We start from the raw sequence: 56,388 nt of genomic DNA, 5'->3' as shown, positions 1-56,388 counted from the left end.
CGGTGATGGCGGCCGTCCTCGCCAAGGGCACCTCGCGACTGTTCAACTCGGCGCGCGAACCCGAAATCATCGACCTGTGCAACCTCCTCACCGCGATGGGCGCGGAGATCGAGGGCATTGGCACCTCGGACCTCGTGATCCACGGCGTCGACCGGCTCAACGGCGCGACCTACAAGGTGATGGCCGACCGGATCGAGGCGGGCTCTTACGCCTGCGCCGCGGCGATCACCGGTGGCGACGTCCGGCTGGAAGGCGCGAATGCCGAAGAAATGGCGGCAACGATCCACGCACTGCGCAATATCGGCGTCGAGGTGGAGGAAGACCGCAAGGGCATCCATGTCCGCGCCAATGGTCCGCTCAAGCCGACCAACCTGACTACCGCCCCTTATCCGGGGCTCGCCACTGACATGCAGGCGCAATTCATGGCGCTGTTGTGCAAGGCGCAGGGCACCAGCGTGCTCAAGGAAACGATTTTCGAAAATCGGTACATGCACGTGCCCGAGCTGAGCCGCATGGGTGCGGACATCGAAACCGAAGGCCGCACCGCGATCGTGAAGGGCGTCGACAAGCTGACCGGCGCGGAAGTGATGGCGACCGACCTGCGCGCTTCCATGTCGCTCGTCATCGCAGCGCTGGCTGCAGAGGGTGAGACCACGGTTCGCCGGATCTACCATCTCGACCGCGGTTACGAGCGGCTGGAGGAGAAGCTCCAGCTGGTCGGCGCAGATATCGAACGGGTCGGCGACGACTAGATCAAGCCACCGAAATTGCCGGACCTTTCTCTCCCCTCGACCGTTGGTGGGGTAAGAAAGGACGTGCACTATGCTTATCAAACTCGCAGCACTCGGCGCGCTCGGCTACGTCGGCTATCGCGCGTACGAAAAATCGAAGATCGACAAGAATGGCGTGGCTTTCGCCGATGGCGAACCGCGAGGCAGCTTCCGCAATGCGGGGGCCGAGTCCACCGGCACCAAGGGCGATGCCATGAGCAAGACGGACGAAGCGCTCGACGAAACCTATCCGGCGAGCGACGCGACCGCCAAGTACTAAACCCATTTCACCGACCCCCCGAAAGGGCGATCTCGTTACGCGGGGTCGCCCTTTTTCATGCGCGCTCTCATTCGTGCGACCAGCCAGATGCGGATGGCGCCGGCAAGCCCCGGCGGCGTCTCCGACTGGATGCGCTCCTCGTCGATCCGCGCCACGACCGCATTGACCGGCACGCCTTCTTCGGCCGCCGCATCGCGCAGCATGTCCCAGAACATCGGTTCGAGGCTGATCGAGGTCTTGTGCCCGGCGATCTCGACCGAGCGTTTGACCGGCGGGTGATAAGGCGGCGCATGCGTCACGCCGTGATCCTTAGGCTGGTCCTGGCAATCGCGAAAGCCCGGGGCCTGCCCAAGCCTATCAGTACATGTGCTGGCCGCCGTTGATCGACATGGTCGAGCCGGTCATGAAGCCGCCGTTCTCGCTGGTGAGGAAAGCCACGCCGCGCGCGATTTCCTCTGCCATGCCGAGCCTGCCGACCGGGATCTTCCCAACGATCTTCTCGAGCACCGGTTCGGGTACGGCGGCGACCATGTCGGTATCGATATAGCCGGGCGCGATCGCGTTGACGGTAACGCCGAACTTGGCGCCTTCCTGAGCCAGTGCCTTGGTGAAACCGTGGATGCCCGATTTCGCCGCGGCATAATTGACCTGGCCATACTGCCCGGCCTGCCCGTTGATCGAACCGATGTTGACGATGCGGCCCCAGCCGCGCTCGCGCATTCCGGGGAAGGTCGCCTTGGCCATGTTGAAGCAGCCGCCGAGGTTGACGCGTATCACGTCGTTCCAGTCGTCGAAGCTCATCCGGTGCAGAGTGGCGTCGCGGGTGATACCGGCGTTGTTGATGACGATGTCGATGGGGCCATGTTCCGCCTCGATCGCGGCGCATCCTTCGAGACAGGCCTCGTGATCGCCGACATCCCACTTGGCGACCGGAATGCCGGTTTCCTTCGAAAAGGCCTGCGCCGCTTCGTCATTGCCGCCGTAATTGGCGATAACCTTGTGTCCCTGCCGTTTCAAGCGGTCGGTGATGGCCTTGCCGATTCCCCGCGTTCCGCCGGTGACAACTGCTACGCGCGCCATTGTTCGATTCCCCTTTCTCGCGTCCTCTCGCCTTCAGCTTAACCGCGCCCCTTCATCTGGCAAAGAAAAACCCCGCCAAAGCGGGGTCTTGCATACGAATGATCGCGTTTCGCTGGCGAGTATCAGAAGCGGAACTGGGTTCCGACATAGACCGCCTGGCTGTCCTGCGCCGAGTCGGTAAGCGGATCGATGCGATCGCGCTCCTGCGAAATTCGCACACCCGCCGTGACGTCGAGATTGCGGGTCACACGATAGGCGCCGCCGACATCGACCGACTGGCGGCCCAGCCCTTCGAGCGTGCCACGGGTGCGTCCGGCGTTTTCCTTGTCCTCCAGCGCGATGCGCGGCTGGAACCGGCTCGGCTTGTCAGCTGCGGTCGGGCCGGCGGGCTCGAAGCTCGACAGATCGGGCATGTCGATCTTGCGAACGCTGTCGGGCAGCACGGTCGGGCGAGCGAAGCTCTGATACCCGCGCGCAATGCCGAGATCGTATTTGGTCGGGGCGATTGCCGTCGAAAGACTCTCGCGCGTACCGGGAACAGTATCGATGGCGTTGCGGATCGAGATCGCACGCGCCGTGTCGCCATCGACACGGACGGCGACGGTCACCGTGCGGTCGCGCTTGGTCGCGCTGCCTGCGGGAGTGAACCGAATGCCTTCGCTTATCGCCTGCTGCTGCACACGCAGCGCCAACTGCGGATCGACCGTGGCTGGCGTGAAAAATCCGTGACCTTCCGGGGCCTGAACACCCGGCGCATCGGAGAAGGCGACGACCGCGAGGCCGGCCGAGGGGACGCCGAAAGCCAGCCCGGCAGCAGCAAGCAGCAAGGGAAGCTTGCGCCCCATGCCTGCCTTTGGCGTTACCGCCTTTGCTACTTCAGCCTTGGCCATTGCCCCAGCTTCTCCCAGTCCGCGCCGCGGAGTTGCGGCACATATCCTATACATTAATCGCATTCTGGCTGAACCGTTCCTGACTTGGCAGGGCAATTCACGTGCGACTCGCATCGGATTTCAATAGACTAGGGGTGCTAATGCCTTGCGCGCAATCGGTTAGGTGCTTTTCACGAGGAATGCGCAAGATTCTGTTGCAATGAGTCAACAGACGGGCTGGCCAGCTTGTCTATTCATGCCCCGTAAAGCGCAAAAAGTCCCATGGTCGATTGCCGCTGCGGCGGTCGGTCTGTCCACGCTTGGCGTCAGCCAGCAGTGAATGGGCTTGCTTGATGCCTTGCCGGGTGCGAGGAGCAAGTTATAGAGCGCCTGAGAAACGAGCCCGCGAGACAGGCGCGCTCGCAAATGCCTTTGGAGGACTATCCGTGACAAGTTTTCGCCGCCCTGCCCGCAATTGGGCCCGTATCGCGCTCACCGGCGCGGCGCTGGCTACGCTGGCCGCCTGTGGCGGAAACGAGCGTCCCCAGGCCGATCTCGCTGCGGCGCAGGTCAACACGATCGGTGTGAACTCCTATCTCTGGCGTGCCGCGCTCGAGACGGTCAGCTTCGCACCGCTGCTGCAGGCTGACAGCGCCGGCGGCGTGATCGTGACCGACTGGTATGCGAATCCGCAGAATCCGGGCGAGCGCGTGAAGATGACCGTCACCATCCTCGACACCGATCTGCGCGCCGATGCGCTGCGGGTTGCGGCGAGCCGCCAGGTGGCCCAGGGCGGCAACTGGGTCGAGGCACCCGTGCAGGCTGCCACCGTGCAGAAGCTCGAAGACATTATCCTGACGAAAGCCCGCGAACTGCGCCGCAAGGCTGTGGCTTCCTGATTTCACCGATAGTCGGGCTGCAAATCCCCGCCCGGTGCGTTTCCGGTGCTCACGACCCGCAAGGTCGCTGCGCGCCGGTCATACCGGTTCGGAATTTTCGCCACGATCTCGGCAAAATCCGTTGAAGCCCCAGCAACGCGCTTCCATTCGCATGTGAAATCCCTAACAGGCATTGCATGACCGATACGCGTTTCGATCCGTCCCAGGCCGACGGCCGCTGGCAGCGCGCCTGGGAAGAGGCCGGTACTTTCGAGGCCGACAGCAATTCAGCGAAGCCCAAGAGCTACGTGCTCGAGATGTTCCCCTATCCTTCGGGGCGCATCCACATGGGCCACGTCCGCAATTACACCATGGGGGACGTGCTCGCGCGCTACAAGAAGATGCGCGGACACGAAGTTCTCCATCCGATGGGCTGGGACGCCTTCGGCATGCCGGCGGAAAACGCCGCGATGGAAAAGGGCGTGCATCCGGGCGGCTGGACCCGCGACAATATCGAAACGATGAAGGCGCAGCTGAAGCGCATCGGCTTCGCGCTCGACTGGAGCCGCGAAATCGCCACCTGCGATCCCGAATATTACGGGCACGAACAGGCGCTGTTCCTCGACATGTATGCTGCCGGTCTTGTTTACCGCAAGGAAAGCGAGGTCAACTGGGACCCGGTCGACATGACCGTGCTTGCCAACGAGCAGGTCATCGATGGCAAGGGCTGGCGTTCGGGGGCGGAGATCGAGAAGCGCAAGCTCAACCAGTGGTTCCTGAAGATCACGGATTTCGCCGAGGACTTGCTCGACGGCCTCGATACGCTCGAGGACTGGCCCGAGAAGGTCCGGCTGATGCAGGAGAACTGGATCGGCAAGTCGCAGGGCCTCGAGTTCAGCTTCGATCTGTCGAACGGCGACAAGCTGCCGGTCTATTCGACCCGGCCCGACACGATCTTCGGCGCGAGCTTCGTCGCGGTTGCCGCCGACCATCCCGTGGCGCAGACACTCGACAGCGACGCCGCGCGCGATTTCATCGAGCGGTGCAAGAAGGGCGGCACCACCGCCGCCGAACTCGAAACGGCCGAGAAGCTGGGCTTCGACACCGGCATCACCGCCCGCCATCCCTTCACCGGGGAGCCGCTGCCGGTCTTCATCGCGAACTTCGTGCTGATGGATTACGGCACCGGCGCGGTCATGGGTGTGCCGGGGCACGACCAGCGCGACTTCGAATTCGCGACCAAATACGAGCTGCCGATCACCCGCGTGGTCGCGTCTTCACCCGAAGATGCCGACAAGCCCTTCGCAGGCGAGGCAGAGGCCGGTGACGGCGTGATCGTCAATTCGGATTTCCTCAACGGCATGAGCGTCGAAGAGGCCAAGGCCGCCGTCAACGCGCGCGCCGAAGGCGAAGGCTGGGGCGAAGGCAAAACCGTCTGGCGCCTGCGCGACTGGGGCGTTTCGCGCCAGCGTTACTGGGGTACGCCGATCCCCTTCATCCATTGCGACACCTGTGGTGTGGTTCCGGTGCCGAAGGACCAGTTGCCGGTCACCCTGCCGGAAGATGTCGATTTCCAGACGCCGGGCAATCCGCTGCTGCGCCACCCGACATGGAAGCATGTCGAATGCCCCGGGTGCGGCGGCAAGGCCGAGCGCGAGACCGACACGCTCGACACCTTCACCAACTCTTCCTGGTACTTCCTGCGCTTCGCCAGCCAGCCCGCCGACAAGCCGTTCGACAAGGAAGAAGTCGCCAAGTGGCTGCCGGTCGAACAATATATCGGCGGGATCGAGCACGCGATCCTGCACCTGCTCTACGCCCGCTTCTGGACGCGCGCATTGAAGCACATGGGCCTCGTCGATTTCGCCGAGCCTTTCGCGAGCCTGTTCACGCAGGGCATGGTGACGCACGAGACCTATCAGCTGGGTGACGGCAGCTGGCTCTCGCCCGACGAAGTGCGCAAGGACGGGGCCGATTGGGTCACGATCGAGGATGGCGCGCCGGTTACTGCGGGCCGCGTCATCAAGATGTCCAAGTCTAAGAAGAACGTGGTCGATCCCGATGCGATCATCGCGCGCTTCGGCGCCGACGCGGTGCGTTGGTTCATGCTGTCCGACAGCCCGCCCGAACGCGATTTGCCGTGGTCCGAAGCCGGGATCGAAGGCTGCGGCCGCTTCGTCCAGCGGTTGTGGCGTCTGTTCGAAAGCGCCGACCCGAATGCGACGGGCGAGGACAAGGCGCTGGAGCGCAAGGCGCATCAGGCGATCGCGGCGGTTGCCGAAGATATCGAGGCGCTTTCCTTCAACAAGGCTGTTGCGCGGATTTACGAGCTAACGTCTGCGGCGGAAAAGGCGCAGCCCTCCGCTTCGCGCAATTTCGCGATCCGCACCGTGCTGATGCTCGTCAGCCCGATGATGCCGCACCTCGCGGAAGAAGCTTGGGCCAAAGCTGGCAATAGCGGACTCATCGCCGACGCCGCATGGCCCGAGGTCGATCCCGCCCTGCTGGTCGAGGACGAGGTGACCATCGCTGTCCAGCACATGGGCAAGCTGCGCGACACGCTGACCGCGCCCAAGGGCGCATCGAAAGAAGACCTCGAAGCGCTTGCGCTGGCGAGCGAGAAGGTCCAGCGTTCGATCGATGGAGCAGACATCCGCAAGGTGATCGTGGTGCCCGACAGGCTGGTAAATATCGTGACATGACGCGCTCTGCCGCCTTTCTGGCGCTGTCAGCGGCCTGTCTGTCGCTTTCGGCATGCGGGTTGCAGCCGATGTATGCCGGCGGTGCCAGCGCCCCGGTCGCACAGGGCCTCGCCGCAGTCGAAGTCCCTGCAATTCCGGGCCGGGCAGGCTGGCTGGTCCGCAATGCGCTGAACGACAAGCTCGGCGTCGCGGGCGAGGCCGCAGCGCGTTACCGGCTCGATGTCAGGCTCGACGATTCGCTCGAGGGGCTGGGCGTTCTCAACGACGACACGATCAGCCGGGAACGGCGCATTCTGCGCGCACGCTACCAGCTGATCGATATCACCAGCGATGAAATCCTGCTCGATGCGACCGCCGGATCGGATGCCGGCATCGATGTCGTCTCGAGCGAATATGCGACGATCGCGGCTGAACAGCGCGCGCTCGAAAACCTCGCGAAGGACATCGCCGACCGTATGGTCCGCCGCATCGCGCTGACGCTGCGGGAGCGCGAGGCTGGCGCTTCCCCGGAATGATGGGCCGGGAATGAAGGCGACCCAGCGCGATTTCCGCCAGACTGCCGAGCGGGCCGCTGCCCAATGCGCGATGTTCTTCTTCTGCGGTCCGGACGAAGCGGGCGCTTCGGCTGCCGCGGCGCAGATCACCGAGTTGCTTCCCGACGCAGGCGAGCGATTTGAAATTTCGGGCGCCGACCTGCGCAAGGACCCGGCCATGCTCGGTGACGAGGCGCGCTCGAACTCGCTCTTCGGCGAGAAGCGGCACATTTATGTCCGGGCCAATGGCGACGAGGCGCACGACGCATTGAAGACGCTCATCGAGACGCGCGACGCGGGCGCGGGCGACGCTGCCCCGGTGCTGGTGGTGGCGACGTCGGCAACAGACAAGTCGCGCACCGCGAAACTGCTCGAAAAGCGCAAGGATGCGCTGGTGGCGATGTTCTACCCGCCCGATCTTTCCACCGTCGCCATGTCGGTCCGGCAGATGGCCGATGCTGCGGGTCTGCGTCTTTCCGGCGATCTGGCCGAGCGGATCGCGCGGGCCTCCGGGCTTGACGTGCGGCTCGCCCAATCCGAAGTGACCAAGCTCGCTCTCTATTGCGATGCTTCCCCGCAAGCGCCCAAGCCGGTCGACCCGGACGATCTCGAAGCGATTGGCGCCGCGACCGAAGAGGATGGCTTCATGCCGCTCGTCAACGCGGTGCTGTCGGGCGAGACGGGCAAGCTCGACCGGGAGATTCGCCGAATGCGCGAGCACGGCATCAATCCGGTCGGGCTGCTTCTGGCGATCGAGCGCCGCGCATCGCAGCTGGCGCAGATTACCGCCAGGCTCGGGCCACGCGGGTCGTTCGATAATCTCGGCAAGGGCGAGAAGGCGCAGCTCGGCATATTCTGGCGCGAGGAACGCGAAATTCGCGGCCAGATGGCACGCTGGAATCGCCGCAAGCTCGAACGGCTCGGGCCGCGCCTGATGGCGCTCCACCGCGCACTGCTCGCCAACAGCCAGGCGGCAGAAACACTGCTGGCACAGGAGCTTGTGGAGATCGCGCGGTTCGCCTCTCGCAGATAGAGCCGGCTTTCCGGGTGGCGGATGCGCGACTGCGCAGAAAATCTAATGAACAGATTTTAACGGACCGTTGCTCCACATTACGTAGAATTAGCCATAGATTCCCGCGTCATGACGGGACCGCGGGCCTCATGAACAAACCGGCGCAGGATCTGGCCAAGGCGCAAGGCTTCGGCGTCCGGCTTGGCGGCGCCTCGGTGCCGCTTGAAAAGCGCCGCATCCGTGCGTTCATCGCGCTTCTGATCCTCGATCTTGCCGCCCTGCAAACCGGCTTCATCCTCGCGGGCTTGATTTATGAGGGCGTATGGATGGAGTGGCGCGCGCAAATGCAGGCGACCGCTCTCAGCGCTGTGTTCGTGACCATCGCCTTGCTCAGCCAGACCTATAGCGCGCAAGTGCTGGAGGATTGGCGGCACGCGATGCGCAAAGTTGGGGTCGCGCTCATCGGGTCTGCCGCGCTGCTCAACTTCATCGCCTTTTTTCTCAAGGCGAACGCGAACTTCTCGCGCGTCAGCTTCACCCTGGGGCTGGTGCTGACGCTGGCCCTGTTCGGCCTCTATCGCTGGATCGCCATCCGGCTGATCCGGAGGCGCTGGGGCGGGCGGGTGCGCAACCTGCTCGTGATCGAGGATGGCGGGCCTGCGTTCCGGCTGGACAAGGCGACCCACCTCGCCGCTTCCGAAGTCGGGCTGGTCCCGGTGAGCGACGATCCCTTCCTGCTCGACCGGCTTGGCAAGCTGACCCAGCATCAGGACCGGGTGATCGTGACCTGCCCGCCGGTGAGGCATGAACGCTGGGCAATGTTACTCAAGTCGTCAGGCGTGCGCGGCGAGATCGTCAGCAAGCCGCTCCATGCGCTGGGGGCGCTCGGCGTAAACCACTATCCGGCGCAGAGCAGCACGACCTTGATCGTCTCGACCGGTCCGCTCGGCATTCGGGCCCGCGCCGCCAAGCGGCTGTTCGATATCGCGTTGGCGTCGGCCGGTCTCGTCCTGCTCTCGCCGCTGCTCGCCTGGGCCGCGCTGCGCATCAAGTTTGAGGATGGCGGGCCGGTATTTTTTGTCCAGCGACGGCTCGGCCGGGGCAATTGCTTCTTCGACATGGTCAAACTGCGCACAATGCGGGCCGAGGCGCAGGACGCGGACGGACAGCAGTCGACTTGCCGCGAGGATGAGCGGGTGACGCGGATCGGGCGCTTTTTGCGCGCGACCAGTATCGACGAGTTGCCCCAGCTATGGAACGTGCTGCGCGGGGACATGTCGATCGTCGGACCGCGACCCCATGCGGTCGGGAGCCGGGCGAATGACAAGCTGTTCTGGGATATCGACGCACGTTACTGGCGGCGTCACTCGCTGCGTCCGGGGCTGACGGGACTCGCGCAGGTGCGCGGCTATCGCGGCAGCACCGAGCATGAGCGCGATCTGACCGATCGCCTTCAATCGGATCTAGAATATATCAGTGGCTGGTCACTGATGCGCGACGTCGCGATCGTTATTCGCACCTTGCGGGTGCTGCGGCACGAGCGCGCTTTCTAGGACGCCTCGCTGGCGCGGATAGCTACCGCGCTCGCAGCTCAATCCTGCGGAACGGTGAAGCTACCGGTCACGCGGCCGCCGCGTGTTTCGGTGGTTCCGGCAACTCCGGTCGAACCCGAAGCCTGGCCGTCGACGCTCGAAACGCCGCTGGCGAGGTCGATCACGAGCCGCCCGCCCGACAGCGTATCCCCGCCGCGCCGCAACCGTACATCGCCCGCCATAGTGATGATCCGCCGGCTGAAGTCATAGACCGCGACATTGCCCGAAGCCGCCTCGTTTCCGCGCGTCACGGTGACCCCGCCGGTCGCGGTGATGCGGTTGATGTCGACGCCCGAAGCATCGCTGTAGTTGACCAGCATGCGGTCCGATTTCACCGTGAGGCCAGCCTGCGTCACGGTCACGCTGCCCGACAGGACGACGCGGTTCTGGCGGTCCTGCAGCTCGATCCGCCCGGCGTCGAAATTGACAGGCGCGCGCGAATTGTGCCCCGCGATTGCCTGAGCGTGGAGATGCATCCCGCCTGCCGCGACGAGCGTGAGGGCAAAGGCCCCCAGGCCAGAACGAAGGGCGACGGTTCCAAGCTTGCGATGGGCAGTCTTCATCATGGCATCCTCAATTCGCCCGGGCGCATTCTAAGCTGGGCATTGCCGATAAGGGTCACGGTCCGCTCTGCCAAATCGGCCTCGATCCGGTCGGCGGAAAAGGTCCCTGCGGGCACTGCGCCTTCGACTCCGCCGGTTCCGGTCATCCGCTTGGTCTCCAGATTCACCGATACATCGTTTGCGACCATGCGATAGCCGTCCGCCGCGGTGAGGCGCAGCGGGCCGATCACCGACATCACTTCCTCGTCGATGTCATAGGCGCCGGCGTCTGCGGCAATGCGTGCGGGACCTTCGGGCAGGAGGATCCGCGCAATCAGCTCGTTCATCCGCACGATGCCTTCGCTGCTCGAACGCTGGACCGCTTCGCCCGCGGTAAGCGAAAAAGGCCGCCCCTGGTTGTCCTGGCCGCGATACATCGCGTTATCGACCGAGAGGCGCTCGTCGATCATCGCCACCTTGTTGCGGTCGAGCAGAAAGCTGATCTCGCCGCGTGGGCTTAGGGGTGTGATGATCATCAGCGCGGCAACCACCCCGACCGCCATCGGCAGGGCGCGCGCGAGAAAATGCACAAGCTTGTCATGGCTGCCGCCCGGCGCAGCGAAATGCTGCCGCTTGCCGCGCAGCTCCTTCGCTTCACTGGTTTCGATGCGGCGTTTGACGACCATGACAGCGGGTTAGCCCATGCTCCTTACGCGTGGCTGAAGATATCGTGTTCGGCCCAGCCGGCGATGTCGAGACGGGCGCGGGTCGGGAGAAAATCGAAACAGGCCTGCGCCATTTCCATACGCCCTTCGCGTTCGAGCCGCACCAGCAGTTCCTCGCGCATGCGGTGGAGGTAGCGCACATCGGAGGCGGCGTATTCGCGCTGCGCCTCGTTCAGGACGGGGCCGCCCCAGTCGCTCGACTGCTGGACCTTGGACATGCTTTCGCCGAGCAATTCGTCGACGAGGTTCTTCAGCCCGTGGCGGTCGGTGTAGGTGCGCACCAGCTTGCTCGCGATCTTGGTGCAGAAGACGGGCGCGGCCATCACGCCGAGGTAATATTCGATCGCGGCAAGGTCGAAGCGACCGAAGTGATAGAGCTTGAGCCGGTTGGGATCGCCCAGCAGCGCTTTCAGATTGGGCGCGTCATAGGTGCTTTCGGGCCCGAAACGAACGAGGTGTTCGTCCGGTCCGCCGTCGCTGATCTGGACGACACAAAGCCGGTCGCGGTGGGTGACGAGGCCCATGGTCTCGGTATCGACCGCGAGCGGTGCATCGCCGGTCAATACGCCTGCGGGAAGGTCTTCTTCGTGAAAATGAACAGCCATATGGCTCAGGGCTTTAGGCGCATTGGCCTGATAGGGAAAGGGGGGGAAAGAGGCGCGAGGGGTGGTGGTGAGCGTCGGAAAGCCGGCCTATCCTGCAGACGATGACCGAGGCTATTCCCCCCAGCTGGCAGGCGGCACTCGAGCCGGTGTTGCAAAGCGCGGAGTCGCGAAAGCTGGGCGGTTGGCTGCGCGCCGAGGAAGACGCGGGCAAGACGGTCTATCCCCCGCGCGGCCAACGCCTGAACGCACTCGCGCTGACTCCGCTCGATGAGGTGCGCGTCGTGATCCTGGGGCAAGACCCCTATCACGGACCGGGCCAGGCGCATGGCCTTGCTTTCTCGGTGCAGGACGGGGTCAAGGTGCCGCCCTCACTGGTCAATATCTACAAGGAGCTGGAGAGCGATCTCGGCATTCCGCGGCGCGACCACGGCAACCTCTCCGGCTGGGCGCGGCAGGGTGTGCTGCTGCTCAACAACACGCTGACGGTCGAGGCGGGACAGGCGGGCAGCCACGCTGGACGCGGGTGGGATGCGATCACCGATGCCGCCGTTGCAGCGGTGGTGGAGCGCGGCGATCCCGCGGTCTTCATCCTGTGGGGCAGCCATGCGAAGAAGAAAGCAGGGCGGGTGAAAGGCCTCGGCACTGCCGATCGTCACCTCGTCCTCACCAGCCCGCATCCCAGCCCCTTGTCTGCGCATTCGGGCTTCTTCGGGTCGAAACCGTTCAGCCAGGCCAACGCCTTTCTCGAACGTCATGGCATCGCGCCGATCGACTGGTCGCAATAGCGAGCGGATCCTCGCGCAACTCAGGCTTGGCCTCGCGACATCTTGGTGCCAGATTGCCCCTGACAACGGGGAGAACTTCATGAAACGCCTGATTGCATTCGCTGCCGCTTTGACAGCCACCACCGCGCTGACCGCCACTGCGCAAGGTGCCGGGTTCGACCATCACGCAGCTGCCGATTCCGAAACCGCTGCGAACGCCGACGACGGCAAGGCGAAGGAGGCGGCGGCGATGAGTGAAGCGCTGCGTCTCGCCGGTATCTGGCTGGAGACGGAGCGGGCTTACGAGAACATCCCGGCGATGTCGGTCGCGGTGGTCAAGGGCCAGGACACCGTCTGGGCCAGGGGGTTCGGCCATACCGATCGCGCGCGCAAGAAAGCGGCCACCGCCGATACGATCTATTCGATCTGCTCGATCTCGAAACTCTTCACTGCGGTTGCCTTCATGCAGGAGTGGGAGAAGGGCACGGTTCGCCTCGACGAGCCGGTCGCGACCTACCTTCCGTGGGCGACGCTCGCCCCCGATGATCGCGACAGCGTGCCGGTGACGATGCGCGGGCTGCTCACGCACTCTGCGGGTCTCCCGCGCGAAGCGGTCAATCCTTACTGGACGGGCCCCGATTTCCCCTTCCCGACGCAGGACGAGATTCGCGCAGGGATAGGGGCGCAGAATCCGCTCTATCCCGCCTCGCGCACTTTCCAGTATTCGAACCTCGGCCTGACGCTGGTTGGCGAGACGGTCGAGGCGGTGTCTGACACGCCCTACGGCGACTATGTCAGCGCAAATATCCTGACCCCGCTGGGCATGGAGGACACCAAGCCATTCATTCAGTCTGACGAGTACGGCAAGCAGATGGCGGTCGGCTGGGGCTCGCTCGAACCTGATGGCACGCGCCCTGCGGTAAAGCTGTTCGATGCGCGCGGTATCAATCCGGCGGCGGGCTTCAGCTCCTCGGTCAATGACCTCGCGAAGTTCGCCAAGTGGCAGTTCCGCCTCCTGAAGAGCGAGGAAGCCGAATTGCTGCGCGCTTCCACCCTGCGCGAAATGCACCGGGTGCATTACATCACGCCCGATCGCGAGACGAGTTGGGGCCTCGGCTTCGTCAATTACCCGATGGATGGGAGCGATATCGTCGGCCACGGCGGTTCGTGCCCGGGCTATCGCAGCACGCTGATGATCGATCCGAAGAACGAAACCGCCATCGCGCTCGCCATGAACACCATGGAAAACCCGGGGCGGATTGCGCAGCGGCTGGCTTCGCTGCTGGGCAAGCGGATGGATGCCAAGCCCTTCGAAGCGCCCGAAAGCGCCACGGTCAACCTGGAGGATTATGCCGGATACTACTCCGCCCAGCCATGGGCGCGCGATTTCGTGATCCTCCCCTGGGCCGGCGGCCTTGCCTCCGTGGACGTCGCCTATGGCGATCCGGCCGACAGCATCGGACGGCTGAAGCCGCTCGGCGATGATCGGTTCAAGGTCGTGACCGATAAGGGCGAGGAGCGGGAAACGATCACCTTCCACCGCAAGGCGGACGGCAGCATTTCGCATCTCGAACGGCACGGCAACCTCACCTATCGCATCCGTCCGCTCGATTGAGATGACCGACGAGGACGCTCGTTCGGCCCTCGAAGCGCGGCTGGCGGCGCTCGATCGCGAAGCGGGGGCCAATGCCGATTCGCGCGACACTGTCGAGCTGCAACAGGACAGCGTCGGACGGCTCTCGCGGATGGATGCGCTCCAGCGGCAGGCGATGGCGCAGGCGCAGGAGCGCCGCCGCGAGGGGGAGCGCAAGCGGATCCTTGCCGCGCTCGAGCGGATCGAGGAAGGCGAGTGGGGTTATTGCCTCGGCTGCGGTGAAGAGATTGCGGAACAACGTCTCGCACATGACCCCAGCGTCCCGCGCTGCGTCAAATGTGCGAGCGGAAAGAGTTAGGAGAGCCTGGATGAGTGACGAAACGGTACTGCTCGAAATTGACAATGGCGTGGCGCTGGTCACGCTCAACCGGCCGGAGGCGATGAACGCGTTGTCGAAGGCGCTGCGCGCGCGGCTCTACCGCGTGATGAAGCAGGTCGATGAAGATGACAGTGTGCGGGCCGTCATCCTGACAGGCGCGGGGGAGCGCGCCTTTACCGCCGGGCTCGACCTCAAGGAACTCGGCTCGGAAGAAGGCGCGCTCGGTGCCGCCAATGCCGAAGGCGCGGACGAGAATCCGGTCAAGGCGATCGAGGTTTGCCGCAAGCCGGTGATCGGCGCGATCAATGGCGTTGCCATCACCGGCGGCTTCGAAGTTGCGATTGCCTGTGACGTGCTGGTGGCGAGCAGCAATGCGCGCTTTGCCGATACCCATGCGCGGGTCGGGATCGTGCCGGGCTGGGGCCTGTCGCAGAAGCTTTCCCGCATGATCGGCATCTCGCGGGCCAAGGAACTGTCTTTCACCGGCAATTTCCTCGATGCGGAAACGGCGAAAGACTGGGGCCTCGTCAATCACGTGGTCGAGCCTGAGGAACTGCTGCCGCTCGCACGCAAACTGGCGGAGGACATGGCGACAATCGACCCGACCTTCCTCGCCAATTACAAGCGGCTGATCGATGACGGTTATGCCGCGACCTTCGGCGATGGGATGAAGCTTGAAGCGCAGCTTTCGTCCGAAGCCAATTCGCAGGTTACGCCCGAGGAAGTCGAAGCGCGCCGTGCAGGTGTGCAAGCGCGCGGACGCGGTCAGGGCTGAGGCCGGGCTTATTCGGGCGGTTTCATGCGGCGGTAGGTGTCGCCGCCCGATTCCTCGGTGAAGGTAAGGACATCGCCCTCGAGCCTCGCGGCCATGCCGGTGAAGTCCATCACGCCACAATCGCCTGGCTGAAACTCGAAGCGGATGGTCTTGCCGGGCTGCCAGCCATTCTCCGCCAGATCGAATACGGGCCAGTCGGCTTCGACCCCCGGGATCAGCACGCGTACGCTGACGGGGTCTGGACATTGTTCAGGGTTGGGCGAGCTCCCTTCCGGCCCGACCCGGCCGAGGAAGGTCTGCCCGTCGGCGCATTTTGTCAGGGTGGAGCTATGCTCGACCGGATCGCCGTTCTCGTGGAAGACCCGAAGCATCGGCCCGCCAGGATTGTCGTTCACGCCAATCAGCGCGATCGTCGTCGGAACAGGTACGGGGTCGGAGGCAAAGGTGACGGTGTCGCCTTCGGCCCGCCAATTGCCTTGCGCGGTCATGTCGAGCCCGCCCACGGTCAGTGCCCATTCGAACGTCCGGTCTTCGTTGAGCCGCAGGAACATGGCGGTCTCGAAACTGCTGCCATCCCAGCTTCCGACGAAGGGTGACGCGGCTTCCGCCTGCACAGCTTGCGCGGATTCGAGCGCGGTAGAAGAGGCAGCGCAGGCTGCGAGCATCAGAACCGGAGAAAGAATCGCCAATCGCATTCGAAAACTCAGAACTTCGCTGTCAGCCTCAATCCGGCAAGGACCCCAGCATCGCGGGCGGCAACTGCACTGTCAACGACCTGCACATTGGCGGTCACGCTGAACTGATCGGAGAGGCCGAGGGTGTAGAAATACTCGACACCTTCCTCGTCCTCGAGCGCGAGGCGGCCCGACAGAACGTCGACCAGCCGATCGGTCAGCGAATAGCGGAACCAGGCCGCGCCGAAGCGGTCCTGCGGGCGGCTGCGCGGGTTGCCTGAAAAGCCGATGAAGCCGCTCTTGTCGAGGAAGGTCGGGTCGCCGTTCGAGACATAGATCTGGCCGAAAATACCCCAACCCTTGCCGGGGGCTTCGGGATAAAGCTCGATGAACTGATATCCGGCGAGCACAGCGCTGAACTCGCCCTTGCGCCCGCCAAAGGCAGAGCCGGGGGCTGGCACCAGCGCGGGAGGAAGCGCCTCGGCAGCGATTTCGCTACGGGTCGATCCGGCCATTTTCAGCGCGTAATAGCCGGGCTTGCCGCCGATCTTGACCGGTAGCGTGACCGAGCCAAGGAAAGCGACGCCGCTTTCGAAACCGGTTTCGAAGCCGGTCCGCTCCGACTGCAGGTCGGGGTCGAACACCCAGAGGCGATAGAGCGCTTTCTTGGTCGGCACGTTGAGCAGCGCGCCAGTGATCGATCCAGGCACGATCGCGCTTGGCGGCAGTGCCATGGCGAGGTTCTGGAAGCCTTCGTGCCCGCCGCCGCCGACCACCGGAAGCTGCGCCGCGAGGTCGAGCACATTGACCTTGCCGACCGTCAGCGACGTGCCCGATTGCCAGCGCTTGGTGACGTTGACGTTGAGGTCGAATACCTCGCCTTCGCCGGGATAGAACATCTGCGTGTTGCTGGGCAGCAGGCCGATCTCACCATTGGCGCTTTCGCCATATTTGAACTCGGGATGGATATGCAGCGACCAGCTGTCGTCCACGCCCAGAGTGCTGCCGGCGACATCGAAATAGGCATCGATCTTGCCGCCATAGCGAAGCGTTTCCGCCGCATCGCCCGAAACCGGCATGTCGGCAAATTGCGAGAACAATACGCGCGTCTTGACCGCCGGTTTGTCCGGTTCTTCGGGAGGAGGCGGTACAGAGGCGGCGGGCGCAGAAAGAAGCAGGCTGGCAGCGTCACCCGATTCGGATGCAAGGTCCGAGCCGCCATCTTGCGTCTGCGCGCTGAGCGGCGTTGCGGCCAACGGAGTGCAGAGCGCACAAATCCCTGCGGCAAGCGCTGTGCGCTTCGACCCTCCTTGCATTACGACCCCTCCAGCTCTTGACGGCGTTTGAAACGTCTTATGAATCAAGAGCGTGAGGGCGCATTGGATGAAAACGACAAGATCGTTTTCAAGCGCAAACTATTGTCAGCGTGGCAATTCGCTCACACCCATCAGCGCTTCGTCGACCGCCCGTGCACACTGGCGCCCTTCGCGGATTGCCCAGACGACGAGGCTCTGGCCGCGCCGCATATCGCCGCAGGCCCAGACCTTGTCGACGCTGGTCTTGTAGTCGTCCGTATTGGCCGCGACATTGCCGCGTTCGCTCAGCTCGACGCCCGCCTGCTCGAGCAGACCGGCCTTCTTCGGTCCGACAAAGCCCATGGCGAGCAGGATCAGATCGGCGGGCAGTGTGAATTCGCTGCCTTCGATTTCCTGCATCTGGCCGTCCTTCCACTCGACGCGGACGCATTCGAGCCCGGTCACCGTCTCGCCATCGCCGACGACCCGCTTGGTCAGAACCGCCCAGTCACGCTCCACACCTTCCTCATGGCTCGAGGACGTGCGCAGCTTGAGCGGCCAGTCGGGCCAGGTCAGCGCCTTGTCTTCCTTCTCAGGAGGTTTGGGCATGATCTCGAGCTGCACGACGCTTTCCGCGCCCTGGCGGTTCGACGTGCCGACGCAGTCGCTGCCGGTGTCGCCGCCGCCGATCACGACGACCTTCTTGCCGGTCGCCGTCAGCGTGCCGCGCGGTGCCGCGCGCTGTTCGTCATCGCCTGCATTGCGCTTGTTCTGCTGGGTAAGGAATTCCATCGCCAGCCGCACGCCGTTCTTCTCGGCGCCGGGGATCGCGAGCGCGCGCGCATCTTCCGCACCGCCCGACAGGACGATTGCATCGTAATTCTCGTCGAGCGATTTGAACGAGACGTCGACACCGATTTCCTTCGACGTTCTGAACTCGACTCCCTCGGCCTCCATCTGCACGCAGCGGCGATTGATGAGGTGCTTTTCCATCTTGAAGTCGGGAATGCCATAGCGAAGCAAGCCCCCGATCCGGTCGTTCTTCTCGAAAAGGGTCACCGAATGTCCGGCGCGCGCCAATTGCTGGGCACATGCCATGCCGGCCGGACCCGAACCCACGACTGCGACCGATTTGCCGGTCTTCTTTTCGGGAATCTGCGGGGTAATCCAGCCTTCTTCCCAACCACGGTCGACGATCGCGCATTCGATCGACTTGATCGTCACGGGCTGGTCGATGATGTTGAGCGTGCAGCTTGCCTCGCACGGTGCCGGGCAGATGCGACCGGTGAACTCCGGGAAATTATTGGTCGAATGGAGCACGTCGAGCGCGTTCTTCCAGTCGCCTTCATAGACGAGGTGGTTCCAGTCCGGGATGATGTTGTTCACCGGACAGCCGTTGTGACAATAGGGAATGCCGCAATTCATGCAGCGCGCAGCCTGGCCCTTCAGCGTCTCCTCATCCGGCTGGACGACAAACTCGCGATAGTTGCCGAGCCGCTCCTTGGGATCGAGATAGTCACGTTCCCTGCGGTCGAGCTCTAGAAAACCCGTTTCTTTACCCATTGTGCTGACCCTTATTCCGCTGCGACCGTTTCGGCTTCGAGCCGCTCTGCCTCGAGCGCTTCGAGCGCACGCTTGTAATCGCGCGGCATCACTTTCACGAACTTCTTCACGCTGGCGTCCCAATCATCGAGCAGGGCCGCCGCCTTCGCGCTACCTGTGTGGAGCTTGTGCCGTTCGACGAGGATCCTGAGGCGTTCCGCGTCATGGCGCAGCATATCGCCCATGCCGAAATCATGCACCGAGCTGTGCCGCTGCGACGGACGGCCCGTTCCCTCCTCGTCATCGCGCTCGCCGGTCATCGGGACGAGATCGACCTGCGCCATGTTGACGAGCGGCGCAAACTTGCCCTCGGGATCGTAGACGTAAGCGATCCCGCCGCTCATGCCGGCTGCAAAGTTGCGCCCTGTATCACCGAGCACCACGACGACACCGCCGGTCATGTACTCGCAGCAGTGATCGCCCGAACCTTCGACCACGGCGATGGCGCCCGAATTGCGAACGGCGAAACGCTCGCCCGCCACGCCGTTGAAGAAGGCTTCGCCCGCAATCGCGCCGTAAAGTACGGTGTTGCCGACGATGATGTTCTCGCCCGGTTCGCGGTCGACGCCATCGGGCTGGCGCACGATGATCCGGCCGCCCGACATGCCCTTGCCGACATAGTCATTGGCATCGCCGGTAAGGTCGAGCGTTACGCCGTGGGCGAGCCAAGCGCCGAAGCTCTGCCCGGCGACCCCAGTAAAGTTGATGCGGATGGTGTCGGGCGCGAGGCCTTCATGGCCGTAAGCCTTGGCGATTTCGCCTGACAGCATCGTGCCGACCGTGCGGTTGACGTTGCGGATGGTGCGTTCGAGCTGCACCGGCTCGCCCGATTTGATCGCGGGCTCGCACGCCTTGATCAGTTCGTTATCGAGCGCGCCGCTGAGCCCATGGTCCTGGTTCATCGTATGATGAAGCGGCTGACCTTCTTCGAGCGTAACCGTGTGGAGCAGGCGCGAAAGATCGACCCCGTCCGCCTTCCAGTGGCGGTGGACGCGGCTCATGTCGAGCCGGTCGACCCGGCCGACCATTTCCTCGACCGTGCGGAAGCCCATCTCCGCCATGATCTGGCGCAGTTCTTCGGCGACGAAGAAGAAGTAGTTGATCACATGTTCCGGCGTGCCGGTGAAACGCTTGCGCAGAACCGGGTCCTGCGTCGCGACGCCGACCGGGCAGGTGTTGAGATGGCACTTGCGCATCATGATGCAGCCTGCCGCAATCAGCGGTGCGGTTGCGAAGCCGAACTCGTCCGCGCCGAGCAACGCGCCGATGGCGACATCGCGCCCCGTGCGCAGGCCGCCATCGACTTGCACAGCGATACGGCTGCGCAGATCGTTCAGCAGCAGCGTCTGCTGGGTTTCGGCGAGGCCGATTTCCCACGGTGATCCCGCGTGGGTGAGGCTGGTCAGCGGCGAAGCGCCCGTCCCGCCTTCATAGCCGGAAATCGTGACATGGTCGGCGCGCGCCTTGGAGACGCCCGCAGCAACCGTGCCAACGCCGACTTCCGAGACGAGCTTGACCGAAATGCGCGCCGTCGGCTGCACATTCTTGAGGTCGTGGATCAGCTGGGCGAGATCTTCGATCGAATAGATGTCGTGGTGCGGCGGCGGCGAGATGAGGCCCACGCCCGGGGTCGAATGACGGACCGCGCCGATGCGCTTGTCGACCTTGTGGCCGGGCAGCTGTCCGCCTTCGCCGGGCTTTGCGCCCTGCGCCATCTTGATCTGGATATCGTCCGAATTGGCGAGATATTCGGTGGTGACGCCAAAGCGCCCCGAGGCCACCTGCTTGATCCGGCTGCGCATCGAATCGCCATTGTCGAGCGGCTTGAAGCGCTCGGGCTCCTCGCCGCCTTCGCCGGTGTTCGAACGACCGCCGATGCGGTTCATCGCGATGGCGAGTGTCGAGTGCGCTTCGTGGCTGATCGAGCCGAAGCTCATCGCGCCGGTCGAAAAGCGCTTCACGATCTCGGCCGCGGGCTCAACCTCATCGAGCGGAACCGGCTCTTCGCCGAGCTTGAACTCCATCAGCCCGCGGATCGTCAGCAGGCGTTCGGACTGCTCGTTGATCGACTTCGCGAACTCTTCGTAGTTCTTGTGGTCGTTGCCGCGCACCGCGTGCTGGAGATGCGCGACATTGGCTGGCGTCCACGCGTGTTCCTCGCCGCGCAGGCGGTACTGATAGATACCGCCGACATCGAGCATCGACTTGTAGATCGGGTTGTCGCCATAAGCCTGTGCGTGGCGCCGCACCGCCTCTTCGGCGACTTCCTTCAGGCCGACGCCCTCGATCGTCGTCGCGGTGCCGGTGAAGTAGTTCTCGATGAACTCGGAGGAGAGGCCGACCGCATCGAAAATCTGCGCGCCGCAATAGGACTGGTAGGTGGAAATGCCCATCTTGGACATCACCTTGCGGATGCCCTTGCCGACGGCCTTGATGTAATTCTGCTCGACCGCCTGCGTGTCCAACTCGGGGTGCTTGTGGGCGCGAAGGTCTTCGAGCGTTTCGAAGGCGACGTAGGGATTGATCGCTTCTGCGCCATATCCCGCCAGCACGCAGAAGTGATGCACTTCGCGCGCTTCGCCGGTTTCGATGACGAGCCCGGTCTGCATCCGCAGGCCCTGACGTACGAGGTGATGATGCACCGCTGCGGTTGCGAGCAGGGCGGGCATGGGAATGCGGTCCGGCCCCTGCGCGCGATCGGACAGGATCAGGATGTTGTGGTCCTGCAGCACCGCTTCGGTCGCGGCCCAGCACATTTCCTTCAAGGCCATCTTCAGACCTTTGGCGCCCTTCTTGGCGTTCCAGGTGATGTCGATGGTTTCGGTGCGGAAGGCGCCGTCGAGTGCAGCCTCAACCGAGCGGATCTTGGCGAGATCCTCGTTGGTGAGGATCGGCTGCATGACTTCGAGCCGCTTGTGCGTGCCGCCGTCAGCGCCGAGAAGATTGGGGCGCGGACCGACCATCGAGAGCAGGCTCATCACCAGCTCTTCGCGGATCGGATCGATCGGCGGGTTGGTAACCTGCGCGAAGTTCTGCTTGAAATAATCGTAGAGCAGGCGCGAGCGGGCCGAGAGCACGGCGAGCGGCGTGTCGGTACCCATCGAACCAATCGGGTCGTCGGCATTGACCATCATCGGTTCGAGGAAGCGCATGACGTCTTCCTGCGTGTAACCGAAGGCCTGCTGGCGCTGCAGCAAGGTGGTCTCGTGGCTCGGCACCTCGGAGAGCTCGGGCTCGATATGGTCGAGATCGTCGAGCTTGTACTGTGCCTGCTCGAGCCACTTTTCGTAAGGCTGGGCGGAGGCGAGATCGGCCTTGAGTTCGCTATCCTCGATAATGCGGCCCTGCTCGAAATCGATCAGCAGCATCTTGCCCGGCTGGAGACGCCACTTGCGCGTGATGTCCTCTTCGGCGAACGGCAGCACGCCACTTTCCGAAGCGAGGCAGACGATGTCGTCCTTGGTCACGCAGAAGCGTGCCGGGCGCAGGCCGTTGCGGTCGAGTGTCGCGCCGATCTGGCGGCCATCGGTGAAGGCGACGGCGGCAGGGCCGTCCCAGGGTTCCATCAGCGCAGCGTGATATTCGTAGAATGCGCGGCGCGCCGGATCCATCAGCTCGTTCTTCGCCCAGGCCTCCGGGATCAGCATCATCATCGCATGGGCGAGGCTGTATCCGCCCGCGAGCAACAGTTCGAGCGCGTTATCGAGGCAGGCGGTGTCCGACTGGCCGTGCGGGATCAACGGCCACATCTTGTCGAGGTCGGCACCCAGCAGCGCCGATTCCATCGTGCGGCGGCGCGCGTTCATCCAGTTCACATTGCCGCGCACCGTGTTGATCTCGCCATTGTGCGCGATCAGGCGATAGGGGTGGGCGAGCCGCCAGCTGGGGAAAGTATTGGTCGAAAAGCGCTGGTGGACGAGGCCGAGCGCGGACTTGCAGTCCTCGTCACGCAAGTCGTCGTAAAAGCTGCCGACCTGGTTGGCGAGCAGCAGGCCCTTGTAGACGATCGTCCGGCTCGAGAAGCTCGGGATGTAGGATTGGGTGAGGCCCGGCAGATCATGCTTTTCGGCCAGCTTAGCGAGCGGGTTCAGGGTCTGCTTGCGGATCACGATCAGCTTGCGCTCGAACGCATCCTGATCGGCGCAATTCTCGCCGCGCGCGATGATCGCCTGCTGCATGACCGGCATCGAATCGACTACCGCCTTGCCGAGGCCGTCGAGAGTTGTCGGCACTTCGCGCCAGCCGATCAGCCGCTGGCCTTCCTTGGCAACGAATTTTTCGAACTGCTCGGTGACGAAATGCCGCGCCGCATCGTCCTGCGGCATGAAGCACATCGCCACGGCATAGTCGCCGGGCCGGGGCAGCTCCTTGCCTTCGCTTTCGGCCCATTTGCGGAATAGGGGATCGGGAATCTGCAGCAGGATTCCTGCGCCATCGCCCAGCAGCGGGTCGGCGCCGACCGCGCCGCGATGGTCGATATTCTCGAGAATCTGGAGCGCCTGGGTAACGATGGCATGCGATTTCTCGCCCTTGATATGGGCGACGAAACCCACACCACAGGCATCATGTTCATTGCGAGGATCGTAAAGGCCCTGCCCATCGGGAAGGCCGTGCACCTGGTAACCCATTCAAACTCCGTCTCGTCATCGCCGCGCATCGTACCGGACACCCAGAGGGAGCGCACCGGCAATGAAGCGCGATTCGCCCTGCCGCGCAGGGATACGAAAATGTCGCGAGGTTTCCCTTTGGCGAAACGAACGTGTTTTTGCAACTGCGAAGGCGCGTGCATTCGTTTGCTGCGGGCAAAGCGCAGCTATCGGCAAAGGGCAAGACGAAGGGTCGGTTGCAGCTGCCGAAACGGCAAGTGCGGATAATGCATCAACCGCCGCTGAGCTTCTGGAGTTTCTCCAGCGCGTCGCGCAGGGCATCTTCGGTCGCTTCGGCCTCTTCGCGGGTCGACAGGTCAAGCGCGGCATTGCCATCGGTGGCGTAGACACCGCCAGCGACACCGGCATTGCGGTTCAGCGCCGGAAGCGCACGAAGCGTCTCGGCCATCTGCTCTGCCTGCTGGTTGGCCTGCGCGGCGGTCGAAGCCGGTTTGCGATTCTGGATTTCACGGTAATCGTCCATTGCGAAAGCGAGCCGCTCGATCATCTGGACGAGGCTCATCTGCGACAGGTCCTGAGCGCGCAGCTTGGCCGCGGCGTGTTCACCCGGCTCGGCCACGATGTCAGGTTGCGGCTCGGGCTCGGGCTGGCTCGCGGTTTGCGGCACGGATTCGTCGACCGGCTCCGGCGAGGCACCATGGGCCACGGCGAGCGCTGCGCCCGGATTCGTCCATTCGGGCGTTCCGGCGGGCCAGGCATCGTCCGAGCCGTCATCCTCGCCATCATCTTCGACGTCGTCGAAGTCTGCGTCCGGGCTGGCGTTCGCGTCGAAACCGCCTTGGTCGCCATCGAGCTGCAATTCCTCGATCGAGAGATATTGCGGCTCGGCATCCTGCGCGACTTCCGGTTCGCTCTCGATTGCCTCGGCACCTTCGGCTTCGGCAGCCTCGTTATCGATGGCTTCGACCGGCGCAACCTCCTCGACGGGGTTGGGGCGGCAGGACCGCGAGGCGAGAATATGTTCGAGGTCGGCGTCCGGGTTTTCATCGAACGTAGCCTCGAGGTCGTGATCTGCCTCGGCGGCGCTCTCTTCGCCTTCATCGGGCCCGAGCACTCGGCGCAGGCGCTTGTCGCGTTCGGTTTCGGGCACTTCTTCGTCGGCGCTTTCCGCACTGCCGCCCATCCTTGTCACAAGGTAGCGGCCGAGCAGACCGCCAGCGATCGCACCGAGCGCGGCATGGAGCGCGCTCCCCTGCACGATGTAGGCGCCGGCACCCAGCACCAGCACCAGCCAGCCAGTCACGATTAGCGGAAATGCCCGGTTCGCGCGCAATGCGGTGATGTCGATCTTCTTGACCCTTGCAATGAAGGTCATGCCCCGTTCCTCAGCTTCAGGCCGCGCGATTTGCGCGGTTGTTCACCGTGCGGGCTATCAGATCGTGGTAAACAAGCTGATAACGCTGCATATTCGCCGCCCAGTCGTGCTGCTCACGGACATGGGCGCTGGCGCGGGCCTTCATCGCGTCCCACTCTCCGCGATTGTCCAAGAGGTCGGCCAGAGCGTCGGCGCAGGCTGCCGGATCGTCAGCCGGGAACAGTACGCCTTGTTCCCCATCGCGCATCAATTCGCGGTGTCCGCCGACGTTGGATGCGGCGACAAGACGCTGCTGGGCCATCGCCTCCAGCGGCTTCAATGGCGTGACCAGATCGGTGAGGCGCGAACGCTTGCGCGGATAGGCGAGCACGTCGACGAGCGAGTAGTAGCGCTCGACTTCCTGATGCGGCACGCGGCCGGTGAAAATCACGCAGGATGGGTCAGGTAGTGTGGCGGCCTGCGCGCGCAGCGCCTCCTCCATCGGTCCGCCGCCGGTAAGAAGCAGGCACGCACGCGGGTGGCGCTCCTTCAACATGGGCATGGCCGCGATGAGATCGTCCAGACCTTCGTAATCGTAGAAGCTGCCGATGAAGCCGATCAGCGGTTCGCCCGCTGCGATACCGAGATCGGAGGCGAGCGCCTCGTCGCGTGCGATTGGCTCGCCGAACAGCGAGAGGTCGACGCCATTGGGCGATATGCCGATCTTCCCCGGGGCAACGCCGCGCGCGATGAGATCGTCGCGCAATCCGTGGCAGATCGTGAAGACCGCATCGGCGCTCGCGACCACGCGGTTTTCGAGCGCGCGCGTCAGCCGGTATTTGACCGAGCCTTCGCTCCCTGTGCCGTTGCCGACCGCGGCATCCTCCCAGAAGGCGCGGATTTCATAGACCAGCGGAATGCCGTGACGCCGCGCGACTTTCGCTGCCGCCGCGCCGCAGATGGCGGGCGAATGCGCGTGGAGCACATCGGGCCGCCAGTCGCGCACGACTTTCTCGATGCCATCTGCGAAGCGCGCGATCTCGCGCCATTCGCGCAGGCCTGTCGGTCCCTCGGCACTGCCCGCAGTGCGGTGAAACAGCAGGCCGTCCACCTGCTCGACCGAAGGGCCCTCGGCTTCATGGCGCAGTCCGGTCACGCCGCGCACATCCATTCCTGCAGCCTGCTGGGCCTTGAGGATCGCCCGCGTGCGGAAGGTGTAGCCGCTGTGGAGCGGCAGCGAATGGTCGAGGACATGGAGGACGCGTGTCATGCGAAGTTCTTTGCCAGAATGTGCTTAACGGGCCGTCAACTGCATCCTGCTAACCGGCAGAAAGAATGGGCGCGCTGTGCGCCCGCAGCAGGATTTACCCGCGCGTGATCGACTACTTCGCCCTTGCCCTTGCCCATGCGCTGCTGGCGATCGCCGTTCTTCGGCTGGCCGGCAACGATCGGCTCGACCGTGAGGAGGATGATACGCCGGAGGCAGAGCCGATCCGTAAGCGCAGGGGGCGACGCGCGTGATCGATCTCGTCTTCCTCGCCTTTATCGGCTTCATCCTGGTGCTGGGCCTGCGCCGCCCGTTCCTGTGGGTGCTGGCCTATGCCTATATCGACATCCTTGCCCCGCAGAAGATCGGCTACGGGATGATCCAGTCGATCCCGGTTTCGCTGATCGCCTTTCTTGCGGCGTTCGGCGGCTGGCTGCTGATGGATTACAAGAAGGGTGCGCGTTTCACCTTCCGGCAGGGGCTGATTCTCGCGCTGCTCGTCTATTGCGCCTGGACCACCGGGCATGCCGACTTCCCCGAACCTGCCTCGACCAAGTGGGACTGGGTGTGGAAGGCGATGGTTTTCGCGATCTTCCTGCCGCTGACGCTGACCACGCGGCTGCGGCTCGAGGCGCTGGGCCTCGTGCTCGTGCTGTCGGTCGGGGCGATCGTCATCAGCGCGGGGATGAAGACCGCGCTCGGTGGGGGCGGCTATGAAAGCCTCTACTTCTTCGTCAACGACAACAGCGGCCTTTACGAAAGCTCGACGCTTTCGACGGTCGCGATTGCCATCATCCCGTTGATCGCATGGTTCATGCGCCATGGCACCGTCTTCACGCCCGACTGGCGAGTAAAGGCATTCGGCGCGGCGCTGATTTTCGCCTGCCTGCTGATCCCGGTCGGGACGGAGGCGCGCACGGGCTTGCTCTGCATCGCGGTTCTCGGCGTGCTACTGCTGCGCGACGTCAAGCGGCGGCTGACCTTCATTGCTGCGGGCGCCGCGCTCGGCCTCGTCGCGCTGCCGTTCCTGCCGCAGAGCTATTACGAACGTATGGCGACGATCGGCTCGCCCTCGGGCGACGAGAGCGCTTCGACCCGCGTCGCGGTGTGGAAGTGGACGCTCGACTATGTCGCCGCCAATCCATTGGGCGGCGGGTTCGACGCCTATCGCGGCAACAAGTTCACTTACGACATGGCTGTGAAGGAAGTTTCGGGCAACACCACCAGCGTCGAGTTCAAGGAAGTGACCGACGAGGCGCGCGCCTATCATTCTTCCTTCTTCGAAGTGCTGGGCGAGCAGGGCTGGCCGGGCTTCATCATCTGGATCTGGCTGCAACTGCTCGGCATCTGGCACATGGAAAAACTGCGCCGCCGCTGGAAGGGGCGTGATGGGGCCGATCAGCAGTGGCAGGCGCCGCTCGCCATCGCATTGCAGATCGCCAGCATTATCTATCTGGTCGGTGCGACATTCCAGGGCATTGCCTATCAGCCGGTCATGTTCATGATCATCGGACTGCAGATTGGCTTCCATTCCTATTGTCGACGGATTGATTCGCAGGTCGATGCGGATGCGTCGTTTCCGGTTCGCCCAAACCGCAGCCGCGGTGCCACCGATGCCGTAGCGGCAGGTTGACGTTTACGGAAACCACGTTGCGCTAAGCCGCTCCATGCGCCATGAGTCCCGCCAACCCGGCGAGACTCGCCGCGCAATCGAGAGGAGACGCGCATGACCCCGCAAGAATTGGCCGCAAAGACCGGCGAAAACATCGGAACCAGCGAATGGGTGGAGATGAGCCAGGAGCGCATCAACCAGTTCGCCGACGCGACCGGTGACCATCAGTTCATCCATATCGACGAGGAAAAGGCCAAGATGACGCCGTTCGGCGGCACCATCGCGCATGGCTTCCTGACGCTTTCGATGATCCCCTATCTTTCCGCCAAGAGCGACATGCCGAAGATCGACGGCGTGAAGATGGGCGTGAACTACGGCGGCAACAAAACGCGTTTCATCAGCCCCGTTCGCGCGGGCAAGCGCATCCGCGGCCACTGGAAGCTTGTCGAAATGATCGAGAAGCGGCCCGGCCAGTGGCAGCAGACGTCCGAGATCACGATGGAAATCGAAGGCGAGGACAAGCCTGCCCTCATTTGCGAGTGGATCACGCAGCTCTTCGTCTGAGCCACTGATCTGCCCTCGGCACCTCCTCCCCGGGGCCGAACGAACAATTTAGACCAATAGAAGGAGCTCGCCATGCGCGACGCAGTCATCGTTTCCACCGCCCGTACCCCCATCGGCCGCGCCTACAAGGGCGGCTTCAACGTCACACCGGGCGCAACGCTCGGCTCCTACTCGCTTGCTCCGGCCGTTGAACGCGCTGGCATCGAGGGCGGTGAGATCGACGATGTCGTGTGGGGCTGCGTCCTCACCCAGGGCACCCAGTCGGGCAACATCGGTCGCCAGGTTGCCCTGCGCGCCGGCCTGCCGGTATCGGTCGCGGCACAGACGATCGACCGCCAGTGCTCTTCGGGCCTGATGGCTATCTCGACCGCGGCCAAGCAGATCATCGTCGACAACATGGATATCGTCGTCGGCGGCGGACAGGATTCGATCTCGATGGTGCAGACGCCGGAAATGCGCGTCGCGCCGGACAAGTCGCTGATCGCGATGCACAAGGACGTCTACATGCCGATGCTGCAGACTGCCGAAACGGTCGCAGAGCGCTATGGCATCAGCCGCGAGGCGCAGGACGAATACGCCCTTCAGAGCCAGATGCGCACCGCAGCCGGCCAGGAAGCGGGCAAGTTCGACGACGAGATCGTTCCCGTGACCGCCACCATGGCCGTGAAGGACAAGGAAACCGGCGAGGTTTCCATGCAGGAAGTCACCATCACCAAGGACGAGGGCAACCGCCCCTCGACCACGCTTGAAGGCCTTCAGGCGCTCCAGCCGGTCATGGGTCCGGGCAAGGTCATTACCGCGGGTAACGCCTCGCAGCTGTCGGACGGCTCTTCTGCCTCGATCCTGATGGAAGCCAAGGTTGCCGAGAAGAAGGGCCTGCAGCCGCTCGGCCGCTATGTCGGCATGGCGGTTGCCGGTACCGAGCCCGACGAAATGGGCATCGGCCCCGTCTTCGCCATCCCCAAGCTGCTCGAACAGACCGGCGTGAAGATGGATGAGGTCGGCCTGTGGGAATTGAACGAGGCATTCGCCGTTCAGGTCCTCTATTGCCGCGACAAGCTCGGCATCGATAACGACATCCTCAACGTCAACGGCGGCTCGATCTCGATCGGCCACCCCTATGGCATGACCGGTGCACGCTGCGTCGGCCACGCTCTGATCGAAGGCAAGCGCCGCGGCGCGAAATATGTCGTCGTGACCATGTGCGTCGGTGGCGGCATGGGCGCAGCCGGCATGTTCGAGGTGTTCTGATGCGCCTACCGCTCCGTTACTTGAGGCGCGTAGTCTGATGCGCCTCAAGGCACCTCGTATCGAGCCGGTCGACATGGACCGGCTCGACGAGGAGCAGAAGGCCGCGATCGAGCGGTTTCTCAACGTCCCGGATGACAAGGTCGGCGGCGGCAAGGTGCTCAACATCTTCCGCACCTTGCTGCACGCGCCAAAGGCGCTCGCCGGCTTCCTCGCCTGGGGAAATTATGTCCTCTCGCGCCGCAATGCGCTGCCCCCGCGCGAGCGCGAAATGGTCATCCTTCGCACCGGCTGGCTGTGCAGGTCGGGCTACGAGTTTGCCCAGCACACCCGCATAGGAAAGAACTGCGGGCTGACCGACGAGGAAATCGCGCGGATCAAGGCAGGTCCCGATGCAGAGGGCTGGACCCCGCTTGAAAGCGCAATGCTGCGGTCGGCGGACGAGCTGGTGGCAAACCACCATGTTTCCGACGCCACCTGGTCCGCTCTCGCCGAACTGGGGGACAAAGGCCGGATGGACCTCGTTTTCACGGTCGGCCAGTACACCCAGGTCTCGATGATCCTCAACAGCTTCGGCGTTCAGGTCGAAGAGGGCGAGAACCTCGATCCCGACCTCGACTTGCGCTGAGGCGCGAGCAGGCGCATTCTTCCCTCTGGTTTAGGGGAGCGCGCTCATGGGCATCATGGAAATCATCGGGATAGCTGGCAGCGTCAGCCTGCTCTCCGGGTGGCGGCTGTATCTGTGCATTTTCGCCACGGGCCTCGCCATGCGGTTCGACGCGATTCCGATACCCGAACATCTTGCTGCGCTGGGTGTGCTGGCGAATCCATGGGTGATGGGGATCGCTGCGGTGGGCGCGCTGGCGGAGTTTTTCGTCGACAAGGTCATGTGGCTCGATAGCATCTGGGACACAGTCCATACGCTGGTCCGCCCGGTCGGCGGCGCGCTTCTCGCACTGGCGATCGTCGATCCGTCCGACCCGGCGATGCAGGTGATCGCCTTCCTGCTTGGCGGAGGAGCGAGTTTCCTCGCGCATGGCGGCAAGGCCTCGGCGCGCGCCGTGGTCAACACTTCGCCCGAGCCGGTGAGCAACGTGGCCGCCTCCAGCGTCGAGGACGTCGCGACCGTCGGACTGCTCTGGCTCGCTTACGAATATCCGGTTGCGGCGGGCGTGGTAGCCTTCGCTTTGCTGGTGCTGGTCGTGATGCTGCTGCTGTGGGCGCGCCGCGTGATCAAGCGGATCTTCGTCCGTATGCCCAGGGTGAAGCGCGGCGAGGAACTGCCGCCGCTCGGCTAGAACCGGCCCTGCTTTTGCTGCTTGCCGAAAATCAGGAATGCTTGGCGATGAACTTCTCGACTTCGGGAGCAACCTTGTCGCGCCATTTGCTACCGTTGAAGATGCCGTAATGCCCGGCGCCTTCGGCCATGTAATAGCGCTTCTTGCTCTCCGCGAGGCCCTTGGCGAGCTTGAGCGCGGCCTTGGTCTGGCCGAGGCCCGAGATGTCGTCGCGTTCGCCTTCGATCGCGAGCAGCGCGGTCTTGTCGATCTTGCCGAGATCGACGATCTCGCCCTTGTGGCGGAACTCGCCATTGGGGATCGAATGCTTCTGGAACACTTCCTCGACCGTCTGGAGGTAGAACTCGGCGGTCATGTCGCACACGGCGCGATACTCGTCGTAGAAATCCTTGGTCGCCTGTGCGCTGTCATCATCGCCCACGGTAAGATGTTTGAACATCTCCCAGTGGCTCATCATGTGATTGCCGAGGTTCATGCTCATGAACGCGGATAACTGCATGAAGCCGGGATAGACCCGTCGGCCGGCACCGCGATATTGGGATGGCACGGTGGCGATCACGCTCTGGCGAAACCATTCGATCGGGCGGTTCATCGCATGGTCGTTGACCGAGGTCGGGCTTTCGCGCGTGTCGATCGGTCCGCCCATCATGGTCAGCGTCTTGGGCGTCGCGGGCGAATCATGCTGGTTGAGCAGCGCGGTGGCGGCAAAGGCCGGGACGGAGGGCTGACACACCGCCATCATGTGCGGCCGCTCTCCGTCGCCTTCGACGCGGACCTGCTCGAGAAAATCCATCAGATAGTCGATGTAGTCGTCGAGGTCGAAATGCCCCTCGTGCATCGGCACCAGCTTCGCATCCGCCCAGTCGGTGATGTAGACGATGCAGCTTTGCAGCATGCGTTCGACCGTGCCGCGCAACAGGGTGGCGTAGTGCCCGCTCATCGGGGCGACAATCAGGATGCGCGGAGAGCTTTCCGGCAGGCCGGTGTGGCGGAAACGCTTGAGATCGCCGAACGGGCGATTGACCACGGTCGCTTCTTCGACGGGGTGCGCTTCTCCATTCACCTCGATCTCGGTGATGTTGAATGCGGGCTTGCCATAGCTGGCGGTCGCGTGGGCAAATACCTCGAGCGCGTTTGCGGTCATCGGACCGACGGCCGTATGGCTCCAGGGATTGGCCGGGTTAGACATCATTTCCGATGCGATCGAGGCCCAGGCGCTGGCGCCGTTCAGCAAAGAGCGCTGGATTTCGTAAGCGTGGTAGAGCAAGTTATTCCCCTGTTGCGACCGATATATACGGCGCCTCTTCGCGGGCGATTGAACCCACAACATGGGCCTCAGGGCGCAATTGTGCAATGCACAAAAAGATAATCGGCTCCCGATCGCACGCCCTTGTGTGGATTTTGCACGTGAAATTTCTGCATCCTGTGCCTACTTGTCCCGGCAATGGACGGGAATGTCGAAACACAGGATACCACCGGGGCACCTCGCCGCGGATTGATCGGCCGTCTGCGGCGGCGGAGCGAAGCTGAGGACGGAGCCGAAACGGACGCCCAAGAGCCGAAGAAGGCCAAGTCGCTCGGCCCGCTCAAGATGGTCTATGCCGCGGCTGCGAAGTATCCTACGCAGATCGCGCTTGCCTTCGTGGCGCTGCTGATCACGGCAGGTGCCACCCTGGCAATTCCAGCCGGTTTCAAGATGGTGATCGACCGTGGTTTTGCCGAAGGCGGCGATCCCGCCGATATCGCTCGCTGGTTTCGCTATCTCCTGATGATTGTCGGCGTACTCGCAATCGGCACTGCGCTGCGGTTCTATTTCGTCAGCTGGATCGGCGAGCGCGTGGTCGCCGATATCCGGCTGAAGGTGCAGCAGAACCTGCTACGGCTTGCGCCCGGCTTCTACGAAGAGAATTCGCCCAAGGAAATCTCCAGCCGGATGACGAGCGATACCGCGATCATCGAGCAAGTCGTCGGCACCACCGTTTCCGTCGCCCTCCGCAACACGCTGATGGCGATCGGCGGTACGATCTACCTATTCTACCTTGCGCCGCAGATGACATTGGGCCTCGCGCTCGTCATTCCCGCCATCGTGATCCCGATCACCGTCTTCGGACGGCGGCTGCGCACCGTCTCGCGCACCAGCCAGGACCGCGTCGCAGACGTCGGCGCGATGGTGACCGAAGTGCTTTCGGGCATGAAGATCGTCCAGGCCTTCAACCAGGAAAGCCGAGAGCACGCCCGGTTCGGCGCGGCGGTGGAGCGGACCTTCACCATCGCCAAGCGGCGCATCCTGATCCGTGCGGTGATGACCTCCGTCATCATCCTGATGATCTTCGGTTCGATCACGCTGCTGATGTGGCGCGGCGCGGTAGGCGTGGCCGAAGGCGCGATTTCCGGCGGCACCATCGCCGCTTTCGTCATCACCGGCGGGCTTGTGGCGGGCGCATTCGGTTCCTTGACCGAGGTTTACGGCGATCTGTTGCGCGGCGCAGGCGCGGCGAGCCGCCTCAACGAATTGCTCAACACGCAGGCGGTGATCGCGCCTCCTGCGCGGCCCGAGAAACTGCCCGAGCCGCCGCGCGGCGCGCTATCCTTCCGCAATGTCACCTTCCGTTATCCGACCCGGCCCGAAACCGCCGCATTGAAGGATTTCACGCTCGAGGTCGAACCGGGAGAAACCGTCGCCATCGTCGGCCCGTCGGGCGCGGGCAAGTCGACCATCTTCCAGCTGGTCGAGCGGTTCTATGATCCGCAGGCGGGCACGGTCCGCCTCGACGGGGTGCCGTTGACCAAGGCCGACCCGGCCGACATTCGCGAGCGCATCGCCTTCGTCCCGCAGGACGGCGTGCTCTTCAGCGCCGATGCGCGCGACAATTTGCGCTACGGCAACTGGCAGGCCGATGACGAGGCGATCTGGGAAGCGGCGCGCGCCGCCAATGCCGAACGCTTCATCAAGGAGTTGCCGGACGGCCTCGACACCTATCTTGGCGAAAGCGGCACGCGGCTATCGGGCGGGCAGCAGCAACGCATTGCCATCGCTCGCGCGCTGCTGCGCGATGCGCCGATCCTGCTGCTCGACGAGGCGACCAGCGCGCTCGATGCCGAGAGCGAACAGCTCGTTCAGCAGGCGTTAGACCGGCTTATGGCAGACCGCACGACATTGGTGATCGCCCACCGGCTCGCCACTGTACGCAAGGCTGATCGCATCGTCGTACTGGACGAAGGGCGTATCGTCGAACAGGGCACCCACACCCAGCTCGCGAAGGCCGGAGGTCTCTACGCGCGGCTCGCCTCGCTGCAATTCGCCGCGACAGAGGCTGCCTGACTGCGATTGTCCGCCGAGCAATCGACAAAGTTGCTACCGAAACCGACCAGCGACAACGCGCAGGGGCCTGCAGCATCTAAGAGTGTCGGCAGAACATCGAATTAAAGAACATCAAAAGGGGACGCATTTTCATGATCCGCGATACTATCAAGCTGGGTGCCAGTGCGCTCGCGCTCGCGCTCGCCATGCCGGCGCTCGCCGACAATCACGAGGCCGATGCGAAGACAGAGGCTACCACGACCACGCCGACAATGGATTTCGGAAGCTGGGGTGTCGGGCTCGACCTGATCGACCAGGAGGTCAAGCCGGGCGACGACTTCAACGCCTATGTCAACGGCAAGTGGATCGCGAGCAACGAGATCCCGGCGGACCGCCAGCGCTTCGGCGCTTTCGACATGCTGCGCGAAGGGGCGATTTTCGACGTTCGGGCGCTGGTCAACGATCTGGTGGCGTCCAATCCCGAGCCGGGTACTTCGGCCCGTCGGATCGTCGATGCCTACAACGCCTACATGGATGTAGAGGCGATCGAGGCTAGCGGGCTCGCGCCGGCGCAGCCTTACCTCGACACGATATTCGCAGCCGAGGATCTCGACGCTCTGGTTTCGCTGTTCGGAAAGCCGGGCTATCCTTCGCTGGTCGCGGCGGGAGTGGGGATCGATGCCCGCAACCCGACCCAATATGCGGTGAGCATCGGCTTCGACGGGATGGGCCTGCCCGACCGTGACTATTATCTGGTCGATTCGGAGAGCAATCTGAAGATACGCGCGGCCTATAAGGATTACCTGGCGAAGATGCTTGGTGCGGCCGGCTATGCCGACGCCGATGCCGCTGCCGAGGCGGTCTATGCATTCGAGCGCAAGGTGGCCGAGCTTGAGTGGGCCCGTCAGGTTCTGCGCATGCCGCAGCTCACCTATAACGAGCTCTCGCCTGCCGATCTCTCGGAAATGGCCGGCGACTTCCCGATCGAAACGCTCCTCACATCTGCCGAACTGGCCGGCCAGGAACGTTTCCTCGCAAGCCAGCTGCCCCCGACTGCCGAAGAAATCGAGAGCCTGGATCTCACCGAGGAGCAGCTCGGGATGATTGGCGGCGGCCTGCCGGCCATGATGGAGCTTCTGACCGAGACCCCGCTCGCGACGCTCAAGGCGTTCATGGCCAAGAGCTTCCTGCAGGACAACGCAGCGGTTCTTTCGGCCGACCTCGACCGGGCGAATTTCGATTTCTACGGCCGCACCATCAACGGTCAGGAAGAACAGCAGGAGCGCTGGAAGCGCGCCATCAGTTCGGTCGAAGGTGCGCTCGGTGAACAGCTCGGTGCGCTTTATGTCGAGCGCTACTTTCCGCCCGAAAGCAAGGAGCGCATGGACGCGCTGGTCGCGAACCTCTCGCGCGCAATGAGCCTCGCGCTCGACGAGAACGAATGGATGACGCCTGCAACCATTGAGGAGGCGCGTGCCAAGCTCAACGGGTTCGTTCCGATGATCGGCTATCCCGACGAGTTCGAAGCCTACGACGGCCTCGAGATTGCCGCGGACGACCCGCTCGGCAATCGCCTCAATGCGGTGCGCTGGAACGTCGAGGACAATCGCTCGCGTCTCGGCACCGAGGTCGACCCGACCGAATGGGGCATGTTCCCTCAGACGGTGAACGCCTATTATTCGCCGCTCACCAACCGGATCGTATTCCCCGCAGCGATCTTGCAGCCTCCCTTCTTCAACGCAGAAGCGGACGAGGCCGTCAATTACGGCGGGATCGGTGCGGTTATCGGCCACGAGATCGGCCATGGCTATGACGACCAGGGCTCGCAGTTCGATGCGACGGGAACCCTGCGCAACTGGTGGCAGGACACGGACCGGCAGGGGTTTGAGGAATACACCGAACGCATGGCCGAGTTCATCGAGGCCTTCTGCCCAGTCGATAGCCCGGAAGGGCCGGTCTGCCTGCGCGGCCGCCAGTCGATGGGCGAGACGCTGGGCGACGTGGTTGGCCTGCAGATGGCTTACCGCGCCTATCGCCTGTCGCTCGACGGCAAGGAACCGCCGGTGATCGACGGATTGACCGGTGACCAGCGCTTCTTCCTCGGTTTCGCCCAGATCTGGCGCGGGATGGAACGCGAGGAGAGCCTGCGCAATCGCGTGATGACGGCGAACCACCCGCCGGGCGAATTCCGCCTCAACAATGCGGTGCGTCACCTGGATGCCTGGTACGATGCATTCAACGTTCAGCCGGGCGACGATCTTTACCTGCCGCCCGAAGAACGCATCCGCATCTGGTGATACCGGCTTTCGCATTCCTATATACGGGGGCGATTTCCTCTCTCACACCACCCGAAAATGCGGTTGGACTCTCGTTAATCAATTGACTTGGCCCGCGCTTCCGACAAGAGGCGCGGGCCATGACTTTTTTCCAGCTCCTGCTGATTGCGGTGGTCCAGGGGATCACCGAATTTCTCCCGATTTCATCATCGGGGCACCTCATACTCATCCCCTATCTGACAGACTTCCCCGATCAGGGGCCAATGATCGACGTTGCGGTCCATGTCGGCTCGCTGCTCGCGATCATCGTCTATTTTTTCAAGGACGTGGTCGTGCTGGCGCGCGGGGGTTTCGCCAGCGTCGGCATAGGTGATGCACCGGCTGAACGGCGACTGTTCTGGTGGATCGTGCTGGGCACCCTGCCTGCGGTCGCCTTCGGCCTCGCGATCAAGCTGGGCGTGTTCAATTCATTCGTTGAGACGATGTTCGGCATTACCGTCGTCCATGACGATCTCATGGGGTCGATCCGTTTCACCGAACTGATTGCCTTCAACCTGATATTCTATGGCATCCTGCTGGGCCTTGCCGACTGGATCGGCAAGGACGTCAAATCCTTCGAGGACATGAGCTGGCGTGACGGGCTGATCGTGGGCCTGGCGCAGGCGCTGGCTATCATTCCGGGCACCAGCCGCTCGGGCGTCACGATGACGGCGGCCCGCGTTCTTGGCTACAAGCGGGTCGAGGCCGCGCGCTTTTCCTTCCTCCTGTCGATCCCGGCTGTGGCGGGCGCGGGAGTGCTTATCGTGCCAGAGATTATCGAAGCGGGCGCGACCCTGGCGCTCGACGCGCTGATTGCCGGTTTCCTCACCTTCCTGTCCGCCTTTGCGACGATGGCTTTCCTGATGAATTTCCTCAAGAAAGCCTCGATGATGGTCTTCGTGATCTATCGTATCGCGATGGGCGTTGCGCTGCTTGTTTTCTTCTAAAACAAGTCTGTTTGCATTGCCGCTGGAACCAATTTGCCGATTTGCTTGTTATTATCCCGGGACCAAGTGGGAAATTAGCAAATGGCCTTGATTTTGTTGATCGTTATTGGCGCTCTCATAGGGTGGCTTGCATCGATCATCGCGCGTTGCGAGGATTCTCGCGGCGTTCTCGTCCAGATCGGACTGGGAACTGCCGTTGCGGTCGTCGCAGGTTTGCTGATCAACAACGGTGCCATTCTCGGCGGCTTGAGCGCAACCGCTCTGTTGCTGGCCGTCGCCATCACGTCAATCGCGATGGCGGTCTACAATCTTACCGTCAGATCGAATGCCAACGCCTGACTTAAACCTCACACAAATTTTGACGGAAGACTTCAACCCTGCCGAGATTCGGCAAATTTCCAATTAGGGGAAACAGAATGAAGATTACCAAGAAAAGCGCTGCATTTGCATCGATCGCCGCACTTGGCCTGAGCCTCGCAGCTTGCGACAGCCCTGCTGAGAACGAAGCGGAAGAGAACATCGAGGAGATGGAAGACGCGCGTGATGCGCAGGTCAACGAGATGGAAGCCGAAGGTATGATTACCGACGAGCAAGCCGATGCGATGGACGATCAGACCGACGCCATGGAAGAGTCCATGGAAGAGCAGGCTGACGAAATCGACGAGATGTAATCTCGCGCTTAACAGCGAAAACGCAAAAGCGGCCTCGGAGCGATCCGGGGCCGTTTTTGTATGCGCTGATGACAAAAGATGATCGGACCAGAGGTCCGCCGGCGCTTGAGGTCTACACCGGCTTCGCGCCGCTACCGCGCCCGCCGCGCAGCAGATACTCCTGCGTGCCGCGATTGAGCACGTAGTCGACGTCTATCACCGCCGAATTGGCATAAGTGAAGGCCGGCGCGAGGTTGCTGTAGAGCCGATCGAAATCGCGCTCCACCGTTTGACGGTATAGATCCTCGAAGCTCTCGATCACGAAATAGGTGGGTTGGAGATCGCTGATGACGTAATCGGTGCGCATCACCCTATCGACATTGAGCATGATGCGATTGGGGCTCTGTGCCTCGGTCGCGAAGACAACCTCCGTAGGGCCGGACAGAATGCCTGCGCCATAGGCGCGAATGTCATCCGGCGCTTCCTCGATCAGGCCGAACTCGACCGTGTACCAGTAGAGCGCGCCCAGCGCCTTGAGCCGGTTGTAGCGCATCGCCTTCCACCCGGCGCGGCCATATTCCTGCATGTAATCGGCGAAGACCGGATCGGTCAGCATCGGCACATGGCCGAAGACATCGTGGAAGACGTCAGGCTCCTGGATATAGTCGAAGGTCTCGCGCGTGCGGATGAAATTGCCCGCCGGGAAGCGGCGGTTGGCGAGGTGCCAGAAGAATACGTGGTCGGGGATCAGCATGGGTACGGGCACCACGCTCCATCCGGTCAGCGCGTCCAGCTCTTCCGACATCTTGCCGAACTCCGGCACGCCGCCACGGCCAAGGTCGAGCTTCTCCAGCCCTTCCATGAAGGCGGTCGCTGCGCGGCCCGGCAAAACGCCCATCTGGCGTTCGAACAGATCGTCCCAGATCGCGTCTTCCTCGCTCGAATATCGCGTCTGGGCAGGTTCGAGCCAGTCGTCGCCCACATGCTCCGGCTTTTTGAGCGGAGCGGTGAAGACATCCTCCGGTAAATCGGGCAGGATCGTGTAGTCCTGATCGTCTGTGATTGCAGTCGCCATAGTTTCAATTGATACCATTATTGCGCCGCGTGCGCAAACAGGAGGTGGGCTTGGGCAAGAGCGAAGACAAGCTGAAAGGCAAGGAATACCGCGCATTGCTCGAACCGCTCGAGCTCGAACTGGTGGGCATGGCGCGCTGGGCCAAGGCCACCGGCGCGCGCATCGTCGTGCTGTTCGAGGGGCGCGATACGGCGGGCAAGGGCGGTGCGATCCGCGCCGTGAGCGAGCGGCTCAACCCGCGCCAGTGCAGGATCGTGGCGCTGTCGAAGCCGAGCGAGGACGAGAGCACGCAGTGGTATTTCCAGCGCTATGCCGCGCACTTGCCGAGTGCAGGTGAAATCGTGCTCTACGATCGCAGCTGGTATAACCGCGCCGGGGTCGAGAAGGTCATGGGCTTTGCCGATGAGGCGCAGGTCGACGCGTTTCTCAAACAGGCGCCGGTGTTCGAAAAGCAGCTCGTCGATGACGGAATCCTGCTGTTCAAGTACTGGCTGACGACCGATCAGGACAATCAGGAAGAGCGCTTGCGCGAGCGGCTCGAAGATCCGCTCAAGCGCTGGAAGCTCTCGCCGATCGACCTAGCCGCGCGTGAGCAATACGAAGCCTATACCGAGGCGCGCGAGGCGATGCTGGCGGCGACGCATACCGAATGGGCACCGTGGACGCTGGTCGATTTCAACGATCAGAAACGCGGGCGGCTGACACTCGTCCGGGATTTGCTCGACCGGCTACCCGACATGCATATCGACCCGCCGGGGCTCGAGTTTCCCGAGCTTGGCCATGAGCCATTTGACGAGAGCTACGGAGTGCTCAGGCCCATCGCGGATTACAAGATTTCGGATTAGGCTGGCTATGGCGCTCTAGATGCCAGCGCTCGCCTTCACGCACTGCCGGCCGTCGCTGGCGAAGGCGCCGAGTTCGAGGCCATCATCGCTCTTGCGCAAGGCAAGGTGCAGCACCTCGTCGGCAATGGCAGGGCTGACCGCGCGGAAGGCAAAGCTCTTGAGGGCGTTCCCGCCAAGCTGTTTCGCTGCCATTTGCAGCAGCATGCTTGCCATCAGCGGGCCGTGGACCACCAGGCCGCGATAACGCTCGACATCGCGCGCATAAGGCGCGTCGTAATGGATGCGGTGGGTGTTGAAGGTGAGCGCGGAAAAGCGGAACAGCAGCCGCGGATCGGGCGTCACCATGCGATGCGCGTCCCATTCCGATATCGCAAATTGCCCGTCACCCGGTTCGGGTGGAGACAGCGGCGCATCATGCGGCGCGGCATCGCGGTAGACGAGCGTCTGCGTCTCGCGCACGGCCTCCTCGCCATCGGCTCGGGTGACATGCTCGACCTCGACGAAGCCCAGCTTGCCGGTCTTGCCTTCTTTCTCTGCGATGGAGGCAATGCGGCTTGTGCGTTCGATCACCGCGCCGATCCTGAGCGGGGCGACAAAACTGATGTCGCTCGCCGCCCACATCCGGCGCGGCAGCGGGATCGGCGGGAAGAAACTGTTCTCGCTCTCGTCGCGCTGCGGATGGCCGTCCTCACCCAATTGCTCGGTGCGCGCTTCGGGCGTGCAGAGACACAGGTGGATGCCCTGCGGCATGACGCCATCATCGGGGACGGGCAGGTCGAATGTCGCGCACCAGCGCCGCGCAAGCGCCGAATCGAGCGTGTCGCCCTGGACCTGCTCGCGCCCGATCCAGCTGTCCCACTCGCTCATGGTCAGGCCGCCCGTTCGAAGATCGCGGCGATGCCCTGTCCCCCGCCGATGCACATGGTTTCGAGCCCGTAGCGCACATCGCGGCGATGCATTTCGGCAGCCATGTCGGCGAGGATACGTCCGCCGGTCGCGCCAATCGGATGGCCCAGCGAAATGCCCGAACCATTGACGTTGAGCATGTCCATGCGGCTGTCATCCTTCGACCAGCCCCACCCCTTGAGCACGGCGAGAACCTGCGGCGCGAAGGCTTCATTGAGTTCGACGAGGCCGATGTCGTCCCAGCCCATGCCAGTGCGGGCGAACAGTCGCTCGACCGCCGGGACCGGACCGATGCCCATCCGGCTCGGGTCGCAGCCCGCCGCCGCCCAGCCGTTGAACCAGAGCGAGGGGGTGAGGCCCATTTCCTCAAGCTTGTCCTCCGCCACGACGAGGCAGGCCGCTGCCGCATCGTTCTGCTGGCTGGCATTGCCTGCCGTTACGATCGCGTCGGGGTCGCGTTTGAGGTCGATGGCGCGCAATCCGCCGAGCGATTCCACGGTGGCGTCGGCGCGGTAGCCTTCGTCATGATCGAACACGAGTGCGTCACCGCGACGCTGCGGTACTTCGACAGGAACGAGGTGATCGGCGAACTTGCCTTCCTCCCACGCCCTGGCCGCGTTCTGGTGGCTGCGCACCGCATAGGCGTCCGCCTCTTCGCGGCTGATGTCGTAATCCTTGGCGAGGTTTTCGGCCGTCTCGATCATGCCGGTGATCACGCCGAAGCGCTCTATCGGCTGGCTCATCAAGCGCCCGCGCGTCAGACGGTCGTGCAGTTTCATGTCGCCCATGCGCACGCCGTTCCTGAGGTCGGTGGTGTAGTGCTCGACGTTCGACATGCTCTCGCAGCCGCCCGCCACCACGACATCGGCCATGCCGGTTTCGACCATCATGGCAGCGGTCGCGACCGCCTGAACGCCCGAGCCGCAACGCCGGTCGAGCTGGAAGCCGGGAACTTCCATCGGGAGGTCTGCAGCAAGCCAGCTCCAGTGGCCGATCGCAGGGGCTTCGCCATTGCCATAGCCCTGGCTGAAGACGACATCGTCGACGCGCGCCGGGTCGATCCCGGTGCGCTCCATCAGGGCCTTGAGGATGACCGCGCCCAGCTTGCCCGCATCGAGCGGCGCGAGCGTGCCGAGGAATTTGCCCACGGGCGTGCGGAGGGGCGAAACGATGGCTGCGCGTCTGGTCATTGATCTGTCCTTAGAAACGGTTGGCGTCACTGGTGGCGACGGTTCCGGCGTCGATCATCGTGCCGATCTGGCCCGATGACAGCCCGAGCCGTTCCGCCAGCACTTCTTCGCTGTGCTGGCCGAGATAGGGTGCGGGGGCAGGATCGCCGGCCTGCTGGTCCGGGATATTGGCGAAGCTGCGGGTGGCGGGATATTCGAAACCCGAGGGATTGGCGGGCGAAGGGCCGAACAGCGGGTTCTCGTCGACAAGAACCGGGTCGTTCGCGGCTTCGTGCATGGTGCGGTAGCGTTCGAAGGTGCAGCCGTGTTCGGCCATCTTCGCCGCGAGCGTTTCATAGTCCATCGCGCCGGCTCTCGCCTGGAACAGGTCGAACAACCGGTGGCGATGTTCGAACCGCGGGCGGTCGCCATCGGCAAACCGCACGCCGACCGTCTCTTCGAGCGAAGCGATCTCTTCGGCGATGTCGAAGGCCGCGATCAGCCCGTCCCATTGCTTGGCGGTGAGGGCTGCAACCATGAAGCGCTTGCCGTCTTTCGAACGGAAGTCGCGCCCGAAAGCGCCCCAGATCGCATTGCCGAGCCGCTCGCGGTCAGCCCCGCGGTAAAGCATCTCCGCCATTGCGCCGGAATTGGCCATGGTGCCGATGGCAACGTCGCCCAGCGGAATGCGGACTTCGCTTCCCTTACCGGTCGCGTCGCGGTGACGCAGCGCGGCGAGCAGCGCAAAGGCACCATAGGCACCGGTGATGAAATCCCATGCGGGCAGGACCTGATTGACCGGCGGCGCAGTGGCCATGTCCCAGTCCTCGGGACCGCACATCAGCGGGTACCCGCTGGCTGCATTGACGGTGAAGTCCATCGCCTGGCGCCCGTCGTGCCAGCCCATGATGCGCAAGCTCACCATGTCGTCGCGCCCCTTGGCCATCGCCTCGTGGCTGAGGAAGCTCTTTTCCGGGAGATTTGTGACGCACTGCCCTGTCGTACGTGCCAGTTCGACGCACAGCTCGCGTCCCTCGGGTGAGCGCAAATCCAGCGCGACCGATTTCTTAGCTCGGTTGAGGTTTTCCCAGCTGAGCGAGCGGCCTTCCTTCGTCAGCATGTAGCGGTCGTAATCGAGCCCGCCCGCCTTGTGGTCGACGCGGATCACCTCGGCCCCCATCTGCGCGCAATAGAGCCCGATGGTGGGGGAGGCGACGAAGCTGGAGACCTCGATGACGCTGAGGTCGGTCAGGAGATTGTACACGCGTTTCCTCTCTTTCGTGCCGGGGCCACCTGCGCCCTCCGCCCTTCCACCCGGAGCCTGCCGGGATACAATCCGGATGGAAGGGTGGAGGGCGCAGGTGGTTCGGCTAAAGGATCGGGCGGATGCCCGATCCTCCCAAAATTCCTACCTCCTTACCCGTTTTCCGCAGCCCATTCGCGCAGCATGTGCTTGGCGATCTGGAGATAGAGGATCTGGGTCGTGCCTTCGTAGATGCGGTAGATGCGCGCATCCCGGAAGAAGCGTTCGGCATCATATTCGGCGAGATAGCCCGCGCCGCCATAGACCTGCACCACGCGGTCGACCACGCGCCCGCACATTTCCGATGCGAAGACCTTGAAGGCGGCGGCCTTGCGGATCACGTTCTCGCCGCGATCGGCGCGTTCGGTCACATCGCGCATCATCGCTTCGGCGGCGTAAATCTCCATGTCGCTCTCGGCGAGCATCTGCTGGATCAGCTGGAAATTGGCGATCGGTTCGCCGAACGCCTTGCGCTCGTTGGCATAACGCACCGCGCTGTCGAGCGCACGGCGGGCATAGCCGGTTGCCGCCGCGCCCACCGAGATGCGGCCATTGTCGAGGCTCATCATGGCAAAGCGGAAGCCCTGGCCCGTTTCCCCGCCGAGCAGCGCGTCACCGGGCACATGGACATCGTCGAGCATGATGTCGGAGATGTGGCTGCCTTCCTGGCCCATTTTCTTGTCCGGGCTGCCGGTCGACATGCCGGGCGTATCCATTGGCACGATGAAGGCGCTGACATGCGCATTCTTGGGCAGCGCGTCCTTTTCGGTGCGGGCCATGATCAGCGCGACGTCGGCATGCGGCGCATTGGTGATGTAGCGCTTGGTCCCGTTGAGGATCCAGCCATTGCCGTCAGGGTCCGGCTTGGCCGTGGTCTGCATCGCGGCACTGTCGCTGCCCGAACCCGGCTCGGTCAGGCCGAAGCAGGCGATCGCGCCTTCGGCGATCCTGGGCCACCACTCGGCCTTCTGCGCGTCGGTCGCGCCGTTCTTGATCGCCGAATTGAACATCCCGACGTTGATCGAGAAGATCGAGCGATATGCCGGCGCGGCATAGGCCATGGTGTTCACGACCTTCGCATATTGCGAGGTGTTGAGACCGGCACCGCCATATTCTTCCGGGACGGTAAGGCCGAACAGCCCCATTTCCTTCATCTCCTCGACGATATCGTCGGGGATCTTGTCATTGGCGATGACGTCTTTTTCCGCCGGGATCAGCCGTTCGCGCACATAGCGTTCGAGTTGATCGATGAACTGGTCGAAGATGTCGGGATCCATGCCGGTCTGGCTCATTTTTAAGGTCGGTCCTTCTGGTGAATTGTCGTCAAACGACGGTGCTATTCTACCGGCTGTTCAGCCGCATCCTGGGGAGGGAGCGGAATGTCGCTGTCGTCTGTCTCGGGCAGGGCATCTTCGGGCAATCGGCGAGCTTCGATCATCTCGGCCGCTTCGTCCAGCGCCTTGGCCTCGCCAATGCTGACGCCGCCCGGACCGCTGTCATTATCGTTCGGCCCACAAGCGGCAAGCGCTGCTAGGCCTATCGACAGGGTAACAAGGCGGCGGCGAATCTGCATCGCGGGGACCATAGCGAACCTGCCGCAAAGCAAAAGCCGGAAGGTCCCGCTCCAGGCTACGATTTTCGCGAGCCCGATGCCGAACGATCCGGCCATTCCTCGCGAGGAGCCAGCGCGTTGCCAGCTCCCCGTCGATATCTTATTCGGACATTTCTTCGGCAGCGGCCGCAGCATCTCCGGCAGCATCGGCTGCCTCGGCAGCGGCGGCGGCTTCGGCAGCGACCTCGGCGGCGGCTTCGCCGGCAGCTTCGGCAGCGGCGGTTTCGCTCTCGCCGGCAGCTTCGCCTGCTTCCACAGCGTTGGCGTCCGCATCTTCCACCGCGTCCTCGGTGACATCCTCGAGCGCTGCATCGGCGGGCATTTCAACCGTATCGGCGGTCGCTTCGGTCGATGCATCGTCGGCGCTGCCGCAAGCGGCCAGTGCGAGCGAGGCGGCCGACACTGTCAGCAGGGCGGAAAACTTTTTCATGTAAAACTCCTTGAACTTTGGTCTGCCGGTGCGCGAGGGCAGCGGATGCGGGGACATACACCGAGAGTTTCACGCGCGCCAAGCCCCTTGCAGGCGCCCTGTCGCCGGCCGCGCCCCGCCCATCAGTCTTATCGGGCCGTTAACCCATACTCGCTATCATGCGCGTCATGGTGGACTCGCCCATTCCTGAACGCAGTGCGGCGTTGCGCTGGATCGGTATTGCTACCGTCGTTCTGGCGGTGGCGGCCATTCCCATTGCCGCCTTGCTGGCGCAACCTGCAGGCGGCGCGTTCACCAACCGCGAAAGCGGCGAGCGTTTCCAATCCTTGCAGCAGGCGCTCGATGCGGTCGGCAATTCTCGCGCGACCATCTCCGTTGCGCCCGGTACCTATCGCGAATGCGCGGTACAGCGGGCAGGGGTTGTCCGCATCGAGGCGGAACAGCCGGGCAGCGCGATTTTCGACGGGGTAGCTTGCGAGGGCAAGGCGGCGCTGGTGCTGCGCGGGCGTGAGGCCAACATTAACGGCCTCGTGTTTCGCAATATCAACGTCAGCGACGGCAACGGGGCAGGCATCCGGCTTGAGCAGGGCAATCTCAACGTCTTCCAGAGCTGGTTTGCCGATAGCCAGCAAGGGATACTGACGGCCAACGATCCCGACGCCTGGATCGCGATCGAAAAATCGACTTTCAGCGGCCTCGGCACCTGCGAGAACTCGGCCGGTTGCGCGCACTCGATCTACATCGGCGATTACGGCGCGCTGCGCGTCGTCCAGAACCGTTTCGAAAAAGGAACGGGCGGCCATTACGTGAAGGCTCGCGCAGGCCGCGTCGAAATCCGCTCCAACAGTTTCGACGACAGCGCGGGGCGCGGCACCAACTACATGATCGACCTGCCAGCCGGCGCGACCGGTGAGGTCGTCGGCAACTGGTTCGTCCAGGGCCGCGACAAGGAAAATTACTCCGCCTTCATCGCGGTCGGGGCAGAGGATTTGCTCCACAATGCGGACGGGCTGGCAATCGCGGGCAACAGGGCGCGTTTCGTTCCGGGCCTGCGCCGCAGTTCTGCCTTCGTTGCCGACTGGACCGGGCACGAGATCGCCATCGGCGAAAACGAGATTTCTCCGGGCATCAAACCCTACGAGCGGCGTTAGGAACCCGCCCCTCCCTCCACCCGTTATTGCGGCAAGGAGACGTGTGATGGCCGGCGGATGGGCGCGCGATGGCGCTGTACAGGACCAGATTGACGATACTGTAGGTGACGCTGTGGCGGCAGCGAGAGCAAGACTGCCGCGCGGCGAAAGCGCGCGATATTGTGACGAATGCGGCGAGAAAATCCCGGAAAAGCGTCGCGAGGCTATTCCAGGCGTGCGAACCTGCGTCGAATGTCAGTCAGGAAAGGACCGCGTGGTTCGGCATTCGGCCGTCAACCGCCGTGGCAGTAAGGACAGCCAGCTGCGCTAGCCGAATGCGGGCGTGTAACGCACTTCGCCGGTGGGCAGATCGCCATCGAGCACCACTGCCTGGAAGTATTCGGCTGGTGCACCGGGATAGGTGAGCTGCGGTTCGTGCCTGAAGCCGAAGCGTGCGTAATATTGCGGATCACCCAACAGGACGATGCCCTTCGCACCGCTCTCGCGCATGTCGGCGATTCCGCGCTGGATCAGGCGAAAACCTATGCCCTGCTTTTGCAGCCGGGGGATAACGCTCACCGGGCCGAGGCCATACCAGCCCTGCGTCCCGTCGCTGATCGTGACCGGCGAGAACGCGATATGGCCGACTATCTGTCCGCCATCTTCCGCCACCAGCGAAAGCGAAAGATCACCCGCGTCGCGCAGCTTGTCGACGAGGTCTGCTTCATCGCCATCGGAATAGGGCATATCGCGAAACGCCGCCTCGGTCAGCTCGTGGATCGCGCCATGGTCATGCGGCAATTCGGGGCGAAGGAGGACTGTGGTCATTTCAGGAGGTGTCCCGATTTGTCGCGCTTGGTGGCGAGGTAGCGCGCATTGTGCGGGTTGTCCGGCAGCTGGTGCGGAACGCGCTCGGTCACGGTCACGCCTGCGGCTTCGATCGCTGCCACTTTCTTCGGATTGTTGGTCATCAGCCGCACGCTGCGCACGCCGAGCAGGTCGAGCATTCTTGCAGCCGTGGCGAAATCGCGCGCTTCGTCGGGCAGGCCGAGCCGCTGGTTCGCCTCTACCGTGTCGAAGCCCTGATCCTGCAGCGCATAGGCGCGCAGCTTGTTGACGAGGCCGATCCCGCGCCCTTCCTGCCGCATGTAGAGCAATACGCCCCACCCGTCGTTCGCTTCGGCCTCTGCCGCCATCGCAGCGAGCGCCGCGTCGAGTTGCGGCCCGCAATCGCATTTGAGGCTGCCGAGGATATCGCCGGTGAGGCATTCCGAATGGAGACGCACCAGCGGCACCGTGTCACCGGTCTGCTTGCCGATTATCAGGGCGACATGCTCGCGCGTGTCGTCGGCACTGCGGAAGGCGACGATCTGCGCATCGTCGCTGGCGCTGACCGGCAGGCGCGCCCGCGTCGCAATGGAGAGGCGCGATGCGTCTGACCATTGGGCGAGGTCGCTCGCGGCGATCGGCTGGGCTTCGCCTGCTTTCACAGGATCGACCAGGAACGCGGGGAGAATGCCGGAAATCCGCGCCAGGTCCATCGCTGCTCGCGCCACGTCCCCCCAATCGAGGTGTTCGGCGCGGAACGGACCCTTCAGCGGGTTCGCCAGATCGAGCGCCGGATCGGCGATAGGCAGCGCGGATGTGAGGTCGAAGTCCTCTCCGCCGGCGATCAGCACCGGAGCATGGGGCTCGGCCGCTTCGCGCTGATTGGCAAGCTTGAGCGTTGCCGCGCGCGCCGCCGAGATCAGCATGCGCTGCGAAGTCGCCTCGCGCGCAACGGCTGTCTCGACCGGCAGCAGCACAGGCCCTCCCTCGAACGCCAGCGGCCAGCCGTGGCGCAGGGCATCGACCGCCTGTGCCACACGCCTCGATGAAGAGGGCGCCGGGCTAGGAGGGCGGGGCTCGCTCAGAGGCTGAACTCCGTAAACAGCGGAATATGGTCGGAGGGCTTTTCCCAGTCGCGGGCATCTTCGCGCAGCCAGTGCTTTCCGGCCTGTTTCGCGAGATCGGGGCTGGCCCACATATGGTCGAGCCGCCGCCCGCGATCATTCGCCTTCCAATCCTTCGCGCGGTAGCTCCACCAGCTGTAATAGCGCTCGGGATCGCGGATGTGCTCGCGCCCGATATCGGTCCAGCCATGCGCATCCTTGAAACGCTGGAGCGTGTCGACCTCCACCGGCGTATGGCTGACGACCTTGAGCAATTGCTTGTGATTCCACACATCGCTTTCGAGTGGGGCGATGTTGAAATCGCCCACGATCAGCGTCGGACGGTCGACCTTTTCCGCCCAGCGCGTCATGCGTTCGAGAAAATCGAGCTTCTGCCCGAACTTCACGTTCTTTTCGCGGTCGGGTTCGTCACCGCCAGCTGGCACATAGACATTCTCGATCACCATGCCCTGATGCGCGGGATCGGTCAGCTCGACGCCGACATGGCGTGCCTCGCCATTGTCCTGCCAGTCGTGGCGCGAGAACTCCTTCATCGGGATGCGGCTCACCGTCGCAACGCCGTGATATCCCTTCTGCCCGTGCACGGCCTGATATGTGTAGCCGAGATCGGCCAGCGCCTCGGCCGGGAACTGGTGTTCCTGGCACTTGATTTCCTGCAGGCACAGCACGTCGGGCGCCTCTTCCTGCAGGATACGCTCGACGATCGGCAGGCGGAGGCGGACCGAATTGATATTCCAAGTAGCGATTGAAACCATGCGCAAGCACTTAGGGAGCCTCGCCAGCGGGGTCTAGGTCTGTGACTGCGGCCTTCAAGGTTTTCCTTTCCCGCGGCGCGTGCACCAGCTAGCGACGGGCCCGAAGGAGAGAACCCAGATGACCAGTCGCACCCGCATGCTCGCCCTCATAACCGCGCTTGCGCTCCCGCTCGGAGCATGCACCACGGATGGCGGTGCACGGAGCGTGGCGAGCGCGCCACCTGCTCCCGCCGCAGAGGAAGCGCCGCGCGCGAAGAACGTAATCGTCTTCATCGGTGACGGAATGGGCGTTTCCACCATCACCGCGATGCGGATCTATGCCGGGCAGAAGCGCGGCCAGTCGGGCGAGGAATATGTCCTGCCCTTCGAAAACTTCGATAATGTTGCGCTGGTCAAGACCTATAATACCAATGCGCAGGTGCCGGATAGCGCAGGCACGGCAACCGCAATCCACTCCGGACAGAAGACCAAGATCGGCATGCTCGGCGTCGGGCCGGAAACCGAGTACGGCAATTGCGTTTCGGGTCTTGCCAATCCCTTGCCGTTAATCGGTGAAGAGGTGAAGGAACGCGGACTGGCGCTCGGCATCGTCAGCACCGCGCGGATCACGCATGCCACTCCGGCAAGCGTTTATGCACGCAGCGCGAGCCGCGACTGGGAAGCCTATATCGGCACCGAGGGGCAGGCGGATGCGAGCTGCAAGGATATCGCGACGCAGCTGGTCGAATTCGATTTCGACGTCGCGCTGGGCGGCGGCAAGCGTTCCTTCGTGGATAGCGCGCGGGGCGGTGATCGCCGCGAGGAGCAGGCCGACCTCGCCGTCAGCTGGGCCGAGCGTACCGGCGGCAGCTACGTCGAGAATCGCAGCGCGCTCGCTGCGGCGCCAATCGATCGCCCGGTCCTCGGCCTCTTCAATTCGAGCCACATGGCCTACATGGCCGACCCTTCGCGCGATGCGAGCGAACCCACGCTGACCGAGATGACTGCAGAGGCGATCAAACGGCTGCGTCAGGACGAGGACGGCTATTACCTGATGGTTGAATCGGGGCGGATCGATCACGCCCACCACATGGGCCAGGCCGGGGTTGCGCTGGAAGAAGGCAACGAGTTCGCCAATGCGATCCAGTATGCGATCGACAATACCGATCCGGCGGAAACGCTGATCCTTGTCACTGCCGACCATAGCCATGTCTTCACCATGGCCGGCTATCCGAGGCGCGGTAACGACATTCTCGGCCTTGTCAGGCCGCCGGAGGATGGCAGCGAAGTACTGGCCGAAGTGACCACGGCGGAGGACGGCAAGCCTTATACGACGCTCGGCTACATGAACGGGCCGGGCGCGATTGCCGGCATGGAGGAACGCCCTGTTCCGGAAACCGGCATCGGGGCGACGCAGCAGGCGGCGATCCCCTTGCGCAGCGAAACCCATGCGGGCGAGGATGTCGCGCTTTACGGTCACGGGCCGGGGTCCGAGAACGTGCGCGGGGTGATCGAACAGAACGTCGTTTACGACATCATCCGCAAGGCATTCGGCTGGTAACGCTCAGCCTTCGCGGGTGAGCAGCAGCAGCGCTATGGCGCTCTGATCATAGCCGACGAAGGCCCATTCGATTTTCGCCTCGCTGATCGGATTCCAGCCGAAATACATGCGGTTGGTCAGGATCGTGCGCTGGAACAGATCGAAGCATTCGAGGAAGTCCTGCGCGCACCGCCTGGCTCGTTCTTCGCCCAGCCATTGCTGCTGGGGGAGGGCCATGTCCATCGTGAGCGCGTCGGCCATTGCCGCGATGGCAGAGCGCGGCGCATCCGCGTCGCTGCCGGGATCGAGCATTTCCCAGTTCGCGCCGATCGGTGTGTAGCCCAGCGATCCTACGAAGCTGTCGGCGATGGCCGAGGGGGTGCCGGAAATGTCATCCAGTTCGCGTGTTTCGAAAACCAGCTGAGCGCCGGATTCGAGCGGTGCGCGCCAGCGGTGGGAGAAGGCTTCGAGATTGGCGAGCGTATCGCTCACCCGCGTTTGCCGAACAGCGCGGTGCCGACGCGCACATGCGTCGCACCCAGCATCACCGCCGTTTCATAATCGCCGCTCATGCCCATGCTCAATTGGTCGAGACCGTTTTCATCGGCCAGCTTGGCCAGCAGCGCGAAGAAGGGCGCAGGTTCGATATCGGCGGGCGGAATGCACATCAGGCCGATGACAGGGATATCTGCCGCCCGTGCCTGCTCCAGCAAACCGGGCAGGTCCGCGATGTCGCAGCCGCCCTTCTGCTCCTCGCTGCCGATGTTGACCTGAACGAAGCACGGCACGCGCTTGCCCGATTTCTCCATTGCCTTGCCCAGCGCCTTGACTAGGCTCTTGCGGTCGAGCCCGTGAATACAGTCGAAAAGCTCGACTGCGTCCTCGGCCTTGTTCGATTGCAGCTGGCCGATCAGATGCAGTTCGACATCGGGATAGCGCTCGCGCAATTCGGGCCACTTGCCCTGCGCTTCCTGAACGCGGTTCTCGCCGAAGACGCGCTGGCCCTGCTCGAGCAGCGGCTCGATCGTTTCGACGGGATGAGTCTTGCTGACCGCGATGAGCGTGATGTCCGCAGGCTCGCGGCGCGAGGCCTTGCACGCCTTGGCGATGTTCGCGCGGACTTCGTCGAGAGGGGTTGCTGGATTGTCCATCGCGCCGCGCTATAGCGTTCTCGTGGCGAAGATACAGACCCTGCCTGCTCTCTGGCTCCTGTCGGACGAGCGCAATGACGCCGTGCTCGATGACGCGCTGGTTCGCCTGCCGCGCGGATCGGGCTTCGTCTACCGCCACTATCACCTCGGCGATCCGGCACGCTGGGCGCGGTTTCGCGCGCTGCGCCATCTGGCGAAATCGCACGGCCACATGGTCATTCTCGCCGACAGCGCACTGACCGCGCGCGAATGGGGCGCTGACGGCATCTATGGCGCGCCGCGTGCGCTTTATCCGCGCCGCCGCGACCTCGTGCAGCTCGCGACCGCGCATGACTTGGGCGAAATCGGCGAGGCCAATCGCTTCGGAGCCGATGCGGTAATGCTCTCGCCCGCCTTTCCCACCCGCTCCCATCCCGGTGCGCCGAGCCTCGGACCCGCGCGGTTTCGCTTGCTGGCGCAACGTTCGCTTGCGCCGGTGATTGCATTGGGAGGGATGACTCAAGCAACCGCTCACCGTCTCGACTGGCCGCGCTGGGCCGCAATCGATGGTCTTAGCAAGTAAGTGAGATTTGTTGTTCCGCGACGCCCATCCGGGCGCGCGATCTCCTCGCTCACGCGACCTGAAGGTCGCGTCGCTGCGAACGGCCTTTCAGGTGTCCTATGGACAGCTGCGTCTTCGACTTCGCTTCCGGCCTTGCGGCTGCTGCGCAGCCGATCCAGCGCTTCTCCACTCACCTCTCTCTTCTTGACCCCGAGTCCGCGAGGATTCATGGTGTGTTCCGACAGGAGGACGCCGCATGGCGACACGAGCAATGAGCACCCGCAAAACCCGCGGCAATACTGACTGGCGCGCGGCTTTCCGCCGTTCGATGCGCCGTGCCGCGCAGATGACGGGGGCAGTCGCGCTCTTCGCCGCGATGATTTTCCTCGCGCTGGCGCTCGCCAGCTACACGCAGACCGATCCTTCGGGCTCGACCGCCGCTTCCGGCAATGACATCCGCAACTGGATGGGTGCGAGCGGGGCATGGGCCGCCGACAAGGTGCTCGGCGCCTTCGGCATTACCTCGGTACTGTTCCTGCCGCTGCTCTACATCACCGCGCGCGGGCTGTGGCGCGAGATCGAGCATGAGGACGAGGAGGAGGGCACGCGCTGGTGGCTGCCGCTCGGCATGCTGGTGCTGGCGATGACACTGATCTCGACCGTGCTCGCGCTCGCATTCGATGGCCCGGGCGGATCTCTCCCCGCACAGGCGGGCGGCATATCCGGCCTGCTCGGCGCTGCGGCGATCGAGGCTATTGCAGCGCGTTTCGGTGAAGGCGCAGACGGCTGGATCATTCTCGGCGGCGCACTCGCCGCGCTTGCAGGCGGCGTCGCGCTCGTCACGCGGGTCTTCGCCATCGACTGGCGCAGTCTCCTCACCCTTCCGGAGTTTGCGAGCGAGCGCATCGCCGCATGGCGCGGCCGCGATCGTTATGTCGAGAGCGACGAGGATGAACCGGCCGCACCGCGCAAGGCACGTGTGGCCAGGCGCAGCAAGGCGGATGCCGAACCGCGTCCCGAACCGGCCCCGCGCCGTGCGCCCGAGATCAGCGATCCGTCGGCTCCGCCCAAGAAGGCTGCGCTGGCCAAGGCCAAGCAGCGCGACATGTTCGCCAATTTCGACCTGCCGAGCCTCGACCTGCTGGCCGATCCGCCCGCCGCCGCCGCGCCCAAGCTCGACAAGCTGGCGCTCGAACGCAATGCGCGCCTGCTCGAAAACGTGCTCGACGATTTCAACGTAAAGGGCGAGATCACCGCCGTGCGTACAGGGCCCGTCGTGACCATGTACGAGCTTGAGCCTGCGCCCGGGATCAAGGCGAGCCGCGTCATCGGCCTTGCCGAAGACATCGCCCGCAACATGAGCGCGATCTCGGCGCGCGTTTCGCCCATTCCGGGCAAGACCGTCATGGGGATCGAACTGCCCAACGCCGACCGCGCGATGGTCAGCTTCAAGGAACTGGCCGCTTGCGCTGCCTTTGCCGAGAACAAGGGCGCGCTGCCGATCATCCTCGGCAAGGATATCGCGGGCGAGCCGATCGTCGCCGATCTTGCGGCCATGCCTCACCTGCTGGTGGCAGGTACCACCGGCTCGGGTAAGTCGGTCGGTCTCAACGCGATCCTGCTGTCGCTGCTCTACCGTTTCACGCCCGCCGAATGCCGGTTGATCCTGATCGATCCCAAGGTGCTCGAATTGAAGAGCTATGACGACATTCCGCACCTTCTCTCGCCGGTGGTGACCGAGCCGCACAAGTCGGTGCGCGCGCTCAAATGGGCGGTCGAGGAGATGGAGCGCCGCTATCGCATGATGAGCAGCGTCAACTCGCGCAATATCGCGAGCTTCAACGAGAAGGTGACCGCCGCCGCCGCCAAGGGCAAGCCGCTGGGACGCCGCGTGCAGACCGGTTTCGACCCCGAGACGGGCGAGGAGCTCTACGAGGAAGAGCAGCTCGATTACGAACCGCTGCCGCAGATCGTGCTGATCGTGGACGAGCTTGCCGACCTCATGGTGACGGTAGGCAAGGAGATCGAGGTGCTGATCCAGCGCCTCTCGCAGAAGTCACGCGCCGCGGGCATCCACCTCATCATGGCGACGCAGCGACCCTCGGTCGATGTCATCACCGGCGTCATCAAGGCAAACCTGCCGACCCGCATCAGCTTCAAGGTGACGAGCCGCATCGACAGCCGGACGATCCTGGGCGAGCAGGGTGCAGAGCAGCTGCTGGGCAAGGGCGACATGCTCTATAAGCCCAACACCGGCGCGCTGGTGCGCGTCCACGGGCCGTTCGTGTCGGATGAAGAGGTCGAACAGGTTGCGGATTTCTGGCGCGGCCAGGGCAAGCCCGACTATGTCGATGCCGTGACCGAGGAGCCGGAGGATGGCGGCGGCCTCAATTTCGAGGACGAACTGACCGCTTCGGACAGTCCCGAAGAACGCAAGTATCGCCAGGCCTGCCAGATCGTGATCGAGAACCAGAAGGCGAGCGGGTCATGGCTCCAGCGCCAGATGGGCGTTGGCTACAACACCGCCGCCAAGTGGATCGAACGGATGGAGAGCGAAGGGCTCGTCGGCCCGGCCAACCATGTCGGTCGGCGCGAAATCTTCCGCGACCAGGATGGCAATCCGCTCTGAGTGAGGCCTCGGGCTTCGGCCCGTAAGGTCAGCTGTTCATCTGTTCGGCGAAGGCGTCGGCGGACGTCTTGAGATCGCGCAGGTTGCTGTCTAGCGCCACCACGCTCTCGCTCACCTCGCCCACATCGCGGGCGACGTCGCCGGCACGGCGGCTGATTTCCTCGACCGCCTCGGCTGTCGCTTCGGCGCTCTGCGCCGTCTCGTCGATACAGGCGGCAATGGCCGTGACGCTGCTCGATTGCTCGCCGACCCGTTGCTGCAACTTGCTCGCGCTTTCGCGAAGCATGCTGAATTGCTCTGCCATGGAACGGTTCGCGGCGATCGACTGCGAAGTCGTCTCGCCGATGCCGCCAAGCTGTTCGGCGATGTCCTGCGTTGCGGTTTCGGTCTGACTTGCCAGCGCCTTCATCTCGTTTGCGACCACGGCAAAACCAGCCCCGGCCTTGCCAGCCTGGGCAGCTTCGATAAGCGCGTTGAGCGCGAGGATGCTGGTCTGATCGGCGATATCGCGGATCAGCTTGACGATGTTCTCGATCGACTTGCTGTGTTCGGTCAGTTGGGAAGCACTGGCGACCGCTTCATCGGCAGTCTGCGACAGCGAATCGAAACTGTCGAAGCTGGCACGCAGTTCGTTGTCGATCTGCTCGATCGTCGCGTTGAGCGAGCCCGACATGCGCGCTGCATCGGTCATGGCGGAGGTCGACTGGCTCGACGCGGCTGCCACTTCGCTCGCCAGCGCGAGGAGGGTGTCGGCCGCGTCGGCGACCTTGCCCGATTTCTCTTTGGTCACCGCGCTTTGTTCGCTCGAGGTCTCGATCGTGGTTCCCACCGTATCCTCGAAGACCTGAGCGGTCTTGCGCATCGCGGCGGCGAATGCCTCCTTCTCGAGCCTCTGGATGGTGGAGACCATGATCTCGGCTTCGAGACCGGCAATGCGCAGGAAGAGATCGACAAGTCGGCGCCCTTCCTCTTCGTTTTGGGCACCGTTGAAAATCAGCTCAGCCGAGACACGATGCGAATTGTTGAGAGCCGCAAGGTTAATGAACAGCGGCGCGCCGATCTTGTACTGCAGTGCGCCCATCTTCTCGATGCGGCGGATCCATTCGCCATTGATCGGAGGAGTGTACTTATCACGGGTATAACCCGCAGTTTTCTCGATCTGGGAGTCGAGAAACTCCTGGGTGTGTTCAATCTCGGCGTGCTTGAAATAGTCGAGGAGAAACGACTTCGCCAAGGTGACGGAATGCGGTCTCAGGATATCGCTGATCCGTTCGAAATCCTTGCCGAATTTTTCCTCGATCCCGAAACACTTCAGACGTTTCGCGTCCTCGGTCGTCGGGACCACGATTTTCCCCTCGAGCATTTTTATCGCCTCCATCCGCGGCAAATGTAAACGACGCTTGGTTAATGCTCCGTAAGCGACAATTAATCTGCCGCAGTCGCTCAACAAAAACGCCGCCCCGTCTGTGTGACGGAGCGGCGCTTCTCGCTGATGCAGCGATGGCTGTATCGGGTCGGGGGTTTACTTGAGGTCGTC

General features: G+C 63.5%; 54 protein-coding genes (1 of these 54 only partly in view). 28 read left to right on the top strand and 26 right to left on the bottom strand.

All coding sequences use genetic code 11. The annotated features are described in order from the left end of the window. Together murA and CCE89_RS05490 are read left to right on the top strand one after the other, a co-directional pair. Positions 1-752, top strand: the 3' portion of a protein-coding gene (gene murA, locus CCE89_RS05495; RefSeq protein ID WP_086437077.1) for a UDP-N-acetylglucosamine 1-carboxyvinyltransferase. 532 nt of this gene lie to the left of the window's left edge; the window shows 752 of its 1,284 coding nt (coding positions 533-1,284); its start codon lies beyond the left edge, outside the window; its stop codon occupies positions 750-752. Positions 753-822: 70 nt separating this feature from the next. Beyond that, on the top strand, positions 823-1,050 hold the full coding sequence (locus CCE89_RS05490) for a hypothetical protein (RefSeq protein WP_086437076.1): 228 nt from the start codon (positions 823-825) through the stop codon (positions 1,048-1,050). Between the two features lie 35 nt (positions 1,051-1,085). On the opposite strand, the gene CCE89_RS05485 is transcribed toward CCE89_RS05490, so the two are convergent. From CCE89_RS05485 to CCE89_RS05475, 3 genes are all read right to left on the bottom strand, one after another. Then, the gene (locus tag CCE89_RS05485; protein WP_086437075.1) at positions 1,086-1,349 is read right to left on the bottom strand and encodes a ribbon-helix-helix domain-containing protein; all 264 of its coding nucleotides are present in this window, start codon (positions 1,347-1,349) and stop codon (positions 1,086-1,088) included. A 58-nt stretch (positions 1,350-1,407) separates the two neighbouring features. Beyond that, on the bottom strand, positions 1,408-2,130 hold the full coding sequence (phbB, locus tag CCE89_RS05480) for an acetoacetyl-CoA reductase (protein ID WP_086437074.1): 723 nt from the start codon (positions 2,128-2,130) through the stop codon (positions 1,408-1,410). Positions 2,131-2,252: 122 nt separating this feature from the next. Next, positions 2,253-3,020 carry a hypothetical protein gene (locus tag CCE89_RS05475; RefSeq protein WP_234989965.1) on the bottom strand — a complete coding sequence of 256 codons (768 nt, stop codon included), beginning with the start codon at positions 3,018-3,020 and terminating at the stop codon, positions 2,253-2,255. Positions 3,021-3,445: 425 nt separating this feature from the next. On the opposite strand from CCE89_RS05475, the gene CCE89_RS05470 reads away from it, so the two are divergent. From CCE89_RS05470 to CCE89_RS05450, 5 genes are all read left to right on the top strand, one after another. After that, positions 3,446-3,898, top strand: a complete 453-nt coding sequence (locus CCE89_RS05470; RefSeq protein WP_234989964.1) for a DUF3576 domain-containing protein — start codon at positions 3,446-3,448, stop codon at positions 3,896-3,898. Between the two features lie 176 nt (positions 3,899-4,074). Further along, positions 4,075-6,579, top strand: coding sequence for a leucine--tRNA ligase (leuS, locus tag CCE89_RS05465; RefSeq protein ID WP_086437072.1), 2,505 nt, complete (start codon positions 4,075-4,077; stop codon positions 6,577-6,579). Beyond that, positions 6,576-7,094, top strand: coding sequence for an LPS assembly lipoprotein LptE (lptE, locus tag CCE89_RS05460; protein ID WP_086437071.1), 519 nt, complete (start codon positions 6,576-6,578; stop codon positions 7,092-7,094). Before leuS ends, lptE begins: the two co-directional genes overlap by 4 nt. A 10-nt stretch (positions 7,095-7,104) precedes the next feature. Next, entirely contained in the window at positions 7,105-8,145 is a 1,041-nt protein-coding gene (holA, locus tag CCE89_RS05455; protein WP_086437070.1) for a DNA polymerase III subunit delta, read from the top strand. Between the two features lie 128 nt (positions 8,146-8,273). After that, positions 8,274-9,677 (top strand): exopolysaccharide biosynthesis polyprenyl glycosylphosphotransferase, encoded by a 1,404-nt coding sequence (locus tag CCE89_RS05450; protein ID WP_086437069.1) that lies wholly within the window; start codon positions 8,274-8,276, stop codon positions 9,675-9,677. 38 nt (positions 9,678-9,715) lie between these two features. On the opposite strand, the gene CCE89_RS05445 is transcribed toward CCE89_RS05450, so the two are convergent. The 3 genes from CCE89_RS05445 to CCE89_RS05435 are packed head-to-tail and all read right to left on the bottom strand — an operon-like array spanning position 9,716 to position 11,588. Then, positions 9,716-10,282 (bottom strand): LptA/OstA family protein, encoded by a 567-nt coding sequence (locus tag CCE89_RS05445; RefSeq protein WP_234989963.1) that lies wholly within the window; start codon positions 10,280-10,282, stop codon positions 9,716-9,718. After that, complete coding sequence (gene lptC / locus CCE89_RS05440) at positions 10,279-10,944, bottom strand: LPS export ABC transporter periplasmic protein LptC (RefSeq protein WP_086437068.1); 666 nt, start codon at positions 10,942-10,944, stop codon at positions 10,279-10,281. The genes CCE89_RS05445 and lptC overlap by 4 nt, the downstream gene beginning before the upstream one ends. Before the next feature lie 23 nt (positions 10,945-10,967). Beyond that, a complete protein-coding gene (locus tag CCE89_RS05435; RefSeq protein WP_086437067.1) occupies positions 10,968-11,588 on the bottom strand; it encodes a ribonuclease D in 621 nt (206 codons plus the stop codon). A 101-nt stretch (positions 11,589-11,689) separates the two neighbouring features. Here CCE89_RS05435 and ung point away from each other — a divergent pair, with 101 nt between their 5' ends. From ung to CCE89_RS05415, 4 genes are all read left to right on the top strand, one after another. Further along, on the top strand, positions 11,690-12,373 hold the full coding sequence (gene ung, locus CCE89_RS05430) for a uracil-DNA glycosylase (protein WP_086437066.1): 684 nt from the start codon (positions 11,690-11,692) through the stop codon (positions 12,371-12,373). Positions 12,374-12,452: 79 nt separating this feature from the next. Next, complete coding sequence (locus tag CCE89_RS05425) at positions 12,453-13,967, top strand: serine hydrolase domain-containing protein (RefSeq protein WP_159456588.1); 1,515 nt, start codon at positions 12,453-12,455, stop codon at positions 13,965-13,967. A 1-nt stretch (position 13,968) separates the two neighbouring features. Then, a complete protein-coding gene (locus CCE89_RS05420; protein ID WP_086437064.1) occupies positions 13,969-14,304 on the top strand; it encodes a TraR/DksA family transcriptional regulator in 336 nt (111 codons plus the stop codon). A 10-nt stretch (positions 14,305-14,314) separates the two neighbouring features. After that, positions 14,315-15,100: an enoyl-CoA hydratase gene (locus CCE89_RS05415; RefSeq protein WP_086437063.1), complete on the top strand. Its 786-nt coding sequence runs from the start codon at positions 14,315-14,317 to the stop codon at positions 15,098-15,100. 8 nt (positions 15,101-15,108) lie between these two features. Here the strand turns inward: CCE89_RS05415 and CCE89_RS05410 are convergent, their stop codons facing one another. The 6 genes from CCE89_RS05410 to CCE89_RS05385 form a co-directional block, all read right to left on the bottom strand. Then, positions 15,109-15,789: a hypothetical protein gene (locus tag CCE89_RS05410; protein WP_086437062.1), complete on the bottom strand. Its 681-nt coding sequence runs from the start codon at positions 15,787-15,789 to the stop codon at positions 15,109-15,111. Between the two features lie 14 nt (positions 15,790-15,803). Beyond that, positions 15,804-17,030 (bottom strand): carbohydrate porin, encoded by a 1,227-nt coding sequence (locus CCE89_RS05405; protein ID WP_234989962.1) that lies wholly within the window; start codon positions 17,028-17,030, stop codon positions 15,804-15,806. Between the two features lie 165 nt (positions 17,031-17,195). Further along, on the bottom strand, positions 17,196-18,632 hold the full coding sequence (locus CCE89_RS05400) for a glutamate synthase subunit beta (protein ID WP_086437060.1): 1,437 nt from the start codon (positions 18,630-18,632) through the stop codon (positions 17,196-17,198). An 11-nt stretch (positions 18,633-18,643) separates the two neighbouring features. Beyond that, positions 18,644-23,299 (bottom strand): glutamate synthase large subunit, encoded by a 4,656-nt coding sequence (gltB, locus tag CCE89_RS05395; RefSeq protein WP_086437059.1) that lies wholly within the window; start codon positions 23,297-23,299, stop codon positions 18,644-18,646. 250 nt (positions 23,300-23,549) lie between these two features. Continuing rightward, the gene (locus CCE89_RS05390; RefSeq protein ID WP_086437058.1) at positions 23,550-24,653 is read right to left on the bottom strand and encodes a hypothetical protein; all 1,104 of its coding nucleotides are present in this window, start codon (positions 24,651-24,653) and stop codon (positions 23,550-23,552) included. 16 nt (positions 24,654-24,669) lie between these two features. Then, on the bottom strand, positions 24,670-25,902 hold the full coding sequence (locus tag CCE89_RS05385; RefSeq protein ID WP_086437057.1) for a TIGR04063 family PEP-CTERM/XrtA system glycosyltransferase: 1,233 nt from the start codon (positions 25,900-25,902) through the stop codon (positions 24,670-24,672). Positions 25,903-26,006: 104 nt separating this feature from the next. Between CCE89_RS05385 and CCE89_RS15235 the strand changes: the two genes are divergently transcribed. From CCE89_RS15235 to CCE89_RS05355, 6 genes are all read left to right on the top strand, one after another. Continuing rightward, on the top strand, positions 26,007-26,153 hold the full coding sequence (locus CCE89_RS15235; RefSeq protein WP_159456587.1) for a hypothetical protein: 147 nt from the start codon (positions 26,007-26,009) through the stop codon (positions 26,151-26,153). Continuing rightward, a complete protein-coding gene (locus CCE89_RS05375) occupies positions 26,150-27,532 on the top strand; it encodes a DUF5935 domain-containing protein (protein WP_086437055.1) in 1,383 nt (460 codons plus the stop codon). Before CCE89_RS15235 ends, CCE89_RS05375 begins: the two co-directional genes overlap by 4 nt. Positions 27,533-27,625: 93 nt before the next feature. After that, positions 27,626-28,075 (top strand): MaoC family dehydratase, encoded by a 450-nt coding sequence (locus tag CCE89_RS05370; protein WP_086437054.1) that lies wholly within the window; start codon positions 27,626-27,628, stop codon positions 28,073-28,075. Positions 28,076-28,147: 72 nt separating this feature from the next. Beyond that, entirely contained in the window at positions 28,148-29,326 is a 1,179-nt protein-coding gene (locus CCE89_RS05365) for an acetyl-CoA C-acyltransferase (protein ID WP_086437053.1), read from the top strand. A gap of 37 nt (positions 29,327-29,363) precedes the next feature. Further along, the gene (locus tag CCE89_RS05360) at positions 29,364-29,951 is read left to right on the top strand and encodes a carboxymuconolactone decarboxylase family protein (RefSeq protein ID WP_086437052.1); all 588 of its coding nucleotides are present in this window, start codon (positions 29,364-29,366) and stop codon (positions 29,949-29,951) included. A gap of 46 nt (positions 29,952-29,997) precedes the next feature. Then, positions 29,998-30,621, top strand: coding sequence for a DUF4126 domain-containing protein (locus CCE89_RS05355; RefSeq protein WP_086437051.1), 624 nt, complete (start codon positions 29,998-30,000; stop codon positions 30,619-30,621). A gap of 31 nt (positions 30,622-30,652) precedes the next feature. Here CCE89_RS05355 and CCE89_RS05350 read toward each other — a convergent pair whose 3' ends face one another. Next, positions 30,653-31,888 (bottom strand): polyhydroxyalkanoate depolymerase, encoded by a 1,236-nt coding sequence (locus tag CCE89_RS05350; protein ID WP_086437050.1) that lies wholly within the window; start codon positions 31,886-31,888, stop codon positions 30,653-30,655. Between the two features lie 177 nt (positions 31,889-32,065). Here CCE89_RS05350 and CCE89_RS05345 point away from each other — a divergent pair, with 177 nt between their 5' ends. The 5 genes from CCE89_RS05345 (at position 32,066) to CCE89_RS05325 (ending at position 37,855) form a co-directional block, all read left to right on the top strand. Next, a complete protein-coding gene (locus tag CCE89_RS05345) occupies positions 32,066-33,943 on the top strand; it encodes an ABC transporter transmembrane domain-containing protein (protein ID WP_086437049.1) in 1,878 nt (625 codons plus the stop codon). A gap of 131 nt (positions 33,944-34,074) precedes the next feature. Further along, positions 34,075-36,219, top strand: coding sequence for a M13 family metallopeptidase (locus CCE89_RS05340; RefSeq protein WP_086437048.1), 2,145 nt, complete (start codon positions 34,075-34,077; stop codon positions 36,217-36,219). A 119-nt stretch (positions 36,220-36,338) separates the two neighbouring features. Continuing rightward, the gene (locus CCE89_RS05335) at positions 36,339-37,184 is read left to right on the top strand and encodes an undecaprenyl-diphosphate phosphatase (protein ID WP_086437047.1); all 846 of its coding nucleotides are present in this window, start codon (positions 36,339-36,341) and stop codon (positions 37,182-37,184) included. Positions 37,185-37,265: 81 nt separating this feature from the next. Continuing rightward, on the top strand, positions 37,266-37,523 hold the full coding sequence (locus CCE89_RS05330) for a GlsB/YeaQ/YmgE family stress response membrane protein (RefSeq protein WP_086437046.1): 258 nt from the start codon (positions 37,266-37,268) through the stop codon (positions 37,521-37,523). A 77-nt stretch (positions 37,524-37,600) separates the two neighbouring features. Beyond that, positions 37,601-37,855, top strand: a complete 255-nt coding sequence (locus CCE89_RS05325; RefSeq protein WP_086437045.1) for a hypothetical protein — start codon at positions 37,601-37,603, stop codon at positions 37,853-37,855. Positions 37,856-37,967: 112 nt separating this feature from the next. On the opposite strand, the gene phhA is transcribed toward CCE89_RS05325, so the two are convergent. Further along, positions 37,968-38,909, bottom strand: a complete 942-nt coding sequence (gene phhA, locus CCE89_RS05320; protein ID WP_086437044.1) for a phenylalanine 4-monooxygenase — start codon at positions 38,907-38,909, stop codon at positions 37,968-37,970. 50 nt (positions 38,910-38,959) lie between these two features. Between phhA and ppk2 the strand changes: the two genes are divergently transcribed. Next, positions 38,960-39,754: a polyphosphate kinase 2 gene (gene ppk2, locus CCE89_RS05315; protein WP_086437974.1), complete on the top strand. Its 795-nt coding sequence runs from the start codon at positions 38,960-38,962 to the stop codon at positions 39,752-39,754. A gap of 15 nt (positions 39,755-39,769) precedes the next feature. On the opposite strand, the gene CCE89_RS05310 is transcribed toward ppk2, so the two are convergent. From CCE89_RS05310 to CCE89_RS05285, 6 genes are all read right to left on the bottom strand, one after another. Further along, on the bottom strand, positions 39,770-40,621 hold the full coding sequence (locus tag CCE89_RS05310) for an FAS1-like dehydratase domain-containing protein (RefSeq protein WP_086437043.1): 852 nt from the start codon (positions 40,619-40,621) through the stop codon (positions 39,770-39,772). Positions 40,622-40,623: 2 nt separating this feature from the next. Then, positions 40,624-41,850, bottom strand: coding sequence for an acetyl-CoA C-acetyltransferase (locus CCE89_RS05305; protein WP_086437042.1), 1,227 nt, complete (start codon positions 41,848-41,850; stop codon positions 40,624-40,626). 10 nt (positions 41,851-41,860) lie between these two features. Beyond that, the gene (locus CCE89_RS05300) at positions 41,861-43,093 is read right to left on the bottom strand and encodes a CoA transferase (protein ID WP_086437041.1); all 1,233 of its coding nucleotides are present in this window, start codon (positions 43,091-43,093) and stop codon (positions 41,861-41,863) included. A 152-nt stretch (positions 43,094-43,245) separates the two neighbouring features. Next, entirely contained in the window at positions 43,246-44,424 is a 1,179-nt protein-coding gene (locus tag CCE89_RS05295; RefSeq protein WP_086437040.1) for an acyl-CoA dehydrogenase family protein, read from the bottom strand. 44 nt (positions 44,425-44,468) lie between these two features. Further along, positions 44,469-44,705, bottom strand: a complete 237-nt coding sequence (locus CCE89_RS05290; protein ID WP_234989961.1) for a hypothetical protein — start codon at positions 44,703-44,705, stop codon at positions 44,469-44,471. 139 nt (positions 44,706-44,844) lie between these two features. Beyond that, positions 44,845-45,174: a hypothetical protein gene (locus CCE89_RS05285; protein WP_143255971.1), complete on the bottom strand. Its 330-nt coding sequence runs from the start codon at positions 45,172-45,174 to the stop codon at positions 44,845-44,847. A 167-nt stretch (positions 45,175-45,341) separates the two neighbouring features. On the opposite strand from CCE89_RS05285, the gene CCE89_RS05280 reads away from it, so the two are divergent. Both CCE89_RS05280 and CCE89_RS05275 read left to right on the top strand, forming a co-directional pair. Then, entirely contained in the window at positions 45,342-46,325 is a 984-nt protein-coding gene (locus CCE89_RS05280) for a right-handed parallel beta-helix repeat-containing protein (protein ID WP_086437973.1), read from the top strand. A 46-nt stretch (positions 46,326-46,371) separates the two neighbouring features. After that, positions 46,372-46,635, top strand: coding sequence for a DksA/TraR family C4-type zinc finger protein (locus CCE89_RS05275; RefSeq protein WP_086437037.1), 264 nt, complete (start codon positions 46,372-46,374; stop codon positions 46,633-46,635). On the opposite strand, the gene CCE89_RS05270 is transcribed toward CCE89_RS05275, so the two are convergent. The 3 genes from CCE89_RS05270 to xth are packed head-to-tail and all read right to left on the bottom strand — an operon-like array spanning position 46,632 to position 49,011. After that, positions 46,632-47,132: a GNAT family N-acetyltransferase gene (locus CCE89_RS05270; RefSeq protein WP_086437036.1), complete on the bottom strand. Its 501-nt coding sequence runs from the start codon at positions 47,130-47,132 to the stop codon at positions 46,632-46,634. The genes CCE89_RS05275 and CCE89_RS05270 overlap by 4 nt on opposite strands. Beyond that, positions 47,129-48,169, bottom strand: a complete 1,041-nt coding sequence (ribA, locus tag CCE89_RS05265) for a GTP cyclohydrolase II (RefSeq protein WP_234989960.1) — start codon at positions 48,167-48,169, stop codon at positions 47,129-47,131. The genes CCE89_RS05270 and ribA overlap by 4 nt, the downstream gene beginning before the upstream one ends. A gap of 44 nt (positions 48,170-48,213) precedes the next feature. Next, the gene (gene xth / locus CCE89_RS05260; RefSeq protein ID WP_086437035.1) at positions 48,214-49,011 is read right to left on the bottom strand and encodes an exodeoxyribonuclease III; all 798 of its coding nucleotides are present in this window, start codon (positions 49,009-49,011) and stop codon (positions 48,214-48,216) included. Positions 49,012-49,129: 118 nt separating this feature from the next. Between xth and CCE89_RS05255 the strand changes: the two genes are divergently transcribed. After that, entirely contained in the window at positions 49,130-50,551 is a 1,422-nt protein-coding gene (locus tag CCE89_RS05255) for an alkaline phosphatase (RefSeq protein ID WP_086437034.1), read from the top strand. Between the two features lie 3 nt (positions 50,552-50,554). On the opposite strand, the gene CCE89_RS05250 is transcribed toward CCE89_RS05255, so the two are convergent. Continuing rightward, complete coding sequence (locus CCE89_RS05250) at positions 50,555-51,022, bottom strand: hypothetical protein (RefSeq protein WP_086437033.1); 468 nt, start codon at positions 51,020-51,022, stop codon at positions 50,555-50,557. Beyond that, positions 51,019-51,681 (bottom strand): YggS family pyridoxal phosphate-dependent enzyme, encoded by a 663-nt coding sequence (locus CCE89_RS05245; RefSeq protein ID WP_086437032.1) that lies wholly within the window; start codon positions 51,679-51,681, stop codon positions 51,019-51,021. The genes CCE89_RS05250 and CCE89_RS05245 overlap by 4 nt, the downstream gene beginning before the upstream one ends. Positions 51,682-51,703: 22 nt before the next feature. Between CCE89_RS05245 and CCE89_RS05240 the strand changes: the two genes are divergently transcribed. After that, complete coding sequence (locus tag CCE89_RS05240; protein ID WP_234989959.1) at positions 51,704-52,243, top strand: thiamine phosphate synthase; 540 nt, start codon at positions 51,704-51,706, stop codon at positions 52,241-52,243. A 235-nt stretch (positions 52,244-52,478) separates the two neighbouring features. Beyond that, entirely contained in the window at positions 52,479-54,851 is a 2,373-nt protein-coding gene (locus CCE89_RS05235; protein ID WP_086437031.1) for an FtsK/SpoIIIE family DNA translocase, read from the top strand. A gap of 28 nt (positions 54,852-54,879) precedes the next feature. On the opposite strand, the gene CCE89_RS05230 is transcribed toward CCE89_RS05235, so the two are convergent. Then, a complete protein-coding gene (locus CCE89_RS05230) occupies positions 54,880-56,214 on the bottom strand; it encodes a methyl-accepting chemotaxis protein (RefSeq protein ID WP_159456586.1) in 1,335 nt (444 codons plus the stop codon). Positions 56,215-56,388 lie beyond the last annotated feature (174 nt).

Source organism: Altererythrobacter xiamenensis, assembly GCF_900177715.1.
GTDB lineage: Bacteria > Pseudomonadota > Alphaproteobacteria > Sphingomonadales > Sphingomonadaceae > Erythrobacter > Erythrobacter xiamenensis.
Note: the sequence above shows the minus strand (reverse complement) of the source record. Positions and strands in the feature narration are given on the sequence as shown.

Coding starts and splice junctions, on each gene's coding strand:
- CCE89_RS05340 (WP_086437048.1), top strand. CDS start 34,075: ATGATCCGCGATACTATCAAGCTGGGTGCCAGTGCGCTCGCGCTCGCG.
- lptE (WP_086437071.1), top strand. CDS start 6,576: ATGACGCGCTCTGCCGCCTTTCTGGCGCTGTCAGCGGCCTGTCTGTCG.
- CCE89_RS05325 (WP_086437045.1), top strand. CDS start 37,601: ATGAAGATTACCAAGAAAAGCGCTGCATTTGCATCGATCGCCGCACTT.
- CCE89_RS05475 (WP_234989965.1), bottom strand. CDS start 3,020: ATGGCCAAGGCTGAAGTAGCAAAGGCGGTAACGCCAAAGGCAGGCATG.
- ung (WP_086437066.1), top strand. CDS start 11,690: ATGACCGAGGCTATTCCCCCCAGCTGGCAGGCGGCACTCGAGCCGGTG.
- xth (WP_086437035.1), bottom strand. CDS start 49,011: ATGGTTTCAATCGCTACTTGGAATATCAATTCGGTCCGCCTCCGCCTG.
- CCE89_RS05365 (WP_086437053.1), top strand. CDS start 28,148: ATGCGCGACGCAGTCATCGTTTCCACCGCCCGTACCCCCATCGGCCGC.
- CCE89_RS05310 (WP_086437043.1), bottom strand. CDS start 40,621: ATGAGCGAGTGGGACAGCTGGATCGGGCGCGAGCAGGTCCAGGGCGAC.
- CCE89_RS05370 (WP_086437054.1), top strand. CDS start 27,626: ATGACCCCGCAAGAATTGGCCGCAAAGACCGGCGAAAACATCGGAACC.
- CCE89_RS05425 (WP_159456588.1), top strand. CDS start 12,453: ATGAAACGCCTGATTGCATTCGCTGCCGCTTTGACAGCCACCACCGCG.
- CCE89_RS05270 (WP_086437036.1), bottom strand. CDS start 47,132: ATGACCACAGTCCTCCTTCGCCCCGAATTGCCGCATGACCATGGCGCG.
- CCE89_RS05285 (WP_143255971.1), bottom strand. CDS start 45,174: ATGAAAAAGTTTTCCGCCCTGCTGACAGTGTCGGCCGCCTCGCTCGCA.
- CCE89_RS05400 (WP_086437060.1), bottom strand. CDS start 18,632: ATGGGTAAAGAAACGGGTTTTCTAGAGCTCGACCGCAGGGAACGTGAC.
- CCE89_RS05390 (WP_086437058.1), bottom strand. CDS start 24,653: ATGACCTTCATTGCAAGGGTCAAGAAGATCGACATCACCGCATTGCGC.
- lptC (WP_086437068.1), bottom strand. CDS start 10,944: ATGGTCGTCAAACGCCGCATCGAAACCAGTGAAGCGAAGGAGCTGCGC.
- CCE89_RS05235 (WP_086437031.1), top strand. CDS start 52,479: ATGGCGACACGAGCAATGAGCACCCGCAAAACCCGCGGCAATACTGAC.
- phhA (WP_086437044.1), bottom strand. CDS start 38,909: ATGGCGACTGCAATCACAGACGATCAGGACTACACGATCCTGCCCGAT.
- CCE89_RS05290 (WP_234989961.1), bottom strand. CDS start 44,705: ATGCAGATTCGCCGCCGCCTTGTTACCCTGTCGATAGGCCTAGCAGCG.
- CCE89_RS05435 (WP_086437067.1), bottom strand. CDS start 11,588: ATGGCTGTTCATTTTCACGAAGAAGACCTTCCCGCAGGCGTATTGACC.
- CCE89_RS05355 (WP_086437051.1), top strand. CDS start 29,998: ATGGGCATCATGGAAATCATCGGGATAGCTGGCAGCGTCAGCCTGCTC.
- holA (WP_086437070.1), top strand. CDS start 7,105: ATGAAGGCGACCCAGCGCGATTTCCGCCAGACTGCCGAGCGGGCCGCT.
- CCE89_RS05360 (WP_086437052.1), top strand. CDS start 29,364: ATGCGCCTCAAGGCACCTCGTATCGAGCCGGTCGACATGGACCGGCTC.
- CCE89_RS05245 (WP_086437032.1), bottom strand. CDS start 51,681: ATGGACAATCCAGCAACCCCTCTCGACGAAGTCCGCGCGAACATCGCC.
- CCE89_RS05385 (WP_086437057.1), bottom strand. CDS start 25,902: ATGACACGCGTCCTCCATGTCCTCGACCATTCGCTGCCGCTCCACAGC.
- CCE89_RS05305 (WP_086437042.1), bottom strand. CDS start 41,850: ATGACCAGACGCGCAGCCATCGTTTCGCCCCTCCGCACGCCCGTGGGC.
- CCE89_RS05335 (WP_086437047.1), top strand. CDS start 36,339: ATGACTTTTTTCCAGCTCCTGCTGATTGCGGTGGTCCAGGGGATCACC.
- CCE89_RS05420 (WP_086437064.1), top strand. CDS start 13,969: ATGACCGACGAGGACGCTCGTTCGGCCCTCGAAGCGCGGCTGGCGGCG.
- CCE89_RS05450 (WP_086437069.1), top strand. CDS start 8,274: ATGAACAAACCGGCGCAGGATCTGGCCAAGGCGCAAGGCTTCGGCGTC.
- CCE89_RS05445 (WP_234989963.1), bottom strand. CDS start 10,282: ATGATGAAGACTGCCCATCGCAAGCTTGGAACCGTCGCCCTTCGTTCT.
- phbB (WP_086437074.1), bottom strand. CDS start 2,130: ATGGCGCGCGTAGCAGTTGTCACCGGCGGAACGCGGGGAATCGGCAAG.
- CCE89_RS05490 (WP_086437076.1), top strand. CDS start 823: ATGCTTATCAAACTCGCAGCACTCGGCGCGCTCGGCTACGTCGGCTAT.
- CCE89_RS05330 (WP_086437046.1), top strand. CDS start 37,266: ATGGCCTTGATTTTGTTGATCGTTATTGGCGCTCTCATAGGGTGGCTT.
- CCE89_RS05295 (WP_086437040.1), bottom strand. CDS start 44,424: ATGAGCCAGACCGGCATGGATCCCGACATCTTCGACCAGTTCATCGAT.
- CCE89_RS05345 (WP_086437049.1), top strand. CDS start 32,066: ATGGACGGGAATGTCGAAACACAGGATACCACCGGGGCACCTCGCCGC.
- CCE89_RS05280 (WP_086437973.1), top strand. CDS start 45,342: ATGGTGGACTCGCCCATTCCTGAACGCAGTGCGGCGTTGCGCTGGATC.
- leuS (WP_086437072.1), top strand. CDS start 4,075: ATGACCGATACGCGTTTCGATCCGTCCCAGGCCGACGGCCGCTGGCAG.
- CCE89_RS05230 (WP_159456586.1), bottom strand. CDS start 56,214: ATGCTCGAGGGGAAAATCGTGGTCCCGACGACCGAGGACGCGAAACGT.
- CCE89_RS05415 (WP_086437063.1), top strand. CDS start 14,315: ATGAGTGACGAAACGGTACTGCTCGAAATTGACAATGGCGTGGCGCTG.
- CCE89_RS05255 (WP_086437034.1), top strand. CDS start 49,130: ATGACCAGTCGCACCCGCATGCTCGCCCTCATAACCGCGCTTGCGCTC.
- CCE89_RS05275 (WP_086437037.1), top strand. CDS start 46,372: ATGGCCGGCGGATGGGCGCGCGATGGCGCTGTACAGGACCAGATTGAC.
- gltB (WP_086437059.1), bottom strand. CDS start 23,299: ATGGGTTACCAGGTGCACGGCCTTCCCGATGGGCAGGGCCTTTACGAT.